We start from the raw sequence: 57671 nt of genomic DNA on the forward strand, positions 1-57671 counted from the left end.
CACAACACATTTAAACACAAACTTCTACACACTTTATAGAGAATGGCATTATAAAGATATAGAGCCTAGAATCTTTGCCGAAGAGATGCTGGGGGATCAGGAAGCGAGAGGTATAGATGGACAAACACTTTTATCAAACATTAACACTACATCAATCAGTATTGATGTGATAGTGTATAGATTTTTTAATTTTGGCGAGACAAAATACATACAAGCGAGCGATATGGATGTTTATGGCACAAGATATTTTTATGATAAGGACTGGAACTTTCAGTTATTTAGTTATAACAACAAGGTGCTATCAGATGAAATGCCAAAGCCAAAAATGCTAGAAAAGTCTGTAATGATAGCCAACGCATTATCACGCATATTTGGATTTGTTAGAGTTGATTTGTATATAATGTCAAAACAAGTAATCGTTGGGGAATTGACCTTTACACCAGAGAGTGGTGCAGGCAGATTTACCCCAAGTGAATGGGATAAAAAACTTGGCGATTTATGGGATATTAGCACTTTATTACCAAGGGTAGAATCCTAGCGTGTGCTTCCCACAGATGTAACGCGAGTTTTTGTCCTAAGGTCAGGGATTGAATTCCAAATAAAAGCAAGGAGAATACGCTGGGCATCTTCTACATTCATAAATTTATATTTAATTAGCACTTTGCAAGTAAGGAACTCAAAGTATGATTTACCCACGCCCTTATCATCAAGATAGGCTTTTTCAAAATCACCGCCAAAATATCGTGCAACATTGCTGATATTAATTTCTTTTTGAGCGAGAGTTTTAAGATAATTATCTGGGGAGGTGCTAGGGGGGAATTTGCTCACGCGTGAAACAAGAAATGTAAGGAGCTTTTCTTCAAGGCTTTTGATAAGCTCTAGGAATACGACACTATTTTTATCTACATTCTCTCTTATACGGATAGCTTTTTCAAGGGCTTCTGGCTTTGATCCTTTGAGTAATACGGAGGCAATTTGCGTGATTTTTGGCTCTGATAGGATACTGATGACATATTCCTTATTTGCCCTGCCACTTGTATAAGAACGCTTAATGCTATCAATACCTTTATCAAGGTTATCAGCTTCAAACATTGCACTAAAAATGGCAAACTCTTCTTTGCTAAGGAGATTTTGTAAATCATCGTTATAATTTTGATTTGCCACGAAACCTTCTTCCTTTAAGACATAAAACTTACGCACTAAAGTGTTTATCATATTAAACTGCATAAAATCCTCTAAGCTTTAAGATGAGATTCTAAGAGAGAACATCGGCAGAATCTATAAAAAAATTAAGTAATGTTTGTTTGTAAAAAGGGCGATGAGATTCAAAAAAATATCATTGATTTTATAAATTTGTATCAATACTTAGCATTTTCTCAAAAAAATCACTCAAATAAGTTGCAAATTTCAAAAAAAAAAAAAACGCTATACTAAAGCGAATAAAGCAAATTAACACAACAAGGAGAGCAAAAAATGAAAATTTCAAAAGCATTAGTGGCATTAAGTCTTGTAGGAAGTTTAGTAAGTTTTACATTTGCAGAGGATATAGATTCTGAAATCGCAAAGCTTAAAAAAGAAAATGAGCTTTTAGAGCTACAAAAGAAAAATCAAAATCTTAAAATAAGGTAGTGCTAACTCATCTAACTCACAAGATGGATTGGCAAGTGAATTGACAGGGTGGTTTGTAGGAGCGGAGCTTGGATATAGCCCGAGTGTTACAAATTATGTCAATCAAACAAATAATCCTGCATTCCCATTTCTAACAAACATAACCTATGCCTTACCGATTAATCTAGGCTTTGGGTATCAATGGTATCCTTGGGATAATGCAGGATTCAAATTTAGAGGCTATGTAGGTTGTGCAAGCTACAATTCTAAAGTGTCATTTGGCAATGAAAAAGGTAATCAAAACTCACAAGCTATCCATTATGGAGTTGAAGCAGAGTATCTGTATGACTTTATTGCAAGTCAAACACATACTTTTGGTTTAAACATAGGCACGGGATATGAGTTTGGGAGTTTCTTTGGACAAAATATACAAAGCAAGCTGAAAGAACGCACGGTAACTGATGAACTTAAATCCTACACTTCATCTAGCTGGACTTCAAGTATAGGAATCCATTACTTTTATAATGTCAATCATCAGTTTGAGCTGAAATACCGCTATCGCTCGGGTTATGGATATGATGATGGCGGAAAGGTAGATGTTGATTATGGCTCAACTAGCGGAACTTCAACATTTCAATACGCCTCTACGCCTAAAGGCTCAATTATCTTTGCTTACAATTATAAGTTTTAGAATCTAAGTAGGGGGCTTGGATAAGACTTACTCACGCCCCTTAGTCAAGCGTGAGTATTGGATAATCTAAAATCTTAGTAGCACTTGACTACTATAAAACATAGTAGTATAATGGCAGCTAAGATTTCTGTCAAAATCTTATCCATAGTAACCTCCTTTATAAAGAAGTAGGTTACACTTCAAGGGGATGGTCGCCCCTTGAGGCAACCCCTATCGCTATTATATCTCACTTTTTCTTAACTTCAAATTCCCTTATTTACTTGTCTTTGTGATTTTTATCTCTTATTTATACACATCTTTTTATCCCTTATATTTATGTAGTTTCTTATGATTACATACGGACAAGAGCTTTTTGTAAATATGTAATGCAGAATGCACAGGAGTATAAATTTTCTTTGCGTGTTTGCGAAGATTTTGGAGGCTAGAATCTAGCCCAAAATGATGGCTTTCTCTCGTTTTGGAACAACTTCGCCGATAATGTTTGCACAAGTTATTCCAGCCTTGCGTAAGTCATAGACAAAAGATTTTGCTTGACTAAAAGGAAGGGCAAAGAGTAAGCCACCGGAAGTTTGTGTATCATAATAAAAAATATCATCTTGTATTTGCGTTTCTATCCGCACTTGAAAGCAAAGGGCATTTTTATTCTCGTATGAGCCACCGGGCACAATACCCATTTGGGAAAGCTCCCTTGCATTTTCAAAAAGTGGAATCTGCATAGTATAGAAAAGTATGCTCTTATCATAGGGGGAATCTTCGGTAAAATCTCGCAAGTAAGAATGTGGTTTTTTTGCCTTGTTTGCACGACACATTTCAAGAGCGTGTCCTATAAGCCCAAAACCTGTAATGTCCGTGCAGGCGTGAATCTCATATTCTTGGGCGACTTGCATAGCATAAAGATTGAGCATCGCCATTGATTGAACTACTTCATCTTGATTTGAAAGCATTTTTGCTTTAATGGCAGTGGTGAGAATCCCGCTTCCAATGGGCTTTGTCAGCACTAAGACATCGCCTTCTTGTGCGGTATTATTTCGCCAGATTCTATCTTTATGCACAATACCATTGACGGAAAGCCCATATTTTTGCTCCATATCTTTAATCGTATGTCCGCCAAGGAGCAACGCCCCAGATTCTGCAATTTTATCTAACCCACCTTTTAAGATAGCGTTTGCTACCTTCACATCAAAATGTGTGCTATCCCACATTAGCAGATTTAAAGCACTTTTTGCAACACCACCCATAGCAAAAATATCACTTAACGCATTTGCCGCAGCAATTTGCCCATAAATATATGGGTCATCAACCACAGGCGTGATAAAATCTACACTTGAAAGCATAGCGTATTCATCGGTTTCATTATAGAGCATAGCTCCGCAGTCTTCGTTACCCTCAAAGCCTATCAGTAATAAGGGGTTTGGCTTTTGGGTGAGTTGGCTAGAGATTTGTGATAGGTCTTCCAGACCGACTTTAGCAGCTCACCCAGCACATTGAATGTATTGTGTTAAATCAGAATCTGCCATTTTGAATCCTAAAGAGAGATGAGGCTATCGCTTGTGAGCATATTTTGCACACCATCTATGGCATTGCCTATCATACCGACTTTGAGACGCTCTGTCAAAGCAAAGTAGCTTAAACACGAGCCACAAGAATAAATTTCAACCCCTTGTTTTTCAAGCTCTTTTAAGACTTCTACAATTTCTGTATTATCCACCTCTTTATTATCGGTTGTGAGTAGAACGCCGCGATTGATAAAGAGAATCTTGTGTGGCAAGACTTCAGTTTGTAAAAGTGATTTAATAAAGCCATTAATCAGCATACCGCCAAGCTCCCCTTCACCCACGCGGTCATTTTTGATAAGCATCATTTTAGGAATAATTTTATCCTTAGATTCCTTGCTTAGCTTACCTACCTTACCTTTGAGAAAAATGATAAATTGCTCATCTCGTCCTAGCCCAACTTCAAACTCAAACCCCTCAGTCTTAAGAAAACGACTAAGATTCTCTTTTGATGATGGAGAGTTGCCAATAATTTCATAGCTGTGGAGCTTTAAAGAATGTTCATTTACTCCAGCAAGTGCCTTTTTTGCCTTGACAACAGGCTCGGGGCAGGGCAGATCACGCACATCAATTTGGATAGTGTTATTCATAAAAATCCTTTAGGGTAGATACTCATTGAAGGTGTTATTATATATTAATTTTTCAAAAAATGAACATTTTTTGCGGCAAGAGAAGTGTATGTTTAGAATATCCGTTAAGGGATATTTGCGTTTTATAAGGGTGTAGAATCTAGCCCGAGATTCTACAAAGATTCTATCAAGGCTAGATTCTGTTTGATTAGAGGGCAAAATCTTGCATAAGGTGGAAGTTGAGATAAGTATAGATATTATCTTTCTTATCATCAATTTTTTGAGGAGCGATTTTAAGATATTCTTCAGCTGTTGGAAGCTTACCAAGCATAGCACATACCCCACCAAGCTCTGCACTACCAAGATATACTTGTGCGCCTTTACCCATTCTATTATCAAAGTTTCGTGTTGAAGTAGAGAAAACCACAGCATTATCTCGCACTCGTGCTTGATTTCCCATACATAGGCTACAACCAGGAGCTTCAAGCCTTGCCCCCGCTGCTCCAAAGAGTGAGAAATACCCTTCTTTTGTGAGTTGTTTTTCGTCCATTTTTGTTGGCGGAGCAATCCAAATTTGTGTTTTGCTTTGCCCTTCATTTTTAACAATCTCGCCAAAAGCTCTAAAATGCCCAATATTTGTCATACAGCTCCCAATAAAGACTTCATCAATATTCTTGGGTCGTTTTGGATTAGCGTGAATCTCGCTCAAAGTTGCCACATCATCTGGGTCATTTGGACAAGCTAGAATAGGCTCTTTTATATCAGCCAAATCAATTTCAATAATGGCTGCGTATTCCGCATCGCTATCTGGCTCTAAAAGCACAGGATTTTTAATCCATTCCTTCATCTTGTCCGCTCTGCGTTGCAAAGTCTGGGCATTTTGATAGCCATTTTTAATCATAGATTCTATAAGCTTAATATTTGAGCTTAGATATTCAATGATAGGTTCTTTATTTAGTCTTACACTACACGCTGCTGCACTTCGCTCCGCACTAGCATCGCTAAGTTCAAAGGCTTGTTCAACTTTTAAATCACCTAAACCTTCAATTTCTAGAATCCGTCCGCTAAAGATATTCTTTTTACCCTTCTTTTCAACGGTTAAAAGTCCTTGTTTGATGGCATAATAAGGGATAGCATTGACCAAATCACGCAGTGTAATGCCCGGATTAAGCTTACCTTTGAACCGCACAAGCACAGATTCTGGCATATCAAGAGGCATAGAGCCTGTAACAGCTGCAAATGCAATTAAACCACTTCCTGCTGGAAAACTAATCCCAATAGGGAAGCGTGTGTGAGAATCCCCACCTGTCCCAACCGTATCCGGCAGACACATACGATTAAGCCACGAGTGGATAACACCATCTTTTGGATGTAGGGCAACACCACCACGCTCGGAAATAAAGTTTGGTAAAGTTGCGTGCAAACTTACATCAGCTGGTTTTGGGTAAGCCGCAGTGTGGCAGAAGCTTTGCAAAACAAAGTCAGCCCCAAAGCTTAATGCAGCAAGTTCTTTAATCTCATCGCGTGTCATCGCACCTGTAGTATCTTGGCTGCCCACCGTTGTTGTTTTTGGCTCGCAATAGCTACCCGGACGCACACCTTCTACACCACAAGCACGACCTACCATTTTTTGTGCTAATGTGTAGCCCTTTGTGCTTGGAGCTGGTTGTTTAGCTTCTTTAAACACATCGGATTTAGGAAGCTTGAGATATTCTCTTGCTTTTGCGGTTAGTCCTCTGCCGATAATAAGTGGGATTCTACCACCAGAGCGAATCTCATCAGCTAGGGTTACAGGATTTAGCGTGAAAGTCGCTACAACCTTACCATCTTTTTCTATTTCGCCTTTAAGTGTGTTAATCTCAATAATATCGCCATCTTTTAACTCACTCACATCAGCGACAATCGGCAATGCACCGCTATCTTCACAAGTATTAAAGAAAATGGGTGCAATAACGCTACCAATCACAATACCTCCACTTTTTTTGTTTGGGATAAATGGAATCTCTTTTCCAAAATGCCACATAATAGAATTACACGCAGATTTTCTACTGCTTCCTGTTCCTACAACATCGCCCACATAAGCTACAATAGCGTTATTCTCTTGTGCTTTTTTCTTTGCAGATTTAATGCGAGATTCAAAGTTTTCTATACGACTTTTTAGCATTGCTTTGGCGTGAAGCGGAATATCACTTCTTGTAAAAGCATCACCTGCTGGACTTAAATCATCTGTATTTGTTTCACCATCAACTTTAAATACGCACACTTTAATTTTTTCTTGTAAGCCCTCTTTGCGTTTAAACCACTCCGCATCTGCCCAAGATTGAATAATTTCTTGTGAAAGTGGAGTATTGAGTGCGGCGATTTTTTCAAAATTATCATAAATCAAAAGTGTATGTTTTAGGGCTTCTGCACAGGCTTTTGCAAGGCTGCTATCATTGAGAGAAAGCCCTTTGATTAGGGGAGCGACATTGTAACCCCCAAGCATTGTGCCTAGATAAGTGATTGCTTCATTTTGGCTAAAGCCCCAATCCTGCTTGTTTTCAAGCAAAATTGCACCTAAGAACTCTGCCTTTAGCTGTGCTGAAGCATCAACACCCGGATTCACCCTATGGATAATCAATTCCTTAGCAAACGCTTTATGCTCTGCACTCACACTTGAATCTTTACACATATCAATGGCATTTTGTGTTTGGGCTAGACTTAATGGCAAAGGTGGAATACCTTGTGCTGCACGCTCTTTGCTGTGTGTCTCGTAGTCTTTGATGAATTGCTCAAATTCTTCTCTCATCGTTTTCTCCTCGCTTTTGTGATGTTGTTTTCTTGTGGAAATTAAAACCCTATTATAATGGTTTGGCTCAAATTGTATAACAAAAATACCAAACAAGCAGGAAAGTAAAGTGAAAGTTATCCAAAAGTGAGCTTCAAAACTTCCCAAAAATCTTTTAAGTGATTTGTTTTGTGTTGCGTTTGCAGTGGTTTTAAGCAGTGTTAAAGAGCGAGATTCTAGCTTGTTTCTATGTGTGCTAGGCTTTTGATATATGGTGTTTGGAATCTTGGTTTTGAAGCGATACATAAAGTAACATTGTGAGCTTTTATGAAGCTTTTGATAGAATCTTGCAAATGTGGGGTTAAAATATTTTGTGCTTTTGTGTGATGTCGCACAAAACACTATCCAAAAGAACAAGGAGCGGGAAATAATGCAGATTTATAGAAAGCAGCATTATGATAAGGTCTTAGAGCGTGTGTTTGCTCCCTTACTTGATGAGAGCGATTTGCTCACGCAGTTACGAGCCAATACGATACTTGCAAAAGGGGAGCGTTATTTTGATTTTACCGCTTCTGGCTTGGCGTATAAGAAGATTGAAAAGCGTTTAGATTCTATCTTGCCCTATTATGCCAATACACATTCGCGTTTTGCAACTCATTCGGCATTTATGAGTGCAGTTTATGAGAGGGCAAAAGAGAGGCTTAAAGAAATGTTGGGGCTAGGTGATGAGTTTGTGTTGATTGCCGGAGGGAGTGGGGCGAGCTTTGGGATTAAAAAATTTCAAGAACTTATGGGGATTTATGTGCCTCCGCAAAGCTTGGCTCATTTTAACTCATTTTTTCAAGGAATAAGTGATGTAAAAACTACGCAAGATTCTAGTTATACTTCACAAAATCCCTTGCTTGAAAGATTGCGGATATATGATAGACAAACAAAAGCTTTGAATCTCCCCTCTGTACTTCTTAGCGGATTTGAGCATCACTCAAATGAGATAAGCTATAAAGAGGGGCTTTGTCATACCTATAAGATAGGCTTTGATAAATCTGGGTTACCAGATTTGGAGCATTTACAAAAGATATTACAGAATCTTAAGGACAAAAAAATCATTGCATCTTTAAGTGTGGCTTCTAATGTAACAGGACTACTTGCACCCATAGAATCTTATCATCATTATTTGCGTCAAGCTCAAGCTGTGATTGCCTTTGATATGGCAAGTTCTTCGCCTTATTTGCAGGTAGATTCTGCGTTATATGATGTGGCATTTTTAGCACCACATAAGCTTTTGGGTGGGGTTGGCTCGTGTGGGCTTTTGGTGATAAGAAAAAGTCTATGTGATACGCAGATTCCACCAAGCTTTGCTGGAGGTGGGGTGATGGAGTATGCTAATGACAAAACACATTCTTTTATTGATGATGAGGCTTTACGAGAAGAGGCAGGAACACCACAGGTGCTAGGGCTGCTTCGTGCAGCTTTGGCGTATTCATTGCGAAATGAGATAGGTTTTGCGTGGATAAAGAGGCGAAAAAAAGTGCTTATGGAGATATTTTTACACGAACTCAAAAAGATTCCAGCAGTAAGTATTTATGGGGATTTAAAGGCGGAGAGACTAGGCATTATCAGCTTTAATGTTGGGCTTGTTTGTCCTCTTGATCTTTCAATGCTTTTAAGTAAGAAATATGGCATACAAACGCGTGCTGGTTGTAGTTGTGCTGGTCCGTATGGGCATTATCTTTTAGGTGAAGGAAGCAAAGAGAAAAAGCCCATGTGGCTAAGAGTGAGTATCCACTACACGCACACTTTGAGTGATATTGAATATCTTGTGAAATCTATAAAATCTTGTGTAAAAATCTTGCGTGGCTAGGGATCAAAAAATACTGATTTTTAACATAATATTTGATAATCATTAAGGTAATTTATAATAGAATGCCGCTTTTAATTTTTTGAATGAAAGTAGAGACACACAATGCAAAACATACGAAATATCGCTGTGATAGCACACGTAGATCACGGCAAAACCACACTTGTTGATGGGCTTTTGAGTCAATCTGGGACATTTGGCGAGAGAGAGCAGGTTGATGAAAGGGTAATGGATTCTAACGATTTGGAGCGAGAAAGGGGCATTACAATCCTTTCAAAAAACACAGCTATAAACTACAAAGGCACAAAGATAAATATTATTGACACGCCCGGACACGCTGATTTTGGCGGGGAAGTGGAGCGTGTGCTAAAAATGGTAGATGGCGTTTTATTGCTTGTAGATGCACAAGAAGGCGTTATGCCGCAAACTAAATTTGTTGTCAAAAAAGCCCTTAGCTTTGGAATCCGCCCCATTGTCGTGGTCAATAAGATTGATAAACCTGCCGCAGAGCCTGATCGCGTGGTAGATGAAGTATTTGATTTATTCGTATCAATGGACGCCACAGATTCTCAGCTTGACTTTCCCGTAATTTATGCTGCTGCACGCGATGGCTATGCGGTTAAGAATTTAAATGATGAAAAGAAGAATCTAGAGCCATTATTTGAAGCGATTTTAGAATATGTGCCACTGCCTAGTGGAAGTAGTGATAATCCATTGCAAATGCAGGTTTTCACGCTTGATTATGATAACTATGTGGGTAAAATCGGCATTGCACGGGTATTTAATGGACGCGTGAAAAAGGGCGAGAATGTAATGCTTGCAAAAAGCGATGGCGAGAAAGAAACAGGGCGTATAAGCAAACTCATTGGCTTTATGGGACTAGCAAGGACAGAGATAGAATCTGCTGAAGCAGGGGATATTGTAGCTATCGCTGGATTTAATGCTGTTGATGTGGGAGATTCTATTGTATGTCCTAATAATCCTATGCCGCTAGATCCTATGCACTTAGAAGAGCCCACAATGAGCGTGTATTTTGCCGTAAATGATAGTCCTTTGGCTGGGCTAGAGGGCAAACATGTAACAGCAAATAAAATCAAAGATAGGCTACTAAAAGAGATGCAAACAAATATCGCTATGCGATGTGAGGAAATGGGAGAGGGGAAGTTTAAAGTAAGCGGAAGAGGTGAGCTGCAAATCACAATCTTAGCGGAGAATCTAAGGCGTGAAGGCTTTGAGTTTAGTATCTCACGACCTGAAGTTATTGTCAAAGAAGAAAATGGCGTGAAAACTGAACCTTTTGAGCATTTAGTCATTGATACGCCACAGGATTTTAGCGGAGCAATCATTGAGAAGCTTGGTAAGAGAAAAGCAGAGATGAAAGCTATGAATCCTATGAGTGATGGCTACACAAGGCTAGAGTTTGAAATCCCTGCACGAGGGCTTATCGGCTATCGTAGCGAGTTTTTGACAGACACAAAGGGTGAAGGGGTAATGAATCATAGCTTTTTAGAGTTTAGGGCATTTAGCGGTGGGGTAGAATCGCGTAAAAATGGTGCATTAATCTCTATGGAAAATGGCGAGGCGACAGGATTCTCACTCTTTAATATACAAGAGCGGGGTGTGCTATTTGTAGCCCCACAGACTAAAGTGTATATCGGTATGGTTATCGGTGAGCATAGCCGCGATAATGACTTAGATGTCAATCCCATTAAGGCAAAGCATTTGACAAATATGCGTGCAAGTGGGAGTGATGATGCGATTAAGCTTGTGCCACCACGGGAGCTGACACTAGAGAGAGCATTAGAGTGGATAGAAGATGATGAGATTTTGGAGGTAACACCGCAAAATATACGCATTAGAAAAAAGATTCTAGAACCAAATATGCGTAAAAGAGCAAAGGCTAAATAGAAACTATGCTTTAGGCTTTCTATCTATATCTTAGGCTTTTGCGTGTTGGATTGATTTTAACAAAATTTTAACAAAGGAGTAAGTGATGAATAAGTTTTTAGATTCTATATATTTCCGCCATTCGTGCAAACTTTTTGATGAGAATAAAAAGATTCCAAAAGAAGTGTTTGATGAGATTTTAGAAGTGGGTAGATTGTCGCCTAGCTCTTTTGGGCTAGAGCCTACAAGACTGCTTGTCCTGCGTAGCGATGAGGCAAAGGCAGCACTTCGTCCATTATGCTGGAATCAAGCCCAAATCACAACAGCAAGTGAAGTTGTAATATTTAAAAGTTTGCAAAATGACTTAGTCCCACCAAGTGAATATACAAAGCAAAATACCTTTAGACGCAAGGCTGATTTAGGTGCATATCAAGCCTTTTGTGAGCGTTTGGGTGGATACTTGAAAGAGCGGGGACTAGATTCTGGAGAATCTCTAGCACACTGGAGTAGCAAACAGGCTTATATTATGGCAACTTATATGGTAGCCTATGCGAGTTTCTTAGAGATTGATACTTGCTATATTGAGGGCTATGAGAAAAGAGCGGTAGAAAAGTTGTATGGGCTTGATCCATTTAAAGAGCAAGTAAGCCTTATTGTGTGCTTTGGCTATCGCGGTAAGGAACAACAACCGCGATATAGAATCTCACTTGATGATTTGGTGGAATATAAGTAAGAAGGGGAAAGAATGCTAGATACAATCACAGTTGTTAAGAGAAATGGGCGTATAGAGCCACTTGATGTTTCAAAAATACAAAAACACACTTCTGCGGCAGTTGAGGGATTAGAGGGTGTAACGCAAAGTGAGCTTGAGGTTGATGCGAAAATTTTATTTAAAGATAAGATTACGACAGAAGAGATTCAGCAAACGCTTATTAAAACAGCAGTTGATAAAATAGATATAGATGCCCCCAATTGGAGCTTTGTAGCGGCTCGTTTGTTCTTGTATGATTTGTATCATAAGGTAACGGGCTGGACGGGTTATAAAAAGCTTGAAGATTACTTCATTCAAGGAGAAAATGAGGGGCGATTGCTTCGTGGGATTAAAGAAAAATATGACTTAGCATTTTTAGATTCTCATATTAAGCCTGAACGCGATTTGCAGTTTAATTATTTGGGTATTAAAACGCTATATGATAGGTATTTGCTTAAAGATTCTAATAATCAGCCCATTGAGTTGCCCCAGCATATGTTTATGGCGATTGCTATGTTTTTGGCTCAAAATGAAAAAGATTGCAATGCGTGGGCGGTGAAGTTTTATGATATGATTTCTCAATTTGAAGTGATTTGTGCGACACCAACTTTGGCAAATGCACGCACAACGCGACATCAGCTAAGTTCTTGCTTTATTGGTAGCACACCGGATAATATTGAGGGGATTTTTGATGCTTATAAGGAAATGGCACTTTTAAGCAAATATGGTGGTGGCATAGGCTGGGATTTTAGCCAAGTGCGTGGGCTTGGTAGCTATATTGATGGACATAAAAATGCCGCTGGTGGTGTTGTGCCATTTTTGAAGATTGCCAATGATGTCGCCATTGCTGTAGATCAGCTAGGAACACGCAAAGGAGCGATTGCGACATATTTAGAGATATGGCATAATGATGTATTTGAGTTTATTGACTTGCGTAAGAATAGTGGTGAAGAGCGTAGGAGAGCACACGATTTATTCCCTGCATTGTGGATTTGTGATTTGTTTATGAAGCGAGTTGAGGCAAATGAGTTTTGGACACTTTTTGATCCTTATCAATGCCCGGAGCTTACAGAGCTTTATGGTGAGGAGTTTGAAGCAAAATACCTTGAATATGAGCAAAATGAACATATTTTAAAACATCGTGTTATAGCAAAAGACTTGTGGAAAAAGATTTTAACGAATTATTTTGAATCTGGTTTGCCATTTTTATGTTTCAAAGATAATGCTAATCGTGCTAATCCAAATGGACACGCTGGAATTATCCGTAGCTCAAATCTCTGCACAGAGATTTTTCAAAATACAAATCCAAATCATTATGTTATGGAAGTTGAATTTGCTGATGGCTCAAAGACAATCTATAATGAAAAGCAAGAAGTAAAGCTTGATAGCGGTGTGCGTAAGGCGGCAAATAAAATTACAAGCGTGGATAGTATAGGTGGCAAAAAGGTCTTTATCACAACGCGTATCGCACAAGGTGGGGATACAGCAGTGTGTAATCTAGCAAGTGTGAATCTGAGTAAAATTAATACAAAAGAGGATATTGAACGCGTGCTGCCTATCGCGATTAGAATGCTTGATAATGTGATTGAACTTAATTTTTATCCTAATCGTAAGGTAAAGGTTACCAATATGCAAAATCGTGCCATTGGTCTTGGTGTGATGGGTGAGGCTGAAATGCTCGCTCACTCTAGGATTGAATGGGGGAGCGAAGAGCATTTGGCAAAGATTGATGAGATTATGGAGCTTATAAGCTTTTATACTATTGATTCTAGTGCGGATTTAGCACAAGAAAAAGGCAAATATTCGCAGTTTGAGGGGAGCAATTGGAGTAGGGGGATAATGCCTATTGATTTGGCAAATAAGGAAGCATTAAAGCTTGTTGATAGAGGTGGTCTTTTCTCGCAGCAGTGTGATTGGGAATCTTTGCGAAAAAAGGTAAAAACGCAAGGTATGAGAAATGGCTATCTTATGGCAATTGCTCCTACAAGTTCTATTAGTATTCTTGTTGGGACGACACAAACTATTGAGCCTGTGTATCGTAAAAAATGGTTGGAAGAGAATTTAAGCGGAATGATTCCTGTTGTTGTGCCACATTTGAGTGTGGATACTTGGAATTATTACACATCTGCGTATGATATTGATCAAACATTACTTATTAAAGCAGCGGCTGTCCGTCAAAAATGGATAGATCAAGGGCAAAGCACAAATGTATTTATGAGACTTGATAAGGCGAGTGGTAAGGTGCTAAATGACATTTATATGCTTGCTTGGAAACTAGGACTAAAAAGTACTTATTATCTACGCTCCCAAAGTCCTGAAGCTGAAGAGGTGATGGATAGAAGCGTGGAATGTGTAAATTGTCAATAGATAATTTATAAAGGGAGAATGTATGGCATTACAAGAAGAGCTAAAAGCACAGGGAGATTTTTTGTTTCGTTATAGGAGTTATCTGCCTTTTTGTATTTTACCACTTTTTATTTTGGTAATTTTTACTTCCGAGACTTATTTATATTGTGATGGAGTGTATAACACACCTTTGATTGTTGTTGCGGTTTTTGTGGGATTGCTTGGGCAGGGGATTAGAATCTGGGTAGCTGGATTTGTGCCGCGCGATACTTCAGGACGCAATACAAAAGAGCAAAAAGCAAATGTGCTTAATCATACTGGTCTATACTCTGTATGTCGCAATCCGCTCTATTTAGGGAATTTTTTGATGATGCTTGCACCTATTATTTTGCTTGGTAATTGGCTTTTTATTATTGTATTTGCTTTGAGTTTTTGGCTATATTATGAGAGAATCATTTTTGCAGAAGAGAGTTTTTTGCGTGCAAAATTTGGTCAAGAATATGTTGATTGGACATTAAAAACTCCGCCATTTTTTCCAAAATTAAGTGGTTATATTCCAAGCGATATGAGTTTTTCTTTGCGCTCAATGATAAGACGAGAGTATAATTCATTTTTTGGTCTCACTTCTTCGCTTTTTGTTTTTCACTACCTTATTGCGATAATTGTAAATTGGCAGAGGGGGGGGGGTATAGAGTTTATTGCACCAAATTCTATTTTGACATATTTGTTTATTGTCTCGGCTGTGTTTTACCTGTTTGTTCGCATTGTGGTAAAAACAACGAAAATTTTTGAAGTGCAGGGGAGATAGGCTAAGCTATTTTTTTTGGCGTGGTGTGAAGTCTTGCAAAGAAAGAGAAGTTTTAATGCACCATTTTTTAAATTTTTGAATAGGGGGTTTAAAAGTATTTGCAAAAAGATTTGCTAGTTTTCTTGCCTTTTGAAACTTCTTATATCTTCTTTCAAGATTGCATCGCCATTGCCCAAAACCCCTGCGATATGCTTTTTCAATGGGTTGATTAAAGATATGAAGTAAAAAGTCTTCAAGCTTTTTATCAAAAATTTCTTCTTGGTTGGAATCTAAAAAACTTGGCTCTTGTAGCACTGCAAGATAAGCTTCATCGTGTGTATCAAGGTGGTGAATTTGTTTGAGTGCTGTATCAAACTCATCAACACTTTTGATATGAATAAAAGCTTTAGGATTTACCCCCCCCCCCACCGCTAGAATCTAAAGGTTTGCTTACTTGTTCATCTCCCCAATAGATAGGCACGGTTTGTGAAGCAAGGGCTTGAATAAGTTTTTCTGTTGTGTAGCCATTAGTGCTTGAATTTTCAAAAGCAATGTTGAATTTCCCACTTGCAAGGAAGATTGATTTATTCTCTATGAGTTTGCCAATATTATTTTTATACTTTCCGCCACTATCTATATGTTTGTATTGACTTAGAAAGTCAAAGAATCGCGTGCGTAGCTCATCTGCCTTGCCATTGCTGACAACAAAAGTGCAGAATCTTTGCTTATTTTGCAGTGTTTGTGTATTTATTGTGAGATGCTTATTCTTTGCTTTTTGCATATCCTCTGTATAGTGGAGATAGAGTGGATAACGCAAATATCTATCCTCAAACTGCATATAATCAAACCCAATAGCATAATCACAAAAATTAAAATCAGCCCGCACATTCTCGCCCGTGCTAAAGATTCTAACTCCATCATACTCAATATGTTTTTCGCCCATAACAGAATAAAAAATATAATCCGGATCTTTATCTGTTAAGACAAGATCATAATGTTTTTCGAGAATCTTTACTATTTTTCCCTCAACTGCCCCATCGCAAAAATACACTTTTTTAATCGGCTTTTGCATTGTTACTCTGTTGCACCCATAGCCTGACTTTGAGCGTGGGCAATGAGAGGGTTAATGCACTCATCAAGCAAACCACCAAGCATAATCTCTTCAAGACTATAAAGCGTTAATCCAATGCGGTGGTCTGTAAGACGATTTTGAGGGTAATTATAAGTTCGGATTCTCTCGCTTCTATCACCACTTCCTACTTGTGTCTTACGCGCTTCTTTGTTTTGAGCATTTTGTGCTTCAAGTTCGGCTTCATAAAGCCTAGCTTTTAGAATCTTTAATGCTTTATCTTTATTTTTATGCTGGGATTTTTCATCTTGCATAGATACACTTATGCCTGTTGGGATATGTGTGATTCTCACTGCTGAATCTGTAGTATTGACACTTTGTCCGCCGTGCCCACCACTGCGGAAAACATCAATTTTTAAATCATTTGGATTGATATTGACTTCCACATCATCTACTTCGGGCATAATTGCCACTGTAATGGCTGAAGTGTGAATCCGCCCTTGCGATTCTGTCTCTGGGACGCGTTGGACACGATGTGTGCCACCTTCGTATTTGAGTTTAGAATATGCCCCTTGCCCCTTGATAAGAGCAATAACTTCTTTGTAACCACCGACATTATTTTCACTTGAGCTTATGATTTCAACCTTCCATTTTTGTAAATCCGCGTAGCGACAATACGCCTTGAATAAATCGCCCACAAATATTCCTGCCTCATCTCCGCCTGTCCCGGCACGGATTTCAAGATAAATATTTTTACTATCGTTTGGATCTTTTGGGATTAAAAGAAGTTTTATTTCCTCTTCAAGCTGAATCTTTTTAGATTCTAGTTCTTTTAGTTCTTCTTTGGCGAGTTCGCCAAGCTCTTTATCCTCAAGCAAAGCCTTGTTTTCAGCTATGCCTTCAAGCACGGAAAAATATTCCCTCGCACTTTGCACAATTGATTCTATATCACTTTGCTCTTTGCTTAGTTGAGTGAGTTGTTTGACATCAGCGAGAATATCTTGCGAGGTTAAGAGGTTTGAAATCTCATCATATCTCGCCACGATAGGCTTGAGTTTATCAATAAGCATTTAACCTCTTTAAAATTTTGTGGATAAAGATTAGGCAGATTGAGCAAGTTTTTTCACACTTGCATTAAGTCGTGAAACCTTGCGTGAAGCAGTATTTTTTTTCAAAATCCCTTTGCTTACATATTTGTGCAGTTCTCTATTTGCAACTTTCAATGCTTCTTGGGCTTTTGCTACATCTTTGCTTACAACAGCCTCTCTCAAGTCTCGCACAATATTTTTAATACGCGTTTTGTAGTAGCGATTGCGTTCAGTTCTTGTTTTGGTTTGACGAATGCGTTTTTCTGCAGATTTGTGATTTGCCATCTTTTATTAGTCCTTTTTAAAAAAAATTAAGGCAGAATTCTGCCAAAAGTTTAATTAAACGCAGTTTAAAAGCATAAAGGAGTTTTGATGAAAAAGGAAGTAAAGGCAACAAAAACAAAGCTTTTTGGCACTGATGGAGTGCGAGGCAGAGCAGGGGAGGTTATCACACCTTCAAGTGTCATTGCATTAGGCTCTAGTGCCGGGATTCACTTCCGCAAACATTCTTTGACAAATAAGATTCTCGTAGGCAAGGATACTCGCCGTAGTGGCTATATGATAGAAAATGCCCTTGTTTCAAGTCTCACTTCTGTGGGATATGATGTTATTCAAATTGGTCCTATGCCCACCCCAGCAGTAGCATTTCTTACAGAAGATATGCGTTGTGATGCGGGTGTGATGATAAGTGCAAGTCATAATCCTTATGATGATAATGGAATCAAATTTTTCAATCATTTTGGCTACAAGATTGCCCCAGAGGAGGAAGAAAGTATAGAATCTTTTTATCACAACCCCGCCTCTTTACAAGCTGCATTAAAGAGTGGCGAGGAGATTGGCAGCTCAAAGCGTATAGATGATGTCGTGGGACGCTACATTGTGCATATTAAAAACTCATTTCCAAAGCACCTTACTTTGCGTGGTTTGCGTATAGTGTGTGATTGTGCAAATGGAGCGGCATATCGTGTCGCCCCCATTGTATTGCGTGAGCTAGGTGCTGATGTCATTGCTATTAATGATGAGCCAAATGGCTTTAATATCAATAAACAATGTGGGGCTATGCACCCAGAGGGTTTGGCACAAGAGGTCAAAACTTATCGTGCTGATGTGGGCTTTGCCCTTGATGGTGATGCTGATAGGCTTGTGGTAGTGGATAATGAAGGCAATATTGTTAATGGCGATAAGCTCATCGGTGCTTTAGCATTGTATCAACAAAGTATCAAGGCTTTAAAAAACAATGCCATTGTCGCGACATTGATGAGCAATCTCGCTCTTGAAGAGACACTCAAAAATCATCATATCGCCTTGCACCGCTGCAATGTGGGGGATAAATATGTGTGGGATAAAATGCAAGAGCTGAATCTTAATTTTGGTGGCGAGAGTAGTGGGCATATTATCTTTAGTGATTATGCCAAAACAGGCGATGGCTTAGTGAGTGCGTTGCAAGTTTTAGCTCTTTTATTACAAAGTGGCAAGAGTGCTAAAGATGCCCTTAATCCTTTCAAACTTTATCCTAGTGAGCTTATCAATCTTCAAGTGTCCCAAAAGAAGCCACTTGAAAGCCTTGATGGTTTGCAAGAAAAGCTAGATTCTATTACCAAAAGTGGTAATCGCCATCTTGTGCGTTATTCTGGCACGGAAAATAAGCTTAGAATCTTGGTAGAAGGCAGAGATTCTAAAGTTGTAAGTGAGCAAATCAAAAGCCTTATAGAGTTTTTTCAAAAGCAACTCTAAGGGGTAGATATGCTTTCAATACGACACATTAAGTCTATTTCAAAAGTGCAGATTCTTACTTTTACATTGCTTTTTTGCCTAAGCCTTGGGTTGGATCAATGGGTAAAATATATTATGTTAAATGGTTTTGCGTGGGATAGTGAGGCGTTAAGCATTGGTGGTAGGGCGTTGGTATATAACACAGGCGTGGCTTTTTCTATGTTTAGCTTTTTGACTGAATCTTTAAAATACATTCAGATTCTATTTTTGCTTACTTTGCTACTTTTTGCTCTAATGAGTGATTTTTTTCTTAAACATTATATTCCACTTGGGATTTTGCTAGGTTCAGGGCTATCAAATATTCTTGATCGCTTTATGTATGGGGGCGTGGTGGATTATGTGTATTGGCATTATTGGTTTGATTTTGCGATTTTTAATCTTGCTGATGTATTGATTGATGTGGCTGTTGTGATGATCATTTGGCAAATGCTAAGAGAACGAAAAAAACATTAAAGCTTGAGAATGATTAGAATCTAAAGGTCTAAAGATGTATGGTGATCACGACTGGACTTGAACCAGCGACCACTACCATGTCAAGGTAGTGCTCTACCAACTGAGCTACGCGATCTTTTGAAAAAGATTATAGAGAAATGGAGTTTGAAAGTGCGGATTGTATCTCAAAATTATTTAAAATTTATTAAAGATTTTTGCAAAACGCCTTAAATTTGACTTATTTTAATGCTTTTTTCATCTCTTTTAGCGTAGAATCGGCATTTTTTATCACAATGGAATATCAAAGGAATCTAATGTCTCTTCTCACAAATGCAGTGGTGTTATCTGTGCTTGTTATGGCGGTGTTGTGCGTTTTGCGATTAAATGTTTTGCTATCTATTATTATAGCCGCACTTGTGGCTGGGTGGCTATCCCCATTGCCTTTGGAATCTTTTGCAGGGGAGGCTTCACAAACTTCGCTTTGGCAATATTTTCTGCTTAAAACTACTGCAACGGGTGAGATTTTCATCAAAGGTATGGCAAGTAATCTCAATATCGCATTAAGCTATATCTTGCTAGGTGGCATTGCGGTGGCGATTTCTCGCACACATTTAATGACTTTTTTGTTATCTGCCATTGCAAATGTGATAAGTAATAGAAAATTTATTTTTATCCTTAGCATTGCCCTTATTGCGTGTTTTTCGCAGAATCTTGTGCCTATCCATATTGCTTTTATCCCGATTTTAATCCCCCCACTTCTCAGCCTTATGAATCGCTTAAAAATTGATAGACGCGCTGTCGCTTGTGCGCTTACTTTTGGGTTACAAGCCCCTTATGTAACGCTTGGTGTGGGCTTTGGGCTGATTTTTCACACGACTATTAGTGAGCAGATGAAGGCAAATGGTATGCCTGTAAGTCTTAGCGAGATTGGCTCTGTTATGTGGATTGGCGGGGCGGCTATGCTGCTTGGCCTACTTTTTGCGGTGTTTGTACTGTATGCAAAACCGCGTGAATACGCACAAAAAGAGGAATGCTCTATAGGTGATGCGAGTATGGGTTGGCGTGAATATGCGACACTCTTAGGTATTATTGTGCTTTTTGTCGTGCAGCTTGTTACGCATTCTCTAGCGCTTGGGGCATTTGCTGGGCTTATGTGTATGATTGTGTTGCGTGGGGTAAAGTGGAATGAGATAGATTCTATTATGGAAGGTGGGCTAAAAATGATGGCATTTATTGCCTTTGTTATGCTTGTGGCGGCTGGATATGGGGAGGTGTTGCGTGCAAGTGGAGAGGTGCAAAATCTCGTGCAACTGGTAGCAGACTTTACTCACCAAAGTGCAAATACGGGGAATGCCTTAGGAAGTGTGGCAAATATTGAAGGCACTATAAATGCTATCGCTTCAAATGGGCTAGATTCTAATGCAGTTATGGCAAGTCAATCTCTATGGGCGAAGTTTATAGGGGCGAGTTTAATGCTACTTGTGGGGCTTTTAATCACTATAGGCATTGGCACAAGCTTTGGGACTATACCTATTATTGCAGCCATTTATGTGCCTTTTGGAATCTCACTTGGCTTTAGTGTCCCTGCGATAATTTTACTTATTGGCATAGCTGGGGCGTTGGGCGATGCGGGAAGTCCTGCGAGTGATAGCACTTTGGGTCCTACTTCTGGGCTCAATATGGACGGACAGCACAATCACATTTATGATACTTGTATTCCTACATTTTTTGTATATAATATCCCGCTTTTAGTCGCCGGCACTCTTGGAGCGATGATGCTTTAGGGATTAAATCCTAAACAAATTTAGAATAAAGGAGTAAAAAATGCAAATAAAAGAATCTGTCATTATAAATGGTATTACATATTTTGCCCCCCCCCTATAAATCTACGCTAAAAAGCCAAACTTCTCAATTTACACAGCAAACTTTAGAATCTAATGCGAACTTTCACTTCCCAAGTGAAGGTATGGATATGTTATATCTAGCTGAAAACAAGCATTTTTGGCATATTGCAAGGCGAGAGTTTATCTACCAAGAGATAAGCCGTATTCTTACTTCTTTATATCCGCAAGATAGTGGCAAAAACGCAAAGATTCTAGATGTAGGGGCTGGCACAGGAAGCGTTACGAGACATTTCTTATCGCAAGGTTTTAATAATATTGCATTAGGCGAAATCCACCCGCAAGGCTTAGAATATGCTAAAACCTATGGCATAAAGGATTTGTATTGTATGGATTTACTTGATGTGCCTTTTGCAAATGAGTTTGATTGTATTTTTGCCTTTGATGTGCTAGAGCATATTGATGATGACGCCCTAGCTTTAAAAAATATGAAAAATATGCTAAAAAATAATACAAAAAGTCTTTTGGCTCTAAGTGTCCCCGCACATAAATGGCTATGGAATGCCCACGATGTAAGCGTGCATCACAAGCGGCGATATACTAAAAATGAGCTTGTCGATCTTATGAAACAAAGCGGCTTTGAGGTTGTATGTGCGAAGTATTTTTTCATTGCCATTACACCATTGCTATGGGTTAGGGCATTATTGCATCACGCACCTTATCCAAAAGCTAAACAAGATTCTTGCTTTATAGAATCTAAAACAACTCGGCACACAAACACCTTGGCAAACACCCTTGCCTCGCAAAGCAGTGCAAAAGATTCTCATACAGAAACCAGCAAGGAAGAATTACGCGATATTCCACCGCCATCACTTATCAATAATGCATTGCTAGGACTTTGTCGGTTAGAAAACAAGATTCAACATTGCTTCCCGCAGAAGTTTAACGCACCATTTGGTGGCTCACTGCTTGTGGTGGGAAAAAATAATAATTAGCTATTAATTCAAAAAATATCGCTAGAATCTTAGCTTATTTGAGATTCTAAACAAAGGGGTGGATTTGAAAAAATATGTTGTTGGCGTTGTAGGTGCGAGTGGTGCGGTAGGTGAAGAGATATTTCGCGTTTTAGAGGAGAGAAAATTCTCTGTGAGTAGAATCGTGCCTTTGGCAAGTGAAAGAAGCGTGGGTAAAGAAGTGGAGTTTATGTCGCAAAATCATAAGATTCTACAAACCACACACGATGTCTTTGCTAAAGAAGGTGTAGAGATAGCCTTTTTTTCCGCTGGTGGGAGTGTGAGTGCGGAGTTTGCACCGAGTGCGGCAAAGGCTGGTGCGGTAGTGATTGATAACACAAGTCATTTTCGTATGGACAAGGACATTCCCCTTGTTGTTCCTGAAGTCAATCCTCAAGATATAGCACAATGGAGGCAAAAAGGGATTATCGCTAACCCAAATTGCTCAACGATTCAAATGGTGCAAGTGCTATCCCCTCTGCATAAAGTGTTTGGGATTAAACGCGTTGATGTTAGCACCTATCAAGCAGCAAGCGGGGCTGGTAAGCGTGGAATGGAGGAGCTTGTAATGCAAATGCAAGCTTTTTTTGCTTTTAAGCTTGATGAGGCAGAATCCGCTGTGTTTCCTCACCGCTTGGCACTCAATGTTATCCCGCATATTGATAGTTTTATGTCAAATGACTATACAAAAGAAGAGATGAAAATGATTAATGAAACAAACAAGATTATGCACTCAAACTTTGCTATAAGTGCGACTTGTGTGCGTGTGCCTGTCTTGCGTAGTCATAGCGAATCTATCAGTATTCATTTTGAAAATCCTATAAGCGCTAAAGAAGCAAAAGAGATTCTCTCTCACGCACCTAGTGTCGTGCTATGTGATGAGCCACAAGAAAAGCTTTATCCTATGCCAACTCTTGCCACGGAGACAGACCAAACTTATGTAGGGCGTGTGCGTGAGGATAACTTTGATAAGCATATTTTACATTTATGGTGTGTAGCAGATCAGATTCGTGTAGGTGCAGCAACAAATGCGGTGAGAATTGCACAAAAATGGATTGAAATGCAAAATGCTTGAGTTTTACCATTTTAGCAAAAAGTGGGATTTGTTACATAAAATAGATTCTATTATATAAAGCAGAATCTAACCAAGAAAGCAGGAGAAAAAGATGATTTTTGTTGATGCGTGTTTTAGGAAGCAAACGCCATATACGCCTATTTGGCTTATGCGACAAGCAGGGCGGTATCTAAGCGAATATAGGGCAACAAGGGCTAAGGCTGGTGGATTTTTGGATTTATGCAAAAATGTGAATCTTGCCACGGAAGTAACCTTGCAACCGGTGGAGATTCTAGATGTTGATGCGGCAATACTCTTTAGCGATATTTTAGTTGTGCCGCTGGAGATGGGGCTGCCGCTAGAGTTTTTGAGCGGTGAGGGTCCGCATTTTAACCGCACAATTGCCACGCTAGAAGATGTAAAAGCTCTAGGTAGTGCTGCTGACAAGCTAGGATATGTGTATGATGCGGTGAGTTCTATCCGCTCTAAACTTCCCAAAGATAAGGCACTCATTGGCTTTTGCGGCTCACCTTGGACATTAGCAACCTATATGATAGAAGGGCAGGGGAGTAAAACCTATGCCAAAAGTAAAGCAATGCTGTATAAGCAACCACAGATTCTAAGAGCGTTATTAGAGCGTTTGAGCGATGAACTCAAGGCATATTTGGAAGGGCAGATTCAAGCTGGGGCTAATGCGGTGCAGATTTTTGATAGCTGGGCTGGGGCATTGGAGCAGGAGGCGTATTTGGAGTTTAGCTGGAAGTATATGAAAGAGATTGCAAAATATATCAAGGGCAAATATCCGCATATCCCGGTTATGCTTTTTCCTAAGGGTATTGGTGCGTATTTGGATAAGATTACAGGAGAATTTGATGTCTTTGGCGTGGATTGGGGAACGCCGATGGGACTAGCAAAAGAGAAACTTGGTAGGCAATATGTTTTACAAGGGAATCTTGAGCCTTCGCGTTTGTATGATGCAAATTCTATGGAAAAAGGGGTAAGGGAGATTATAGATATTATGGGTAAGGAACCCGGACATATTTTCAACCTAGGACACGGAATGCTACCGGATTTACCAAGAGAAAATGCCATAGCATTAGTAAAAATGGTGCGTGAAAACACAAGGCGGTAAGATTTTTCAGGTTATAACTTAGTCAAAAAAGCAAGATTCTTTAGACTCTAAATGCTTTTCTTTTTCTGCTTGAGATAAAGTGGTGGCTCTAAGTTTTTTAATTCTCGCCCCATCCATTTCAAGCACTTCAAATTCAAAATATTCATCGCAAATCTTATCTTTTATCACCGGAAGTCGTCCAAGTAAGCCAAAAACATAGCCACCGATTGTAATATGATCGTTTGTATTGCTAAAAGTAATATGGAGCATTTCTTCAATGCTTTCCAAATCAAGTTTGCCATCAAACTCATATGTCTTTTCATCAATTTGCCGCATATCCTCTATTTTGAGATCGTGCTCATCAGAAATATCGCCAATAATCTCTTCAATAATATCTTCCATTGTTAAAAGTCCAGATGTCCCACCATATTCATCAACTACAAGGGCAGTGTGAATCTGCTGACGATTCATTGTGGTGAGAATCTCTGAAATATGAGCTGTTTCAGGCACGATAATCATATTTCTTACAAGCTTTGAGAGATTAGCTTCGCCGTTTTTGATAGTATTTTCAAATAAATCACGAATATGAATCATACCTAAAATATTATCCTTAGAATCTTGATAATAAGGGTAGCGTGTGTGATTGGTCTTTAGCACGATGGCAATATTATTTTCATAGCTCTCCTGTGCATCAAGGCAAATCATATCTTTTCGCGGTGTCATAATCTCCTTGGCAAGGGTATCCGAAAAATCCACAGCATTTTTGATAATCTCACCCTCAATTGAATCTATATACCCCTCTTTTAAACTTTCACCTACAATAATCTTTAGCTCCTCATCAGAATGTGCTACTTCTCCCTCTCTAGCGGGTTTAATTCCCATAAATTTAAGAAAAAATGCGGCGAGCAAATCAAAAAGTCTAATAAGTGGAGAAAAGACTATCCCAAAAAGATAAAGAGGTTTAGCGATAAGTAATACAACAGATTCAGTCTTAGCGATTGCTATAGATTTAGGCACAAGCTCCCCTAGCACAACATGCAAAAGTGTAACAAATATAAAGGCGACGACTGACGCAATAGAATGCACTAAAATAGGTGAAGATTCCATAAGAAAATAAAATGGGATTGAAATAAGCTTAACAAAAGCATTTTCACTAATCCACCCCAAAGCAAGAGAAGCAAAGGTTATCCCAAGCTGTGTAGCACTAAGGTAACTATCAAGCGAATTAGTTATTTTGAGGGCAAGAGAGGCGTTTTTAACTTCATTTTTAGCTAACTCTTCAAGCTTAGATTTTCGTATTTTAACAATCGCAAACTCCGAAACCACAAAAAAGGCATTGAGAAAAACTAGCAACAATGCCAACAAAAGCATCAAAACCGACGAATACGGGTCCAAAGATTCTCCTTAAATAAGAAAAGATAGACTTGAATTGTAGTCAATCTAATCTTTTAAAACTTTTAAAGTGTTAAATATCAAAGCCAACGCTAATAATAATAAAGTAAGTAAGCCCACCAAGCAAGGCTGAAACAGGCACTGTGATAAGCCAAGAAGCAATAATTTTATTTATCGCACTGCGTTTGACAAGCTCTTGCTTATAAGCTTTTTTGAGTGATTTACGCTCTTTTCTATCAAGTTTTGGTGTACCTTTAAGCTTATCGTTATTTTTTAAAGATTCAAGCATAAGTCCCTTTTTCTTAATACTTGCCTTATTGAAACGATCCAAAAATGCTTCCACTTCTTGTGCGTCTTTACCCTTATGGGCTTCAATGATGGTTTGCTGCATCTCATAATAGCGTTTTTTGAGATATTCTCTTAAGAATCCAACGCCAAAAATAGCTCCAAGTGCAATATGAGTTGAGCTTACAGGCAAACCAAGTTGTGAGGCAAGAAGCACGGTGAGAGCTGCACTCATCGCAATGCAAAAGGCTCTCATTTTATCAAGTTCTGTGATTTCACTGCCAACGGTGCGGATAAGTCTAGGACCATACAAGGCTAATCCTAGCGAAATACCTAGCCCACCGATCACCATAATCCATAGAGGCACACCCGCTTTGCTTGAGGGTAGAGATTCTCTAAGGCTGTTTAATGTCTCGTTGATTGCTGCAAGTGGTCCAATAGCGTTGGCAACATCGTTTGCTCCGTGAGCAAAGCTTAAAAGTGCTGCTGCAAAAACAAGTGGAATGGTAAAAAGAGAGTTAATATCTTCTTTTGTGTTAAGTAGTGTTTCTGCTTTTTTGGCAATTATGGGACGCACGATAAGATACACAGCAATGGCAATAAGGAGGCTAATACCAACTGACACGCCAAAATCAAGCTTTGGAAGGACTTTTTTAAGCCCCTTTAAAATGAGATAAAGACTAAAAGCCCAAGTCATAACAAATATAAGGATAGGCACCACTTTTTTTGCTGCTTGTCGCTTATCTTCTTTGTAAGTAATACTTTTTTTGATGATAAGAAGAAATATAACTGCGATAAACCCACCAAGCACAGGTGAGATAATCCAGCTTGAAGCAATACGCAAAAGCTCTATCCAATTTACTACTCCAAATCCCCCAGCGACTATTCCAGCTCCCAAGATTCCGCCAACAAGTGAGTGTGTTGTAGAAACAGGCGCACCAATGGCTGTTGCTAGATGTAGCCAAACTGCACCAGAGGCAAGAGCGGCAAGCATTAAAGCTACAAAAACGCGAGGTTCAGCAAGATGAGTAGAATCTATAATGCCAGATTTGATAGTCTCTACCACTTCTCCACCGGCGATTATTGCTCCCATTGCCTCACAAATAGCTGCGATGATAATTGCTCCAACAAGTGTAATAGCGTGAGAGCCAACAGCAGGACCCACATTATTGGCGACATCATTTGCACCAATATTCATTGCCATATAGCCACCAATAATTGTGGCAAAGACAAGCAATAATATATTGTGTCCAGTGTGAGCAAAAACTGCCACAAGTGAAATGACAAGGAAAAAGATAAGCACAATAAAAAGTTTTACACCATCTTTTTGATTAAAACTTTGCGCCTTTTCAATTTGCTTAATGTCTTTAAACTCCATAGATTCACCCTCCTTTAATTGATTTGATTAGGTAGCCATAGTGAAATATCTGGAATATAGGTTATAAGCAATAGCCCCACAAGCATTACACATAGCCAAGGAAGCACAGAAGTTGTTACATCTTTGAGGCTTAGCCCTGTGAGTGAGCTAGCAACAAAAAGATTAAGCCCCACAGGCGGAGTAAGCATACCTAGCTCCATATTCACTACCATTACAATGCCAAAATGTATAGGGTCAATCCCAAGGGCTAGGGCAATAGGTAGAAGCAAGGGTGTCATAATCATAATAACAGAGCTAGGCTCCATAAACTGCCCCATAATAAATAACACAACATTGACAAGAATAAGGAACATCCACCAGCTCATCTCTTGTGCTACAAGGAACTCCGCGATTAAATGTGGGATTCTCTCATTTGTTAGAAAATGTGCGAAAACAACAGTAAAGCCAATGATGAAAAATATCATTGCTGTTGTGATCGCTGCATCCAAGAATACAGCATAAAGATCTTTAAACTTAATATCCTTATAAACAAAAACAGAAATGATAAAAGCATATATAGCACTAATACCTGCAGCCTCTGTGGCAGTAAAGATTCCACCATAGATTCCACCAATGATAACAAAAATAATGAGTAATGCCCAAAATGCGTCTTTGAATTTTTTAAATCTTATCTTAAAGGATTCAGGCTTTGTGGCTTTGAATCCTAGGCGTTTTGCCCCAATATACGCATAAATCATCATCATAAGCCCAATCATCAAGCCCGGCACAACTCCCGCCATAAAAAGCTTTTCAATAGAGACTTCGGCTGTTACGCCATAGACAATCATTACAACAGAAGGCGGAATTAGAATCCCTAGGCTTCCTGCTGATGTGATTGCTCCAACAGCGTAGCTTTTTGGATAACCAGCATTTTTAATGGCTAGGAACATCACAGAGCCAACAGCTACCACCGTTGCAGGAGAGCTACCACTAACAGCGGCAAAAATAATACAAGCCAAAATCGCACTGATAGGCAAACCTCCGGGTAGATGTCCAACAAGTGATTTAGCAAATTCTACAATCCGCGTTGCCGAACTCCCCTTACTCATAAGAGAGCCGGCTAAAATAAACATAGGAATAGCCATAAGTGCAGGCTTTAAACCATTAAACATAATTTCGGCTGACCCGACTATATTATAAGATGTAAAGAAGAAAAGAGTACTTATAGCACTCACACCTAAAGCAATGGATACAGGAATACCCAAAAGAAGCAAACCAAATAAAACAAGTAATAAATACGCAACGCTCATTAATGCCTCGTTAATCTTTTACTACAGAATCGTGAATCATCTCAACTTCCGCATTTTTGACAACCTTATTTGCTTCAGTCCAAGAAACTTCATAGATTTTTTCAATTGAGCGATAAGTCGCACCAAAAAAAGCCAAAGGCAAACAAAGTAGAAAAATCCACAATGGCACATTATGTAATGCCTCACTCATATAGCCAAGCAAGTAATTATCATAGCATACCATTGCCCCAGCATACGCCATAAATGCAAGAAAAAATGAATTAAGCGTATGTATGCCGATGACACAAGCTTTTGCGATTTTGGGAGGAAAACGCTCTAAAAGCATAGTTACGCTAATATGCACACCCTTTCTAAAGCCGTATGCCGCACCAAAGAAAGCCGACCACAAAAAGCAATATCTCGCCATTTCTTCTGCCCAAGTAAGTGAAAGATGAAAGTAGTCTGGAAAAAGCCCAGTAAGGTAGCGACAAAACACATTCATAGCCGTGATAATAACCCCCGCAAGGAGTCCCACCACAGCCACATTTTTGTTGATAGAAGCAATAAAGGTATCTAAAGTAGCAAAAAGCTTATTGACCTTTGGGCTATGGTGAGCCCAAACAAAAGATTTAGCAATCCAAGAAAGCATTCAATCCCCTCGATTCTAGGTTATTGCACTTGTATGATTTTTTCAATCAAATCCTGCCTGACAATACCATAGAATTTTGGATAAATTGCTTGCATAGTTTCTTTCCATACTGCAATTTGATCTGGCGTGAGTGTGATAATCTCTGTCTTTGTTGCATTATCTTTTTGCAATTTTTCAAGAAGCACTTTTTCTTCTTTTTCACTTTCCTTACGCTCAAATTCTGTTGCTTCGTGGAGAGCTTGTTTAAAAATGTCTTTTAGATCATCAGGAAGTTGCTTCCAAAAGCCATCACTCACTACGACAAGATAGCCCAAGTATCCGTGATTTGAAAGCGTGATTGAGCTTTGCACTTCGTAGAATTTAGAGTTATAGAGATTGGAGAGAGGATTCTCAGCTGAATCAACAACACCCGTAGAAAGTGCTGAATATACCTCTCCAAATGGTAAAACTTGAGGGATTGCACCAATTGCTTTTGTTTGCTCTTCAAGCACTTTGGAACTCATAATTCTCATTTTTTGCCCTTTTGCATCTTCTGGGAGAATGATAGGCTTTTTGTTTGTGCTAAATTGTTTGAATCCTGCATCCCAATAATCAAGAGCGATAATGCCTTTTTGAGAGACGACATCTTTTAGGACTTGCCCAACTTCGCCGTCCATAACTTTGTGCAAATGTTCTGTATCACGGAATAAGAATGGCACATCCCATACATTAAATTCTTTTGCAATTGGTGTGAATTTTGAAAAACTTGGTGCAGCCATTTGCACATTATTGCGTGTTAGCTCTTGAAAAACTTTATCATCATCAACAAGTTGTGCGCTCGGGAAAACCTCTACTTTGATTTTTCCATTACTTAGCTCTTCAACGCGTTTAGCAAAAAAATCAGCAGCTTGCCCTTTTGGTGTATTGGCACTCACAACATGGGCAAACTTCACCTTATACGCCTCTTGAGCTTTATCCTCACCACAACCTAAAAATCCTAGGCTTACAGCACAAGCCAAAGCCATTACTGAAACTTTTCTTAATTTCATTCTTACTCCTTGCATAAATTTTGTTTCTTTCAATTCTATATAAGCTTTGAGTATAAAATAAAGTTTGGTGCGTTTTTTTGTGAGAAAAACTTTGCTTAATGTGTAATTTATAAACAATTTTCAGATTCTGTTATGACAACTTAATAAGAAGCTATGTAAGAGAATGTGCATTTGAAAAATTACGCTAGAATACGGGCTATTTTTGCATATTAATGTAGCAATGAGTAAAAGGAGTAAAATGTTTCCCTTTAGTGATGAAGAGCTTAGAATGCCCGTTGAAATGGTGATTGACAAAGTGCGTCCCACACTTACACTTGATGGAGGCGATATTACCTTGCTTGGCATTAGAGATGCTAAGGTGTATGTGCGTTTGGAAGGAGCGTGCAAAGGCTGTCCTAGCTCATCAAAAACTCTAAAATATGCGATTGAAAATCGTTTGAAAGAGGAGATTCACCCAGATATTGCAATAGTGCATATTCCGCACGGAGAATCTTTTTAAACACTCAAATACGGATAGATTTATGGAAGTTATCAAACTGACAGATACACGCACAAGGCAGATTATCAACAAGAACAACAAAAAAGCCTTTGAGCTTTTCAGTGCCAAGCAATACAAAAAAGCCTTTGAGCTTTTTACGCATAATCTCACGCTTGAACCAAGCAATACAGAATCTACAATCGGCGTTTTGCTTTCTGATATGGCAGAAGACTTTGAAGAGCAAGCTGTGAGCCTGTATGAATACTATCAGATTCTACTTTCTCAAGAGATTAGCAAAGCCAAAGCACGAGAGCAGATTCTAAAAACAATTAAAAGTTTTGATAAAAGCACGGATGATATTCTCTCAATGCTTAAACACCTTGAAAGCCTCCGTGCAGATAGTTTGAATGGAATCTTATATGAAGATTTTAAGCAAATTGCCAAAGAAAAGAAAAGTTTTAAAGAAGCTTTTGAAGATTTGATGTTTAGCTCAAAGATTATTTTTGTCAATAAGAGTGAGTTTTATGAGTTTTTAAATGAGCTTATAGACAATGACTATCAGGACATTTCAATGGAGTATATTGACTCTCTTAAAAAAAATGTCATTTATGATAACGAGCTTGAAAAAATCTTACAAAAGGTAGCAGATGATAATAGAAAAAAACATAAATCATAACGGCAAGATTTTTAAGATTCTTACAGATGATACGCGTGTGTGGGATAGTGCAGACAAGGTGGCAAGAGAGAATATTTTACTTGTGCGAAGCAAACAAAATGCGGCGTTTATCTCAAGTGATTTTCCACAAAATAATCTTACAGAGTCTTACAATTTAAGCAAAGTGCTTTTAGATTCTATTCCCGGGAAGAATCCACGCATTGTAGGCATTACAGGCACAAATGGTAAAACTACTACCGCAGCGATTATCTACTCTCTTTTGCTTGATTTGGGCTACAAGGTGGCTTTGCTTGGCACGAGAGGGTTTTTTATTAACGATAAGACAATCAAGCCAAAAGGGCTTACAACGCCTAGTGTGCTTGAGCTGTATGAGAATCTAAGTATGGCTAAAAGTGAGCAATGTGATTTTTTTGTAATGGAGGTAAGCTCACACGCGATTATTCAAGAGCGGATAGCAGGATTAGAGTTTGAGCTAAAAATATTAAGCAATATTACAAGCGATCATTTAGATTATCATAAAAGTGTAGAAGAGTATCGCCGCGTGAAAAATAGCTTTTTTGAGGGTGAGGGGCTAAAGCTTATTAATACTGATGAAAAGTATGCGATATGCAAAGATGTTGGGGCATTTTATTATGGTGTAGAAAAAAAGGGGCATTTAAGTGTTGGGGCTTATGCCTTAGAATCTGGCATTGATGCACATATTGCGTGGCAAGACAATAAAAAATGTAGTCAAGAATTTTGTGCGTTGCAAACCTATCTTTATGGTAAGCATAATCTTTACAATGCCCTTGCTGGTATCGCTGCGGTTAAGATTCTCACAAACAAACCTCTTAGTGATATTGCAAAAGCAATGGAGAATTTTGCTGGAGTGAGTGGGCGTATGGAAGTGGTGCATACTAAACCGCTTGTGATTGTGGATTTTGCACACACCCACGATGGTATGAAACAGATTTTTGAAAGTTTTAGACATCAAAAAATCGCCGTTGTTTTTGGAGCTGGTGGTGATAGGGATAAGAGCAAGCGTCCTAAAATGGGTTCTTGTGCCTTTGAATATGCGGATAAACTCTATATCACAAGCGATAACCCAAGGAGTGAGAATCCTGCCGAGATTCTGCGAGATATTGCAAATGGCTTGCCCAAAGACTATGGAGCTAAACTTGTGGTGATGGAGATTGATAGAAAAAAAGCTATTATTCAAGCTTTGAGTGATTTACAAGAAAATGAGGTGCTTTTGATTTTGGGTAAGGGTGATGAAGACTATCAAATCATAGGTGAAAATAAGATTCATTTTGATGATAGGGAAGTGGTGAGGGCGTATTACGCCAAAGAGTAGGCTAAGATTCTAATCTTAAATACTAATTTATTTGAGCGAGTTTAAATTCATTTTTCAACAAAAGCAAGAAAAAGGCAAGAAGGCTTATTTAACACAACTGAAAATATTTAAGACTGTGTGGATTTTTCATCATTTCCACTAAGCATCTCTTCCATAATCTTAAAGAATTTCGCACTTTCTTCTTCCATTTGCTTAAATGAATGAACGATTTCTTCAATGCTCTTGTTATCTTTAATGTTTTGTAAGCCCTCAACAGCCAATTTATGAATGTTGTTATGAGTGGATTTTACTTCATTGTAAATGGGCGATTTGGCGTATTTTATCTTGCCATTATCTTCAAACCACTTGGTAAAATTACACGCATTAAGCTCTATAATTTCGTCAGCATCTTTTTTAGTCGCATTTTTATAGGTGCCATCTTTAAAGATAATATGATCTACCATAAAGAGATTTCCCGTGATTCTCATAGCGATTTTGGATAAATTTGTATCAATGCTTTGTGTGGTATTTGTAAGTTCATTGAGCATTTGAGCAAAACACCTATGCTATCATTTACCATTTCCATTTTATTTGACATATCTTGAGAATTTATACTGATACTTCCGCTATTTTCTTGTAAGATAGAAATATTTGTGCGAATTTCATCAGTTGCCTTTTGTGTTTTTTCAGCAAGTATCCTCACCTCATCAGCCACCACTGCAAAGCCTCTACCATACTCGCCCGCACGGGCTGCTTCAATGGCAGCATTAAGAGCGAGCAAGTTTGTTTGAGCGGATATATCATTAATTAAATTAACAATAGAACTGATGTCATTACTTTGTCTGGCAAGATTATCACAAGCTTGTTGGTTGGATTCTATAAGCTCATTTAATTCTTCAAAGCTATGCAAGACATCTTGGGTTTGACCTGAGTAAGAAGCTGCTTCTTTGCTGGTGCTTGCGATTTGCGTAACGATTTGACCAAGTGCTTGTGTGGAGCTGGTAAAGCTGTTTTGCAAATATATAAGCTGGGATTTATTATCATCAATTTCTCCAAGAGTAACCGATAAATACTCTTTTTGTTGCAAGGATTTATTTTCATAAATAGCATCAATGGATTTGTTAATTTGCGCGCAAACATGAGCAATGTTAGAGTAAAAGCCCTCTGTTAAAATTTTGCGTTTAATCTCACTGCCTGTGGCGTAGTAAAATGCTGTATTTACTTCAATGGAAAAGGTTTCAATTTGGTCAATGAGTTTACTTATACCTCTTGCGATATTATCAATGCTATGTGTGCCTAAATGAGTAGCTCTTGCATTAAAATCACCTGTATTGAGCGTGTTTATATACTTTAACACATCTGATATTTTAGAATTTAAAGTATTTATCTTTACATAAAAGACAAACGCCAACACCGAACTTAACACAAATAACACAAAAAATACAACACTCATCACCTGCTCCTTAAACTCAGTTAGATTAAATTTTTATTTTACCGCACATACCTCGCTAAAGCACATATCAGCTACTTGAAGTCCTAGCATTGCTTCTGCAAAAGTTGTTTTATATGCACTAAAATATTCTTGTATATACGCTATGCCTTCATTTATATCTTTAGCTTCTATTTGTTTTAATTTAGGGTAGAGTTCTTTTACAAAGTTTAGTCCGTTTTCACTCGGACATCTTCGCACAGAATTATACGCTACAATTTGTCCATTTGCCGAAGAAGATGGGCAAACATTAGCAAATACCCAATAATACGAGCCATCTTTTGTCATATTTTTCACATAGGCATTGACTTCTTTGCGTTGAGCTAGTGTATCCCAAAGGTATTTAAAGATAGTGCGCGGCATATCAGGGTGTCGCACGATAGAGTGAGGCTTACCAAGTAATTCCCTTTCTGAATAGCCACTAATGGCGACAAATTCATCATTACAATACAAAATTTTACCCTTAGTGTTCGTTTTGCTTACCAAAAAGTTGCTTACTTTTCGTTCTATTTGATTTGGTATTGGCATATTCACTCCTTACAAGAAGATAAGGATTTTGTCCTTGAAATTTTATGTACTTAAAATACGATTTTTATTTATTTTTGCTTAAATAAAAATTTTTTTTAAAAAAATGATGAAATAAAAATTTAACAAATCTTAAGTTTAAATTCTTTTATAATTTTTTGGCAGTTTTTTGAAAAGGATATAAAATAAAAAAGCTATTTTTCTTACTCTTTAGTTTGTTTTGGGGTTTAAATTTAAGCTATGCTAGTGATTTAATCTCTAAAGCCTCAAATGGAGTTTTAAATGAAAACTCATTAGGTGTTAAAAAGCTTAGTGATGAGGAGATGAAAAGCGTTGTTGGAGGTTGGTTTGATTTTCAAAGAGGTCAAGCTGCCTTGTGGCTATTCCTTATAGGTGAGGATATTGCCGTTAAAATCTTGCAGTCTTGCACTGATATTTTCAAGGTAGAAAATCGCAAAATCTGGGTGATTAGGGTTATTATCAAATACTTTTGCTATGCGTTCATACTTTGCCATAAGGGCTTCTTTAGCATCAATATGATTTGCTACTCTTGCTTCTCCACGCACACGCAGAGCTAAAATGTCTGTCGTGCTGATACAAAGCTCAACACCGCTATATTGTGTAATATGTTTATAGAGATTTTTATTGAGCGTTGTGCCAAGATATAGTTTGCCATTATGCACGATATTTGAACGCATAGGACGCACTCGTGGGTTTCCACAAGTGCCCTTTGTCGCAAGATAAAATACCCCAAGATCTAGAATTTTGCCAATCTTTGCTAGTGTGAGATATTCCATTACGCCCTACTTAACACTAGCCAAAGCTTTTTGATAATCTGGCTCGTTTGTGATTTCTTCACACACTTCTACATAAGAAACCTTGCCTTCAGGATTCACCACAATCACCGCACGAGTGAGCAACCCTGCAAGTGGAGAAGATTCTAAAATTAGCCCATAGCTCTTGCCAAAATCTTTTGCTTTAAAATCACTAAGCGTTGTGAGATTAGTAATCCCTTCGGTGCTGCAGAATCTGCCTTGCGCAAAAGGTAAATCCAAAGATACAACATACACTTTTGCATTTGCTAGTTTTGCTGCCTCTTCATTAAATTTACGCGTTTGTGTCGCACATACGCCTGTATCAAGGCTTGGGACGACATTAATGATTTGATAGCTTCCACTTGCACCGCCCACTTCTACTTGTGATAAATCTTTAGCTACAAGAGCTACTTTTGGGGCATTATCACCTGACTTTATTGTATTGCTACTTAGTTTTGCTGGAGTGCCTTTAAATTTTACTTCCATCATTTTATCCTTTTATATTAGATTATTGTATCTTTTGATACAATAACGGGATTTTAGCCAAAGGAAGTTAATTGATTACAAAGTGTTATTTGCTTGATACTTCTATTATCTTAGATGATACGCAAAGTATCATTTTTTTATGGCAGGATTCACAAAATCAGCTTTTTATCTCTGATGTTGTCATTGAAGAGCTTGATAAGAAAAAAGATTTGCAAAATGAGACAGGGTATTTTGCACGGGAATTTTTTCGTTGTATTAATAGTGATAGCTTAAATGAGAGTATTCAAAACGCCAACATTGTGAGTATTGCTAAAAATCATAATGATTTTGTCCAAGAGATTTTATTCAAGTTTGAAGAATACAGCATTCCTTTGACGCTGATTTATCGCCCACATTACAAGATTCCACCACAAGAGCATAGCTACAATGATTCTAAGCTCATTGAAATTGCTAGGGATTACAATCTTATCCTGCTGACAAATGATATTTCACTCAAAGTCCGCACTCAAGCACAAGGTATTCTAGCTCAATCGCTTTTTAGAGATAGGGTTGAAAATCCAAGTGATATTGACTTCTGGCATTGCTTTGAAGTGCATAAGGATAGTGCTTTAAGCGATTTGGCTCAAGATGAGAGATTTTCTAAACTTAAGCAATGGAGTTTAATTCAAATTGATGAAATGGATAATACTGATAGTGCGTTGTATAAAACGGGTAAAAAAATCTTTGGCTTGAAGGTTGGCAGGGAGTTTGTGGAGCTAAATCTTGATGAGATTCTAAAAGTAAATCAGCCCTACATTACGCCTATTAATTTAGAACAAAAAATGCTCTATGCCTTGCTAACTCATTCACAAAACAATCTCACTATTGCCACAGGCTCAACAGGCAGTGGGAAAACGCTTATCGCCTTACAGGCTGGAATCACGCTTGTGAAAAATGGTGTTGTTGATGGCATAGTGTATATGCGTAATACCATTACGGCTAATGACAAAGAAGCCGAGCTGGGCTATCGCAAAGGCGATGAAAGTCAAAAGCTAGGCTATTTTATGTATCCATTGTATAGTGCGATTAATTTTACCATTGATAAGCTCCAAGAAAGCTCCCTAGCCAAACGCATTGAATATCGCGGGGAAGTCAATGGCATACAAAAACAAGCCGCAACGGAATATTTTATCCAAAAGCATAATATTGAGATTGTGGATATTGCTCACGCGAGAGGCATTAGCATAGGGAATAAATTTGTGATTTTTGATGAAGTGCAAAATGCTTCAAATGCGACTATAAAGCTCATAGGCACACGCATAGGGCAGGGGAGCAAGATTGTCTTTTTGGGCGATTGGGCGCAGATTGACCATCCGTATTTAAGCAAGTTTAGAAATGGTGCGTTAAGTCTTTTGAGCAAAGCATTAAAAGATGACTTTATTGCTGGGATTCAGCTACGGCAGACGATTCGCAGTGAGGTAGCAAGCTGGTTTGGGGAAAATTTTTAAATGAAGCATTGCTTTAAGAATCTTAAACGGACACAGAATCTAACACAAACAAGGGCAAAGCAAGTGCTTATCCTGCTTATTTTGTGTTGTTTTAGCTCACTTTATGCGGCACGACCGATGATAACAGATGATGCACGCGTGGTAGATAGGCATTCTTGTCAGCTTGAAACTTGGGGTGTATATGATGGCAAAATAGGTGAGTATTGGGCGATACCGGGCTGTAATTTGCTCTTTGATATTGAGATGAGCCTAGGAGGTATGTTGAGTAACGCTCCAATTGAGCAAGGTAATGAAGATAGGAGGTTTGGTGGGAGAGAGCTTATCATCGGGGCAAAAAAGATTTTCAATGATTTAGACAAAGATAGATTCAGCTATGGGCTAGTTTTGGGAAATGCCTATAATTTTAAACGCTCAAAATATCGCAACGACCATTATCTCTATATGCCTATTAGTGCGGCATTTTTTGACCATACTTTACTTTTGCATTCAAATTTTGGCTACAAGCTAGAGCGAATGCCACAAGATAGCCATATTTATAATGTAGGTTTAGGCTTAGAGCAGCAGCTCACTAATAGAGTGTGGATTCTAGGGGAGAGTTTTTATGAGCGATTTGATAGGGCGAAGTTTCAGCTAGGGCTTAGAATCTGGATCGTGCAGGATAAGATTCAGCTTGATGGCACTTATGGAAACGCTTTTAGAGGCGGGGAGGGTTGGGTGTCTGTGGGGCTAAGATTCCTTGGTCCTGTAATGTTTTAATATCAAGTTTTAGTTTTGAAGGAGCAAAATGCGAAAAATCATTATTTATGCGTGGATAAATGTAGTATTTTTATTTGTGGGTTGTGCGTCTTTGAACGCACAAAAGCCGTTTGCATATAGCGTGCAGGTGGGGAGTTTTAGTAATGTTGAAAATGCCGGAAAGCTAGTAGATTCTCTTAACAAAAAGGGACTTGATGCGTTTTTGTTTAAAGAAAAGGGTATGTATAAAGTGCGATTTGGAAACTACCAAAGCCTTGAGATTGCCAAAAGCAAAGCTCAAAAATACCAAAAGCAGGGTTTGATTGATGAGTTTTTTATCCTTTCTCCGCAAAAATATGCCATCAATAAAAGTAATATTCCCAAACAAAAAAAGTCAAAAAGCATACGCGATGATTTAGTAGAATCCGCTCACGACTACTTAGGAGTGCCTTATAAATGGGGTGGCACCTCTGAATCTGGCTTTGATTGCAGTGGATTAACCCGTGCGGTCTATCGTCTCAATGGTATCTCCCTGCCTCGCACTTCATTTGATCAATACGATGATGGCACTTCTATCAGTAAAAGCAAACTTCAAAAGGGTGATTTAGTATTTTTCATCACCAACAAAGGTAAGAGGATTAACCACGTTGGAATCTACATTGGCAATAATGAGTTTATCCACGCTCCTAGCAAAGGCAAAGTCGTAAGCAAAGCAAGGCTAGATTCTAACTATTGGAGCAAGGCTTACAAGGGAGCTAGAAGCTATTTGGAAAACTAGTTTGCAAAAACTAAAATATTTTTTTGTGTTTAAAATCATTTTTATTTTTTAAATAAACTGACGAGATTTGTTGCTTTCTATTTACAGCTTCGTGGAAGAAGCAAGCTGTCTTATTTTTTTGAGATGCGTTATGATGAATGATGATGAGATTATGAGTGCGGTAGTTGATTACTCTGTATCCACGGGAATGGATCCATTAGATTTGATGAGTAATATTAATGATAGTTATAGCTCATTTGATGACTTGAGCGTTAATCTTGATATGACAAAGGGACAAATGGACTATGAGAACGACTTTTTTAACAACAACAATGGAGGCTTCTAAGTCCTAGTTATTCCTCGTGTTTCTCTACAAGCCCCAACAATATGGGGCAAAAGCTACACTTAGTTTTACCTTTTGCTTATGCCAATGTCTAGATTTACGATAGCATAGGCACTTTAAAATGGCTACTAGATTGACTTTCCCGCTTTTTTCTCACTCAAAAATGCAAGAATGAAAACCTACATTGCTTTTTTTTGTGCTAGTTTTTATTAAACTTAAGATTGATTAAGGAGAGTGTATATCTCTACCTTTTTTGTAAAAAAAGGTAGAGTGGGGTTGTAAGCCTTTGATTAGCCTTTGAGCTTCTTTTCTATCTCTACGACTCTTTGCCAAGTCGCTACAACAGAATCTGGATTGAGTGAAACAGAGCTTATACCCTCTTTGACAAGGAATTCTGTAACTTCAGGATAATCACTTGGGGCTTGTCCGCAGATTCCACAATATTTATTATGTCGCTTACACGCTTCTATGGCTTTTTTAAACATCGCAAACATTGCTGGATTTCTTTCATCAAAGATATGGCTTACGAGCTGCCCATCTCTATCCACACCAAGTGTAAGCTGTGTCAAGTCATTTGAACCAATGGAGAATCCATCAAACATACTCAAAAACTCATCTGCCAAAATCACATTCACAGGCAATTCGCACATTACATAAATTTCTAAGCCATTTTTGCCAGATTCTAGCCCGTTTCTTCGCATAATCTCAAGCACCTTCTTGCCCTCTTCGGGTGTGCGTAAAAATGGAATCATTACTCTCATATTTGTTAGCCCCATCTCATCACGCACCATAGCCAAGGCTTGACATTCCCATTCAAACGCAGCACGATACTGCTCGGAATAATACCGACTAGCACCGCGATAGCCTAGCATAGGGTTTTCCTCGTGTGGCTCATAAGGTGTGCCGCCAAGCATACCGCGATACTCATTTGATTTAAAATCGCTCGTGCGGACAATCACAGGATTGGGATAAAAGGCTGCACAAATCATACCAATACCCTCGGCAATTTTCTTTGTAAAAAAGTCTTTTGGATTCTCATATCCGCTCATAATCTTTTCAATCTCCGCCTTTTCCTTCAAACCCTTTGTATTGCCATTTTGTATATCAAGAAGAGCTAGAGGGTGGGCTTTGATTTGATTGAGCACGATAAGCTCCATACGCGCCAATCCCACGCCGTGATTTGGAATCTGCGAAAACCCGAAAGCTTTTTCAGGGTTACCCACATTCATATAAATCTTTGTCTTTGGGTCGCCAAGATTATTGAGCTCAATGCTTTCAATCTCGTATTCATAAATGCCATCATAAATGTAGCCTTCCTCGCCCTCTGCACAAGAAACGGTTACTTCCATACCGCTATATAGTCTATCTGTTGCACCAATAGCCCCAACAATCGCAGGCACACCAATTTCTCGTGCTACAATCGCCGCGTGGCAGGTTCTCCCACCGCGATTTGTAATAACCGCAGCCGCCTTTTTCATCGCTGGTTCCCAATCAGGGTCGGTATTATCCGTTACTAGAATCTCACCCTCTTTAAAGCTATCCATATGCTCTATATCGTTAATAATCCGCACTTTACCCGTGCCGATTTTCCCACCGATAGCTTTTCCAGTAAGAATCACTTCTTTTTTAGCACTAGGATTCACAAATTTAAATTTTTCTAGCTTTTGTCCATCGCTTTTTTTGCTCTTTTGACTTTGCACCGTTTCTGGTCGTGCTTGAACGATGAAAATCTCCCCGCTCTCGCCATCTTTAGCCCATTCCATATCCATAGGGCGATATTCTCCAGCCTCTTTTGTGTAATGCTCCTCAATTTTTATAGCATATCTCGCAAGGGTTAAAATATCTGAATCTGTGATAGAAAAGTTTTTCATTTCGCGTTGAGTGGTTTTGATGTTTTTTGTAGGGTGTTCGCTACCGCGTGGGGCATAGACCATTTTTTGATGTTTATGTCCAAGCTGACGCTTGATAATAGGGCGTTTGCCCTCTTTGAGTGTGGGTTTAAAGACATAAAATTCATCAGGATTCACCGTTCCGCCCACGACATTTTCGCCTAGTCCCCAAGATGAAGTGATAAACACCGCGTCCTTAAAGCCTGTCTCTGTATCAATGCTAAACATAACCCCAGCACTGCCTTTATCGGCACGCACCATTTTTTGCACACCCACAGACAAAGCCACTTTAAAATGATCAAATCCACGAGATGCACGATAGCTTACCGCCCTGTCAGTAAAAAGCGAAGCAAGGCAAGACTTGATATAGTGAATAAGCTCGGTTTTTCCTTTGACATTCAGGTAAGTATCCTGCTGTCCGGCAAAACTCGCATCGGGTAAATCTTCCGCAGTAGCCGAGCTTCTTACCGCTACATCGGCTTCTTTCATACCGTATTCAGCACTTAAAATCTCATAGGCTTTAAAAATCTCTTCACGCAAATCCGCAGGAAAAGGTGTGCCAAAAATTAACTCACGAATCTTCTTAGAACGCGTTTTTAAAACATCAATTTCAGTTACATCAACGCCATCAAGCAAGTCAATGATCTTTTGGCGTATGCCACCAGAATCTAGCAAATACCAATACGCATCACTTGTGATTGCAAAGCCATTTGGCACTTTTATGCCTTCACTCACAAGCTCTTGAAACATCTCACCAATACTTGCATTTTTACCGCCAACAATAGGCACATCTCTGTTGTTAAGTTCCTTAAAAAACTTAATATACTTCATTTGCAGCTTCTCCTACTTATTCTTATGCTTTGTGTTACAAGTCGCACATTGTATTGAATGAAAGTTTATCGCAAACTTAAAAAATCCAACTTTTAGCTTAATCTTGCGTTAAAAAGAAAAAAAAGTTAATTTATGCTAAAATCCCAGATTTTTGAAGTTTAGCTTCAAGTGCTGACTTCAAGCTTAGATTCTACATTTATGAGGTAAAAATGGTAAATATTACACATCTTTTAGGCGAGATTGACAATCTTAGTGAGAGTTTAAAAGCCCATAAGCTTTCATCGCAGGACTATGAGGAGATTCTTAAGATTTTAAAACGCCCTCCAAATCTTATAGAGTTAGGAATTTTTTCGGCAATGTGGAGTGAGCATTGTAGCTATAAATCAAGCAAAAAATATCTTAAAGGTTTCCCTACCAAAGCCCCTTGGGTCGTGCAAGGACCGGGTGAGAATGCAGGGGTAATTGATATTGGTAATAATCTTTGTGCAGTGTTTAAAATAGAATCTCACAATCACCCAAGCTTTATTGAGCCACACGCTGGGGCAGCAACGGGTGTTGGCGGCATTATGCGGGATATTTTCACAATGGGTGCGCGTCCGGTGGCAAGTCTCAACTCTATCCATTTTGGCGATGTGGCAGATTCTAGCAGCCTTGGCAAAAAGCACCGCTATCTTTTGCGTGGCGTTGTAGAGGGCATAGGGAGCTATGGAAATTGTATGGGGGTGCCGACAATTGGCGGAGAGATGAGCTTTGAATCTTGCTATAACGGCAATATTTTAGTGAATGCCTTTTGCTTGGGGCTAGTCAAAAAAGATGAAATATTTTATGGTAAGGCACAAGGGGTTGGGAATCCTGTGATTTATGTAGGGAGTAAAACGGGGCGAGATGGCTTAGGCGGAGCGGTAATGAGCAGTGATAGCTTTAGCTCAAACTCAAAGGCTATGCGTTCAGCCGTGCAGGTGGGAGATCCATTTGCTGAAAAGCTTTTGCTAGAGGCGTGTTTGGAGCTTTTTAAGCAGGATTTGATTATTGGGATTCAGGATATGGGAGCAGCGGGGCTTACAAGTTCTAGCTTTGAAATGGCAGGGCGAAGCGGGAGTGGTATGATACTGCACCTAGATAAAGTCCCTATGCGTGAAACTGCTATGAATCCATATGAGCTAATGCTAAGTGAATCTCAAGAGCGAATGCTCATCTGTGCGAAAAAAGGCTGTGAAGAAAAAGTGCTAGAGATTTTTGAAAAATGGGAAGTTGATGCGAGTATTATCGGTGAGGTTACAAAAAGTGGCAATATGGAGCTTTTTTGGTATGGGGAGAAGTGTGCGGAGATTCCAATTTTGGAGCTAAGTGAAAACGCCCCTATGCTTGATATGCCTACTCGTGCCTTGCCACCGCAAAGCCATAAGGCAGACCGCCTTGAGACAGATTTAAGCACACAAGAGATTTTTACGACATTGCTAGGAAGCGTTGAAATTGCTAATAAAAAATGGGTATATGAGCAATATGATAGCAGTGTGCAGAGCAATACCATAACCCCCGCTGGAAGCGGCGATGCGAGTATGATACGCATAAAAGGCACAAATACGGCGTTGAGTATGAGTGTGGATTGCAATATGCGGTATTGTCAGCTTGACCCACAAAATGGAGCTAAAATCGCCGTGGCAACTTCTGGGCGAAACTCTATTGTCAATGGTGCAAAGCCCTTAGCCATAAGTGATTGTCTAAACTTTGGCTCTCCGCAGAATCCTGAAGTGATGTGGGCATTTAGCGAAGTGTGCGAGGGCATTAAACAAGCGTGTGAGATTCTAAACACACCTGTAGTAAGTGGCAATGTCTCTTTACACAATCAAAGCGATGGTGTGGATATTTACCCAACGCCTTCAATTGTAAGCGTAGCTTTGCTTAGCGATATACAAAAGGCAATCCCTTCACAATTCCAAACACAAGGCAATAGCATTGTGTTACTTGGTGAGATTAAGCCTGAATTTGGCGGGAGCTTGGCTCAAAAGATTCTAGAAAAACGCATTTATGGGCAGATACCTGCTATTGATTTGCAAAAAGAATTGAGCTTGTGGAATCTACTTTTAGAATCTGCTGAAAATTCCCTTATCAGCTCGGCTAAGGATATAGGCGAGGGTGGTTTGGCAATGACTTTGGCAAAGATGACGCTTGGCAATGGCGTGAGTAAGCCCATAGGCTGCAATATTCATACAAATCTCCCCTCCCAGCTGCTTTTCTCTCAATCACAAAGCTGTGTTGTGGCGGAAATCACAGCAGAAAATTTGCAGAGCTTTATGCAGTTAGCTAAAAAGCATAAAGTCCCTGTGTGTGAAATCGGCTGTGTGGGTGGGGAAATATTCTGCGTTGATGAGATTAATGTGAATCTTACTGAAATGGCGGAAGTATATTTTGAAAGTTTTGAAAAGCTTATCAATCAAGATTTGTAAGATTCTGTAATGCTACTTATAGTCTTGCAAAAAGCTTGTGTTTGTGTGTTTTGCCTGTGTGTGTTGTGTTTAGACATATATGCACTAGGCAATGCGGCAGTCAATGAGCCTCCAAATCCCTTTAGCTTCCCCAAAGATGGCAGTTATTATTTAAAGCAATATGCCCCTATGCTACGCTCTTATGTGGAGCAGGTTAAAAAACAATCGCTAGAGCAAGATTATCCTTATTATGATAGGCGTCCTGTGATTGAATATAGTGTATATCGCACTTATACAGATTCTCAAAAGCTTCAATGGCGTGGTGGGATTGTGCTGATAGGGGCGTATATGGCGGAGTTTATTAAGTATAGTCATTTGGGTGGAGTGGGTATTGGTGCTAGGCTTACACCAAATGATGAGAGTTTTTATCTTAGTTTTGATGGGCGATATTTGAGTGATTTAGAATCTTTTGGGCTAGGGCAGGAGATATTTGCTTATTGTGTTTTACCACGATTTGATAAGTGTATAATGCTAGGCATAGGCGAAGAGTGGTAAAGGTTAGGTGGAGTAATAAGCAAAGTGTTAAAATCCACTTGTCATATTGAAGGACTTAGTCCTGAAATATCTCTAACAAAATTTTCTTTCTTTTTTTATCTTTAAGGGGAGGGGCTTAAATTTGCAAGCGTGGGTTCGTAGCTTCGCTACTGCACGCGAAGTCGGTTCGCAGATATACCGCTTACTCCCCCTTAAAAATCGTTCGCAGTCGTGCCACTCACCCCCTACAACGCTTTATAAGGTCTGCACTTCGTGCGATTTATTTTCAACACGCTTAAGGTCGTGCCTTAAGCGTGAGTTAGACTGATTGTTTTGATAGTATAAATTTTTGCGTTGGCAGATTGTCTAACCCAAATGCAGTCTTTGTGATTGTGTTTTATCGCTTTTTGTCATTTACAATACTGTTGCAAGGCTTTTGCGTTGTGGGTAATAGAATCTAAGCGGTTTTGCAAGGTGGATTCTATATGGCTAGATTCTGTGTGGGTAGAGTTTGTATGCGTGGATTCTAAGGTGCTAGAATCTTGTATGTTATGAGACCATAGAGAGCTTATCACTGCGTGCATATCGGCATTTTTTAGCAGATGAATATTTTGAGTGCTAATGCCACCGATAGCACAGATGGGAATCTTAAGTGTTTGTTTAGCTTGGGTTAGAAGCTCAAGCGGTGCAGGTTTGGCGTTTGGCTTTGTAAGAGAAGGGAAAAACGCACCAAAAGCCACATAATCCGCCCCTAAAGATTCTAAAACCTTTGCCCTTTGTAAATCCCCGTAGCTTGAAGCACCCAAAATCCCGCTAAATCGCTCTCTCACACGCACAAACTCCCCATCATCTTTGCCGATATGTAGTGCTGGGGCATTAAGCCTAAGAGCAAGCTTTAGCCTGTCATTAAGGACAAAAAGGGCGTTATATCGCTCACACAGCTTTAAAAGCTCTTTGGCAATGGGGCAAAGCCACTCATCGCTATGGCTTTTATCACGGAGCTGAAAGATTCTTACTCCAGCTTTGAGAGCAGATTCCACACATTGAGGTAGAATCTCATAGGGAGTTAGAATCTCATCACTTATGGCATAAATGCCTTGTAGCTTTGTATTTACACTCATCTTAATCCTGCTTATCTCATATTAACTCTATTGTGGCAATGCGAGATTCTATCTCTAGGCTTTTATGCAAGGTTTGGATTATCTTTTGAAAATGCGTGAAGTCTATCTCTTCGCCTTTGTGGGATTTAAGGTATTTGTCTAAGACTTGATAGCCGCCGATTTTATACTCCCATACACTAGAATCCACTTTGTCAAAATACAAACTTTTGTTGATAAAAAGCTGTTTAGATTCTGCGTTGTAGCTGGGCTTTTCTATAATGAGATTTTTGTCATTTTTGTTGGTATAGAGTGGCTCACCGATAGAGCTATCTAGTGCATCATCTTGCAGTAAATGCAAAGATATAAGGCTACTGCCAAGATTGCTTAAGGCTAGAAATGTCTCTTTAGATTCTACAAAGGGGATTTTAGGAAAGTCAATTTTCAAAAAGTCTAAATATTTTTCTCTATAATCCTTATGAAATAGCACCGCATAGATATAGCCTAGAATCTGCTCTGGGCTAAAATGCTCTTTATATGTAGAATCTATAAATTCCCTAAACTCTTTGCTTAGGTTTTCATCGCGCATAGGATCTTGCAGATATAGGGGGAAGATACTGCTACCACTACCTACTAAATGCAAATCTATCAATCCATTTGCGATAAAAATATTATCTAGCCCATTGACGCCGCAAGTGCGATAACACACCAAACCGATATTATTTTGCAACATTAGATTTTGCACTGCTCCAGCAGGACGACCCAAAAAACCACTTGATTTGCCTGTATAGTAAGTATATTTAAAGTCAAAAGGTTTAAAATGCACTTTTTGGATAAGTTTTTCATCTAGCTTTGTTTCTAAAAGTTCTTGTTTTGCCCACCTTATAGACCAAGTCCCAGAATCTTCTAAGGCAAAATCAATTTTGCTTTGCTCATCTGTTTGTTTGCTAAAAGTTTCTATGCGTTTCATCATTTCATCTTTAGAATTTGCGTAACAAAAAAAATCTCTATAAGTGCAGATTCCAAGCCCTGCTTTAACAAAAATATCCTTGAGACTTCTACCTTTATCATAGATTTTTCTTAGCTTATCGTTTTGGATAAAAAATTCATAGCTTGGATTTTGTGGTTTAAGTTGTTGCCACTTTATAGAATCTAAGTTTTTACTATATAAGAAGTCATATTTAAACTTTCTACTACCATATAAATCATAATAAAATACTTCGCATTTTGGCGTGTTGCTTAGATTTTTTTTAGGCTTTGTCTTTACAAAAATACTTATACCAACGCCCTGTTTAATATCAAAAACATTTTCATCTTTATTGCCGTTAGGGCAAACTTCGTGTTTATTGCTATCGCCGTGTAAATTCAAAAGATAGATTTTATCAAAGGAATTTAGTAGATTCCAACGCATTCCATTCATCGTAACACCATCAAAAAAACTATTGTTAGTAATTAGAGCAATGATTCCGCTATCCTGATTGTCTATTTTATTTTGCGCGAAGCGAATAAATTTAATATAGTCATCATTAAGTCTATGTTTTTTTTCATTTATGGGAATTTTGCTTGTTTGCTTGTTTTCTCTAAGTCCGCAGTATTTGTAAGCAGAAATGTCGTATTTGTTTATAGATAGCGCGTTGTAAGGGGGATTGCCCGTGATGATTAAAATATCTTTGCTTTTAATCTCTTGTGCTTTTTCAAACTCCTTTGTAAGCTCTGCCATACCTACAAATAGATTGCTTTGCTTATTGATTTCATTTGCTTTACTACTCATATATAGCGTATTGGTAAGCGTGATATTTAGGCTTTCATTTTCATTTAGCTCGGCTTCAAACTCTTCTTTAAAAGCTTGGGATATTTTAAGATGTGTTATCGTGTAGGGTGCGATTAAAAACTCAAAGCCATAGAATCTTTGTATCAAGGCTTTTGGGTTGTATTTCACACTGTTTTTATTACTAGATTCTAGGGCTTTTCTAAAAGCTTCAAGCAGAAATGTCCCTGTGCCTGTGGCAAAGTCTAAAAGCGTGATATTATCATCAGTGATAGCGGATTGTAGCCCTTGCTTATTAAAGTCTTTTTGTAAGGTCAAATCAATAGAATCTATGATGAATTTCACCACTGGCGCAGGGGTGTAATATACACCTCGCACTTCTCTTAAACTCTCATCATATTCTTTGAGAAAGTCTTCATACAAATGCAAATATGGGTCTTTGTAGATATGCTCTCCTAGCAAGTCTTTTTGTGAGAGCTTGTTTAAATCTTTTATGATTTCGCTTATATCTATATGATTGATAATAGCGATGATTTCTTCTAAAAGCCACTTGATAGAATCTAGCTCTTTTAACTCGCGTAAAAATTTACTCATCGCTTGGATAAGTGAGAAAGACTTAGGGATAAAATTATAAGCATTGTCTAAAGTGATTTTTTCATTTGTATTGTTGTTTAGCTTTGCTAAAAATAGGCTATAAGTAAGCGTTTGTGCGAAGCTATCGGCAAAAGTGATAAATTCTAATTCTTTATAGAGCGATTCTTTAAAGGCGTTAAAAAGCCCTTGTATGTGTGTGTTACTCTGCTTTTCTATCATTTCATCTTTTAGGATTCTAGTCCGCTGCGCCAAGGCATTTGCAAACTCTTTTGCCGTGATTATGGGGCTTGGGCTTTGGGAAAAAAAGAGTGAAAAAAGCTCGGTTAGCTCTTTTGCTTTAGTCTCTAGGTTAAAAAGCTTGGGGTTTTTGACTAGGGCTTGAAGTTGTGAAAGCTCACAGATTCTGCATTCTCGCACAATCTCTGCATTGCCCTTGTCATTTTTACGCACAAGGCAAAATCGCAAATAGTCTGTAAGCATTAGGTTGTCGCTTAGTCGCAGGTATTTTTCAATCTGTGGGCTTTGAGATATGGAATCCAAATCCGTATTTACGCGTTTGTTTTCAATATAGCCAAGCGTTAGAGAATCTTTTGTGATTAAAAAGTCTGGTGCGCCTCTGCCTTCTTTGTCGTTGTTTGGCTCGTGCTTGATATGGATAGATTGCAAGACTTTATTTTGTAGGGTTAAATACTCCTTTAAGGCATTTAGCAGATTCTCTAAAGCAGTGCGATGAGTATGTTCCTTATCCTGTGTGGAAATATCCTGCAAAGCTTCAAGGTAGTTTTGTAAAAATTGCATTTTCACTCCTTAGTATAAAGCTCCCAAATGGGTAGCTCAAAAATATCGGGAGCATTTTTCAACATTTCAAAGGGGGTAAAACGCTCCTTGTAACCCATACAATAATGATCTTTAATCCAATATCCGGGGTAAAAATATTTCAGTCCAAATTCCTGCCCTATGCTGATTTGTTTGAGAATATTTAAAGTGCCAAGGCTATAGTGTGAAAAATTATGGTCATAGTAAAAATATACCGCTGTAATACTATCCAAAAGTGCATCAACAAGTCCAACGCCAATAAGCTCTGAATCTAGAAAATACAAAAATTCATAGCCAAAATCCTGATGTCCATCTACAAACATATCCATATAAGATTCTGGCGTTATGGGGGTGTATTCCCAACCTTTTTTATCACGCATAGCTTGATGATAGCGATTGTAAAGCTCTATGTGAGCTTGTGAAATAGTGGGCTTTTGTATGTGTATATCAATGTTTTGAGCCTTTTTTAGCACTCTTTTTTGATTCTTGCTAAATTTAAAATCATCAATCAAAGTGCGGATTGAGATACAATCATTACAGCCTTGACACATCGGCACAAAAAAGTAATTCCCAAAGCGTCTCCAACCACGCTCTAAAAGTCCGTGGTAAAAGTTAGGTGTTGTATGCTGAATGTGAAAATATCTAAAAATGCTTTTCTTAGAATCTATGTAGCTACAAGTTTTTTCTTCGGAGTAAAATTCTACCAATCTCATTCATACACTCATTTCATTTAATATGCTCGTAGTTTTTCTTATGTGTGGTTACTTTCACAAGGTAGCGTCTACCCTCGCTAGAGGGGAGTTTTGATTGAATCGTGTCATAGACTTTTTTAGCGGACATAGCGTTTATACGGTTAAAGGCTTGATTTTTATCATTAGCAAAAGTCCTTAGCACACTTCCTGCTCCGGCGTTATAAGCGGTGATGACGCAGTATTCTTGGCTTTGCTTGTCTTTAATATTGGGTAAGTAGCGATTAAAAAGAATGCTAAGATATGCTACGCCGTATTCAATATTTGTTTCAGGGTTAAAGAGCATTTCTTTTGTTGGCATACCTTTTTTACCATTAATTAGCTCATACGCATCAGCCCCTGCCGTGCTTGGCACAACCTGCATAAGCCCATAAGCTGGAGCATTGCTCACAGCATAGGGGTTAAAGTTAGATTCTGTTTGGATAATGCCTAGCACAAGGGCTGGAGAGATATTGTATTTGTGAGCGTATTTTCGCACAAGCTCTTCGTATTTATGCTCACTCTTGCTTTGATAATCCCCCACCATTTGCAAATCCACATAGCTTACAAGACTTCCCTTGCTGTCTTTGCGAGTTTTTAGCTCATTTTCCACAAGGTATTTAGCATATCGCTCCGCACGCCATTGTGTCAAAATGTCCTCTCCATCGTGGTCTTTAATCAGCCCAGCAAGAAAAGGTTTGCCATCAAATTTAAAATCATCACTAGAGTATAAATCTACTTTGCTTGGGTCTTGTGGTAAAAGAAGAGTGTTTGTAATGGCTTGTTCTAGGGACTTTGTGGGGTTTGAGGTGTCAATTGTTTCAATGCGTATTGCACCGGTATGGAAGTTGATACTTGCTTTGGATTTGTAGTGATTTGAGTATTTGACATAGGTTTCAGTGCTTGGCAAACTCACATCTTCCTTGCTCCACTGCTTGGCAACATTGCCGCTTAGGTCATTTGCGACTTTTGCGTATTGTCGCTTGGCTTCCTTAATATCTCGCATAAGGGCTTTACTATCTGTGGCGTAGATTCTAAATTGATTTCCTGCGATTTGTCGCATTGCGTAGCTTGGATCATCGGCTATGGCTATTTTTGCAGCATTTTCTGGCGTGAGTGCCGAGCAACCAAAAATGCCTAGAGTCAAAGTAAAGGCTATGCTAAATTGCGTGTATTGTTTGGTGTAATGTTTCATATTGTTGCATCTCATTATTGTTTTGGTGTGAAAAAATCAGAGCCTTGATTCTAGCGTAAAAAGTTAAGTGCAGTGTAACAAATTAGCGTTGCCCTAATGATAGAAAATGTGCTATACTTTTGAGTTGTGAGCTTAAAGTAATGTTTGAAGGTTGTAAAAAAAGTTTTTAAGGAAGAAGGCGTGGAAATTGTATTTGGTCCTGTGGATTCTCGGCGTTTTGGACGCTCACTTGGTGTTGATTTGTCCCCAAGCAAAAAGCAGTGTAATTTTGATTGTGTGTATTGTGAGCTACAAGGGGCAAAAACAATGGAGAGTATGCAAGAGATTGTGCTTGTGGATTCTATCTTACAGGCGGTGCAGACAGCTCTTAGAACACAAAAATGTGATGTTTTAACACTTACTGCAAATGGTGAGCCAACGCTCTATCCGTATTTGTATGAATTAATTAGCAATCTAAAAGATATTGTGCCAGAATCTATGAAAATTCTCGTTCTTACAAATGGGTCGCTTTTGTGGAAAAAGGAAGTGCAAGATTCTCTTATGCTTGTGGATATTGTAAAATTTTCTTGTGATAGTTTAGAATCTCAAGCCTTTAAACGCATAGACCGCCCACATACAAGCCTTAATCTAGCACAGATTGAGCAGGGTATAAGGGAATTTTGCCAAAGATTTAATGGAGAGATTGTGAGCGAAGTGCTATTTGTGAAAGGTATCAATGATACAAAAGAACAGGCTAGGCAAATTGCTAGATTCTTATCAACGCTTCAAGGTCTAAAACGCGTTGATATAGGGAGTATTGATCGCCCACCGGCTTATAAAGTAGAGGCAGTGAGTGATGAGAAGCTAAAAGAACTTGCCTCATATTTTTACGCTTATGATAATTTATGCATCTCTCTTCCAAGACGCTCACAAAACAAGGCAGAAGAGAATCTTAGCTTGCAAACCTATGATACAAATGGACTGATAGGGCTTATTAAACGCCGCCCATTAAGCACATTAGACGCACAAAAAATACTAGATTCTAAAACTTTAGCACTTTTAGATGAACTTTGCCAAAAAAAAATTGTAAAGCAGTGTAGTGTGGGAGAAAATATATTTTATCAAATTGTGGGATAAAAGTTAAAAGATTTTGATTATAATACCTTGCTTTTTGTATTAGAATTCTAGCTTTTTTGTTACTGCAGAATCCACCTACAAGGGCAAAACAACAATAACAAGGAGAGATTTTATGTTTGAATTACGCAAATTGCCTTATGGCACAAATGAATTTGGTAACTTTATCAGTGAGCAGGCTTTTGAATATCACTATGGTAAACATCATCAAACTTATGTGAATAATCTAAACAACCTTATCAAAGGCACAGAGTTTGAAAATGCCGAGCTTGGTGATATTATCCTTAAATCAAGTGGGGGCGTGTTTAATAACGCGGCTCAAGTGTATAATCACGATTTTTATTGGGATTGTATTAGCCCTAAGGCAAGTGAGCTAAGTGCTGAACTAAGTGCAGCGATTAATGCGGAGTTTGGCTCACTTGATGGCTTGAAAGAAAAATTCATCGCTTCAAGCACAACGCTTTTTGGTTCAGGCTGGAACTGGCTTGTGTATAACACACAAAACAAAAAGCTTGAAATCGTGCAAACAAGCAATGCAGCAACTCCTGCGACAGATTCTAAAGTGCCACTTTTGGTTGTTGATGTGTGGGAACACGCCTATTACATTGACCATAGGAATGCTCGTCCTGCGTATTTGGAAGCGTTTTGGAAGCATATTAATTGGGCTTTTGTCTCTGTGTCTTATAAATGGGCATTGGAAAGAGGCGTTGAATCTTTCAAATTTTATGCAAATGAGCTTCACCCTGTTAAATAAGGGCGTTAATGGCACTCACGCTTGTGGGTGTCGCTATGATATTTTCTCATTTTATAAAACTCATAAAACTAAGGGCATAAGATGACACAATATCATATTCAGCAATTTATCGTTCAAGCCTTACAAGAGGATTTAGGCAGGGGCGATCTCTATGCCTTAATCGCGCAGGACAAAAATGCAAAGGCATATATTTTAGCCAAACAAGATGGCGTGTTTTCGGGCTTTGTGTATTTGCAGGAGTTGGCAAGGCATTTTGATGTAAAGATTCTAGATTCACATAATGATGGAGATAGCTTTAAAAAAGGCACACATCTTTGTGTCTTGGGTGGAAGTCATATTGCACTTTTGCAAATGGAGCGAGTGCTGCTTAATATCCTAGCTCACAGCAGCGGTATAGCCACACTCACTTATGCCTATACTTCAAAAATTAGCAATTTACCTATAAAGTTGCTAGATACACGCAAGACTCGCCCTCTTTTACGAGAGCTAGAAAAATATTCCGTTGTTAATGGTGGCGGGAGTAATCACCGCTTTGGGCTAGATTCTATGCTGATGTTAAAGGACACGCATTTGGCTCATATTGCAGACTTGCAGAGAGTAATTAGCAATGCAAGGAATAGATTGCCATTTATGTGTCCTATTGAAGTGGAGTGTGAAAGTCTAGAATCTGCTATGAAGGCAATGGAGGCTGGAGCTGATGTTGTGATGTGTGATAATATGTCAATAGATGAGATTAAAGAAGTTGTGGCGTATCGCAATGTGTCTGCAAGACATATCAAGCTTGAAGCAAGTGGCAATATAAGCCTTGAAAATATTGTAGAATACGCACAAAGTGGTGTTGATGCTATCAGTGTAGGCTCACTCATTCATCAGGCAAGATGGCTTGATTTAAGCTTTAAAATCCACACTTGCTAGATTCTAGGCATAAAAATGGCTCATAAAATAGCATTTGATAAAGAAGCATTTTTTATTCATTTATTAGAGCAAAGTGGCGTTACAAAGGGCATTGGTGATGATTGTGTTATTTTGGGCAATATGAAAAATGCCTATCCACGCACACATAGGGCACAGATTCAGCATAGGCGACATATTTTTTTAAAATCCACTCGCATTACAGAATCTTTGCATAAATCCTTTAATGCCAAAAAACCTTTGGTTGTGGGTATGGATAGCTTTTGTGAAGGAGTGCATTTTTTGCAGGAGTGGTTTTCTCCTTATGCTCTTGCGTATAAGGCATTTTTGGTTAATTACTCCGATATTGTGGCGATGAATGCTACTGCAGCTTATGCTATGCTAAGCATTACTTTGCCGCGAGAGTGGGGAAAAAGCGAGATAAGACAAAGTGTGCAGGGCATAAGTGATTTTTGTAAAAAGTTTAAGATTTTTCTTATCGGTGGGGATACGATTAGCTCTAAAACTTTGGAATTTCACATCACTTTTTTTGGTTTTGCTAACAAGCACACGCTCTATCGTGATAGAATCCCGCGTAATTGCGTCCTATACGCAACTTGTGATAGATATCCAAGTAAAACTATCGCTCAAGGTATAAAAGTGCTAAAAAATCTATTAAAAAACGATAGACAAAGGATTTCAAAAGACAATCTTAAAGCAAAAGGGCGATTTTTAAAGCCACAGATTCGCGTAGAGTTTATAAGAAGCTGTGAGAGATTTTTGCAAGGGGGGCTAGATATATCTGATGGAATCTTACAAGAAATTAAACGGCTTTGCATTCTTAATCATTGTGGTTTCAAAAGCTCTGTGCCGCTTTTTGCTGATAGCTCAAAGGCATTGCTACAAAGCGGTGAAGTGTATGAAATGCTCCTAGCCATAAATCCAAAAGATACGCTAAGGCTTAAGCGACAAGCGGCACGACATAGGATTAAGCTTCTTAAGCTTGGCACTTTTAGGCAAAAACGCACACTTTTGCCTAAAAATACACTTTGGCATTAAATCTCATCAACATAACAAGGAGAAGTAGATGAATATTATCTTAGCCACGGGGAATCACAATAAAATCCGCGAGTTTAAAGCGATTTTGCAAGAGCAGCAGATTCAGGATTCTATCCAAAATTCTATCAATGTATATGCGTATAGCGATTTTCTCGCTCCTTTTGAGATTGAGGAAAATGGTATAAGTTTCAAAGAAAATGCTACTATTAAGCTCAAGGCTATTTATCAGGCATTTTGCAAAAAGGTGCAAAGTGATATAAAAGCTCAAGATTCTATGCAGCATTTGCTTCAAGCACCATTGGTTTTTATCGCTGAAGATAGTGGGCTATGTGTGCCTATGCTGGAGAATGAGCCGGGCATTTATAGTGCAAGGTATTGTGAGTATCTCAAACTACAAGGGCAAAATCTTAGCAATGTAACAAAGCTTTGTAATAGTGCTGATGAGGCAAATCTTATGTGTTTATGTGAAAAACTCTCACATCTTTTGAGTGCAGGGCAGATTCAAATACCTGCATTTTTTGTCGCTCACATTGCTTTGCTTATTGTGCCTATGCAATTTTATGTGGATTGTGGGCTAGATTCTACACTGCCATCTTTTGAAGTTTTGCAAGTGGAGCATTGTGAGGGGATTTTGCACGGAGAAGTGATTGATAAACCAAGGGGCAAAGAAGGCTTTGGCTATGATCCTATTTTTATCCCAAGTGAATCTAATCCACACAAGCAAACATTAGCAGAATTTTCATCAAGTGCTAAAAATACTATATCTCATCGTAAGAAAGCCTTTTTGCAATGTGCCACAAAGCTTATTCCTTGTAAAGATTTAGAATCTTTTAAGGTAAAAGCAAATCTTTTGTAGATACAATCCCAAGTTTTAAATTTCAAAAATAAAGGACTTCGTATGTTGAAAACAACAACTTCAAAAATCTCTCTAGCAGTATGTGGAGTGTTGTTTATGGCAGCTTGCACGACAAACCCATATACAGGTGAATCTCAAGTAAGCAAAACTGCTATCGGTGCGATTGGCACAGCGGCAGTTGGTGCGGGTATTGGTGCATTGGTAAAGAAAAAAGATAGAGCTAAAAGTGCAGCTATTGGTGCTGGTGTGGGTGCATTAGCTGGTGGTGCTGTGGGTGGATATATGGACTATCAGGATAAGCAACTCCAAAAAGAGCTTCAAGGCACAGGTGTGAGCGTAACAAGAGAGGGTGATGAGATTATTCTTAATATGCCTGGTGATATTACCTTTAAAAGTGGTAGTGATGATTTAAGCTCTGATTTTTACAAGGTGCTAAACTCTGTGGCAAAGGTGCTAAACAAATATGATAAAACAATTATAACCGTTGTAGGATTCATAGACAATACAGGTTCTAATAAAGTGAATCTTGATCTCTCTAAAAAACGCGCACAAAGTGTTGCAGCATACCTTCAAAGCCAAAAGGTTAAAGCTGAACGCTTTGTAGTTGATGGACTAGGTGAGAGTGAGCTAATTGCTTCAAACAAAACAGCTGAAGGTAGGCAAAAAATCGCCGTGTTGAAATCTCTCTTACTGCGATTACAAAATAAAACATTCCTAGCCTGAAGGCTAGGATTCTACAATAATGAAAAACACCATCTCACTTTCTTTTTTTATCTTAAGTCTTATTTGTATTGTGTCTGTTGGATATTCTCCGCAGTATTGTATTTTGCTCTATCCTGCATTTTGTATGCTATTTGTCGCACTTTTTGTGCAAACTTATGAAGTGTTGAGAGTAAAAAAACAAGCCACAATCAAGGCATATTACAAGCAAGATTCCTTGCTTTTTAAATATTTTGGACGCTTTTTGTTTGTAAAAGTTGTGAGTGCATTTTTCGCGTGTGTGGGGAGTGTTGCATTATTTTTTATGTTGCTTTTTCCTAGTGGGAGTGATATTTTTATTTTTTGTGTGCTAATACCTTGCTCCATATATGCTTTTAAGGTTATACACATTATTTGCAAAGCAAATATTAGTCTGGAGTTTGCCTCTATTTTAGCAAAAAAATATACAGCCTTTTTTTGTGCTTTTTGTGCCTGTGTGGGCGAGTTTGTGTTTAATGGCTTTATGCCCCACGAGGTGAATATTGCCAAACTACACGAACATTATCAATATCTTTTAGAATCGTATCACATCTCGCAAATGCCTTGTCAATGGTGGCAGGAGCTTTTTGGCTTTGTTTTGCTAAAAAAAGCTATTGTTGATATGCTCTATCTTAGTAATCATTCCTTGCATATTATTTTGAGTGTGCTTTTTGCTTTTGGCTATTTTAGCTCTTTTGTGAGCTTTTCTCTACTTGTTTTAAGTGGCTATTCCACAAAGCAAAATGTAGAATCTCACACGGATTTAAATAAAGATTCAAACCCCAAAGCTTTTCATACCAGCAAGGCTTTTAGACAATTTTTTGCTGTTGTGTTTTTCTTGATTTTTTTATATCTTGCCCTTTATCTTAGCTCACTACTTCAGCCACTTGCTAAAGTAAGCAAACCTATGCCCGAGATTCTAGCCACACAATTTTTAGCTCAAAATCAGCAATATATTGAAGTAAGTATTCAAGGGGTGCAAAGCTTTGTTGATACCAAAGATGTAGCCCATTTACAGAGTAAGATTAAAAGCACACTGAAAAATTTTGAAACAAATCTCAATGACGCTACACAAGCAAGT

At 38.6% G+C, this 57671-nt stretch carries 54 protein-coding genes, 1 tRNA gene and 1 pseudogene (1 of these 56 running past the window's edge); 31 read left to right on the plus strand and 25 right to left on the minus strand.

The features are described 5' to 3' along the window. Window positions 1–538, plus strand: a 538-nt coding sequence (locus tag EBF12_RS07685) for an ATP-grasp fold amidoligase family protein (RefSeq protein ID WP_121727135.1), incomplete at its 5' end; no start/stop codon positions are given. Here the strand turns inward: EBF12_RS07685 and EBF12_RS07690 are convergent. Then, a complete protein-coding gene (locus EBF12_RS07690) occupies window positions 535–1215 on the minus strand; it encodes a hypothetical protein (protein WP_244196454.1) in 681 nt (226 codons plus the stop codon). The genes EBF12_RS07685 and EBF12_RS07690 overlap by 4 nt on opposite strands. A 258-nt stretch (window positions 1216–1473) precedes the next feature. Here EBF12_RS07690 and EBF12_RS11910 point away from each other — a divergent pair, with 258 nt between their 5' ends. Together EBF12_RS11910 and EBF12_RS07695 are read left to right on the plus strand one after the other, a co-directional pair. Then, window positions 1474–1629, plus strand: coding sequence for a hypothetical protein (locus EBF12_RS11910; RefSeq protein ID WP_157979076.1), 156 nt, complete (start codon window positions 1474–1476; stop codon window positions 1627–1629). 28 nt (window positions 1630–1657) lie between these two features. Continuing rightward, window positions 1658–2299, plus strand: coding sequence for an outer membrane beta-barrel protein (locus EBF12_RS07695; protein WP_244196455.1), 642 nt, complete (start codon window positions 1658–1660; stop codon window positions 2297–2299). A 428-nt stretch (window positions 2300–2727) separates the two neighbouring features. Here the strand turns inward: EBF12_RS07695 and selD are convergent. From selD to EBF12_RS11125, 4 genes and pseudogenes are all read right to left on the minus strand, one after another. Beyond that, a pseudogene (gene selD / locus EBF12_RS07700) lies at window positions 2728–3759 on the minus strand (selenide, water dikinase SelD); the annotation flags it as partial. 65 nt (window positions 3760–3824) lie between these two features. Beyond that, window positions 3825–4442, minus strand: coding sequence for a sulfurtransferase-like selenium metabolism protein YedF (gene yedF, locus EBF12_RS07705; RefSeq protein ID WP_121727138.1), 618 nt, complete (start codon window positions 4440–4442; stop codon window positions 3825–3827). A 187-nt stretch (window positions 4443–4629) separates the two neighbouring features. Then, window positions 4630–7209, minus strand: a complete 2580-nt coding sequence (gene acnB / locus EBF12_RS07710) for a bifunctional aconitate hydratase 2/2-methylisocitrate dehydratase (protein WP_121727198.1) — start codon at window positions 7207–7209, stop codon at window positions 4630–4632. Between the two features lie 215 nt (window positions 7210–7424). Beyond that, window positions 7425–7583, minus strand: a complete 159-nt coding sequence (locus EBF12_RS11125) for a hypothetical protein (RefSeq protein ID WP_157979078.1) — start codon at window positions 7581–7583, stop codon at window positions 7425–7427. A gap of 35 nt (window positions 7584–7618) precedes the next feature. Between EBF12_RS11125 and EBF12_RS07715 the strand changes: the two genes are divergently transcribed. The 5 genes from EBF12_RS07715 (at window position 7619) to EBF12_RS07735 (ending at window position 14838) form a co-directional block, all read left to right on the plus strand. After that, the gene (locus EBF12_RS07715) at window positions 7619–9049 is read left to right on the plus strand and encodes an aminotransferase class V-fold PLP-dependent enzyme (RefSeq protein WP_121727139.1); all 1431 of its coding nucleotides are present in this window, start codon (window positions 7619–7621) and stop codon (window positions 9047–9049) included. 102 nt (window positions 9050–9151) lie between these two features. Next, window positions 9152–10954 carry a translational GTPase TypA gene (typA, locus tag EBF12_RS07720; protein ID WP_121727140.1) on the plus strand — a complete coding sequence of 601 codons (1803 nt, stop codon included), beginning with the start codon at window positions 9152–9154 and terminating at the stop codon, window positions 10952–10954. An 85-nt stretch (window positions 10955–11039) separates the two neighbouring features. Further along, a complete protein-coding gene (locus EBF12_RS07725; protein ID WP_121727141.1) occupies window positions 11040–11666 on the plus strand; it encodes an NAD(P)H-dependent oxidoreductase in 627 nt (208 codons plus the stop codon). Window positions 11667–11678: 12 nt separating this feature from the next. Beyond that, entirely contained in the window at window positions 11679–14051 is a 2373-nt protein-coding gene (locus tag EBF12_RS07730; protein WP_121727142.1) for a ribonucleoside-diphosphate reductase subunit alpha, read from the plus strand. Between the two features lie 22 nt (window positions 14052–14073). Then, window positions 14074–14838 carry a methyltransferase family protein gene (locus EBF12_RS07735; RefSeq protein WP_121727143.1) on the plus strand — a complete coding sequence of 255 codons (765 nt, stop codon included), beginning with the start codon at window positions 14074–14076 and terminating at the stop codon, window positions 14836–14838. Between the two features lie 6 nt (window positions 14839–14844). Here the strand turns inward: EBF12_RS07735 and EBF12_RS11915 are convergent, their stop codons facing one another. Genes EBF12_RS11915 through rpsT form a run of 4 tightly spaced genes read right to left on the minus strand, consistent with a single transcriptional unit; the run spans window position 14845 to window position 17259 of the window. Continuing rightward, the gene (locus EBF12_RS11915) at window positions 14845–15246 is read right to left on the minus strand and encodes a hypothetical protein (protein ID WP_244196456.1); all 402 of its coding nucleotides are present in this window, start codon (window positions 15244–15246) and stop codon (window positions 14845–14847) included. Continuing rightward, a complete protein-coding gene (locus tag EBF12_RS11920; protein WP_244196457.1) occupies window positions 15224–15889 on the minus strand; it encodes a glycosyltransferase family 10 domain-containing protein in 666 nt (221 codons plus the stop codon). Before EBF12_RS11920 ends, EBF12_RS11915 begins: the two co-directional genes overlap by 23 nt. A 2-nt stretch (window positions 15890–15891) precedes the next feature. After that, entirely contained in the window at window positions 15892–16956 is a 1065-nt protein-coding gene (gene prfA / locus EBF12_RS07745; RefSeq protein ID WP_121727144.1) for a peptide chain release factor 1, read from the minus strand. A 30-nt stretch (window positions 16957–16986) separates the two neighbouring features. Beyond that, a complete protein-coding gene (gene rpsT / locus EBF12_RS07750; protein ID WP_121727145.1) occupies window positions 16987–17259 on the minus strand; it encodes a 30S ribosomal protein S20 in 273 nt (90 codons plus the stop codon). Between the two features lie 87 nt (window positions 17260–17346). On the opposite strand from rpsT, the gene glmM reads away from it, so the two are divergent. Both glmM and lspA read left to right on the plus strand, forming a co-directional pair. After that, the gene (gene glmM, locus EBF12_RS07755) at window positions 17347–18708 is read left to right on the plus strand and encodes a phosphoglucosamine mutase (protein WP_121727146.1); all 1362 of its coding nucleotides are present in this window, start codon (window positions 17347–17349) and stop codon (window positions 18706–18708) included. Between the two features lie 9 nt (window positions 18709–18717). Continuing rightward, window positions 18718–19200, plus strand: coding sequence for a signal peptidase II (gene lspA, locus EBF12_RS07760; RefSeq protein WP_121727147.1), 483 nt, complete (start codon window positions 18718–18720; stop codon window positions 19198–19200). A 39-nt stretch (window positions 19201–19239) separates the two neighbouring features. On the opposite strand, the gene EBF12_RS07765 is transcribed toward lspA, so the two are convergent. Then, window positions 19240–19315: transfer RNA gene (locus EBF12_RS07765), tRNA-Val, on the minus strand. Between the two features lie 178 nt (window positions 19316–19493). Here EBF12_RS07765 and EBF12_RS07770 point away from each other — a divergent pair. From EBF12_RS07770 to hemE, 4 genes are all read left to right on the plus strand, one after another. Beyond that, window positions 19494–20963, plus strand: coding sequence for a Na+/H+ antiporter family protein (locus tag EBF12_RS07770; protein WP_121727148.1), 1470 nt, complete (start codon window positions 19494–19496; stop codon window positions 20961–20963). A gap of 68 nt (window positions 20964–21031) precedes the next feature. After that, window positions 21032–22015 (plus strand): class I SAM-dependent methyltransferase, encoded by a 984-nt coding sequence (locus tag EBF12_RS07775; RefSeq protein ID WP_121727149.1) that lies wholly within the window; start codon window positions 21032–21034, stop codon window positions 22013–22015. A gap of 64 nt (window positions 22016–22079) precedes the next feature. After that, window positions 22080–23108: an aspartate-semialdehyde dehydrogenase gene (locus EBF12_RS07780; protein ID WP_121727150.1), complete on the plus strand. Its 1029-nt coding sequence runs from the start codon at window positions 22080–22082 to the stop codon at window positions 23106–23108. Between the two features lie 91 nt (window positions 23109–23199). Beyond that, on the plus strand, window positions 23200–24219 hold the full coding sequence (gene hemE / locus EBF12_RS07785; RefSeq protein ID WP_121727151.1) for a uroporphyrinogen decarboxylase: 1020 nt from the start codon (window positions 23200–23202) through the stop codon (window positions 24217–24219). An 18-nt stretch (window positions 24220–24237) separates the two neighbouring features. Here hemE and EBF12_RS07790 read toward each other — a convergent pair whose 3' ends face one another. The 5 genes from EBF12_RS07790 to EBF12_RS07810 all read right to left on the minus strand — a co-directional run bounded on the left by EBF12_RS07790 (window position 24238) and on the right by EBF12_RS07810 (window position 30198). Continuing rightward, a complete protein-coding gene (locus EBF12_RS07790) occupies window positions 24238–25593 on the minus strand; it encodes a hemolysin family protein (protein WP_121727152.1) in 1356 nt (451 codons plus the stop codon). Window positions 25594–25663: 70 nt separating this feature from the next. After that, window positions 25664–27253: an inorganic phosphate transporter gene (locus tag EBF12_RS07795; RefSeq protein ID WP_121727153.1), complete on the minus strand. Its 1590-nt coding sequence runs from the start codon at window positions 27251–27253 to the stop codon at window positions 25664–25666. Between the two features lie 14 nt (window positions 27254–27267). After that, window positions 27268–28542, minus strand: coding sequence for a TRAP transporter large permease (locus EBF12_RS07800; protein ID WP_121727154.1), 1275 nt, complete (start codon window positions 28540–28542; stop codon window positions 27268–27270). Between the two features lie 10 nt (window positions 28543–28552). Then, window positions 28553–29170: a TRAP transporter small permease gene (locus tag EBF12_RS07805; RefSeq protein WP_121727155.1), complete on the minus strand. Its 618-nt coding sequence runs from the start codon at window positions 29168–29170 to the stop codon at window positions 28553–28555. A gap of 20 nt (window positions 29171–29190) precedes the next feature. After that, window positions 29191–30198 carry a DctP family TRAP transporter solute-binding subunit gene (locus tag EBF12_RS07810; protein ID WP_121727156.1) on the minus strand — a complete coding sequence of 336 codons (1008 nt, stop codon included), beginning with the start codon at window positions 30196–30198 and terminating at the stop codon, window positions 29191–29193. Window positions 30199–30436: 238 nt separating this feature from the next. Here EBF12_RS07810 and EBF12_RS07815 point away from each other — a divergent pair, with 238 nt between their 5' ends. From EBF12_RS07815 to EBF12_RS07825, 3 genes are read left to right on the plus strand one after another with little or no spacing between them, the layout of a single operon-like run. Beyond that, window positions 30437–30697 (plus strand): NifU family protein, encoded by a 261-nt coding sequence (locus tag EBF12_RS07815; protein WP_121727157.1) that lies wholly within the window; start codon window positions 30437–30439, stop codon window positions 30695–30697. Window positions 30698–30719: 22 nt separating this feature from the next. Continuing rightward, window positions 30720–31352 (plus strand): hypothetical protein, encoded by a 633-nt coding sequence (locus EBF12_RS07820; RefSeq protein WP_121727158.1) that lies wholly within the window; start codon window positions 30720–30722, stop codon window positions 31350–31352. Then, window positions 31324–32685: a UDP-N-acetylmuramoyl-L-alanyl-D-glutamate--2,6-diaminopimelate ligase gene (locus EBF12_RS07825; protein WP_121727159.1), complete on the plus strand. Its 1362-nt coding sequence runs from the start codon at window positions 31324–31326 to the stop codon at window positions 32683–32685. Before EBF12_RS07820 ends, EBF12_RS07825 begins: the two co-directional genes overlap by 29 nt. Before the next feature lie 107 nt (window positions 32686–32792). Here the strand turns inward: EBF12_RS07825 and EBF12_RS07830 are convergent, their stop codons facing one another. From EBF12_RS07830 to tpx, 5 genes are all read right to left on the minus strand, one after another. Further along, a complete protein-coding gene (locus EBF12_RS07830) occupies window positions 32793–33212 on the minus strand; it encodes a CZB domain-containing protein (RefSeq protein WP_121727160.1) in 420 nt (139 codons plus the stop codon). After that, entirely contained in the window at window positions 33149–34117 is a 969-nt protein-coding gene (locus tag EBF12_RS12220) for a methyl-accepting chemotaxis protein (protein WP_121727161.1), read from the minus strand. Before EBF12_RS12220 ends, EBF12_RS07830 begins: the two co-directional genes overlap by 64 nt. Window positions 34118–34150: 33 nt before the next feature. Further along, the gene (locus tag EBF12_RS07840; protein WP_121727162.1) at window positions 34151–34681 is read right to left on the minus strand and encodes a PAS domain-containing protein; all 531 of its coding nucleotides are present in this window, start codon (window positions 34679–34681) and stop codon (window positions 34151–34153) included. Between the two features lie 377 nt (window positions 34682–35058). Then, complete coding sequence (locus tag EBF12_RS07845) at window positions 35059–35475, minus strand: pyridoxamine 5'-phosphate oxidase family protein (protein WP_121727163.1); 417 nt, start codon at window positions 35473–35475, stop codon at window positions 35059–35061. A gap of 6 nt (window positions 35476–35481) precedes the next feature. Beyond that, window positions 35482–35979 (minus strand): thiol peroxidase, encoded by a 498-nt coding sequence (tpx, locus tag EBF12_RS07850; protein WP_121727164.1) that lies wholly within the window; start codon window positions 35977–35979, stop codon window positions 35482–35484. A gap of 71 nt (window positions 35980–36050) precedes the next feature. On the opposite strand from tpx, the gene EBF12_RS07855 reads away from it, so the two are divergent. The 4 genes from EBF12_RS07855 (at window position 36051) to EBF12_RS07870 (ending at window position 39304) form a co-directional block, all read left to right on the plus strand. Beyond that, window positions 36051–37466: a PhoH family protein gene (locus EBF12_RS07855; protein ID WP_121727165.1), complete on the plus strand. Its 1416-nt coding sequence runs from the start codon at window positions 36051–36053 to the stop codon at window positions 37464–37466. Beyond that, window positions 37467–38222 (plus strand): hypothetical protein, encoded by a 756-nt coding sequence (locus EBF12_RS07860; protein ID WP_244196458.1) that lies wholly within the window; start codon window positions 37467–37469, stop codon window positions 38220–38222. A gap of 28 nt (window positions 38223–38250) precedes the next feature. Beyond that, on the plus strand, window positions 38251–38979 hold the full coding sequence (locus EBF12_RS07865; protein ID WP_121727166.1) for an NlpC/P60 family protein: 729 nt from the start codon (window positions 38251–38253) through the stop codon (window positions 38977–38979). A 133-nt stretch (window positions 38980–39112) separates the two neighbouring features. Next, window positions 39113–39304 (plus strand): hypothetical protein, encoded by a 192-nt coding sequence (locus EBF12_RS07870; protein WP_244196459.1) that lies wholly within the window; start codon window positions 39113–39115, stop codon window positions 39302–39304. Window positions 39305–39591: 287 nt separating this feature from the next. Here EBF12_RS07870 and ppsA read toward each other — a convergent pair whose 3' ends face one another. After that, on the minus strand, window positions 39592–42021 hold the full coding sequence (ppsA, locus tag EBF12_RS07875) for a pyruvate, water dikinase (RefSeq protein ID WP_121727168.1): 2430 nt from the start codon (window positions 42019–42021) through the stop codon (window positions 39592–39594). 209 nt (window positions 42022–42230) lie between these two features. On the opposite strand from ppsA, the gene purL reads away from it, so the two are divergent. The 3 genes from purL (at window position 42231) to EBF12_RS11445 (ending at window position 45309) form a co-directional block, all read left to right on the plus strand. Continuing rightward, window positions 42231–44468, plus strand: coding sequence for a phosphoribosylformylglycinamidine synthase subunit PurL (gene purL / locus EBF12_RS07880; RefSeq protein WP_121727169.1), 2238 nt, complete (start codon window positions 42231–42233; stop codon window positions 44466–44468). Window positions 44469–44477: 9 nt separating this feature from the next. Continuing rightward, window positions 44478–45002: a hypothetical protein gene (locus EBF12_RS07885; protein WP_121727170.1), complete on the plus strand. Its 525-nt coding sequence runs from the start codon at window positions 44478–44480 to the stop codon at window positions 45000–45002. 121 nt (window positions 45003–45123) lie between these two features. Next, entirely contained in the window at window positions 45124–45309 is a 186-nt protein-coding gene (locus EBF12_RS11445; protein WP_157979079.1) for a hypothetical protein, read from the plus strand. Window positions 45310–45391: 82 nt separating this feature from the next. On the opposite strand, the gene thiE is transcribed toward EBF12_RS11445, so the two are convergent. The 4 genes from thiE to EBF12_RS07905 are packed head-to-tail and all read right to left on the minus strand — an operon-like array spanning window position 45392 to window position 51179. Next, the gene (thiE, locus tag EBF12_RS07890; protein WP_121727171.1) at window positions 45392–46102 is read right to left on the minus strand and encodes a thiamine phosphate synthase; all 711 of its coding nucleotides are present in this window, start codon (window positions 46100–46102) and stop codon (window positions 45392–45394) included. 16 nt (window positions 46103–46118) lie between these two features. After that, window positions 46119–49238: a type ISP restriction/modification enzyme gene (locus tag EBF12_RS07895; RefSeq protein WP_121727172.1), complete on the minus strand. Its 3120-nt coding sequence runs from the start codon at window positions 49236–49238 to the stop codon at window positions 46119–46121. A gap of 2 nt (window positions 49239–49240) precedes the next feature. Beyond that, window positions 49241–49969 carry an arginyltransferase gene (locus EBF12_RS07900; protein ID WP_121727173.1) on the minus strand — a complete coding sequence of 243 codons (729 nt, stop codon included), beginning with the start codon at window positions 49967–49969 and terminating at the stop codon, window positions 49241–49243. Between the two features lie 13 nt (window positions 49970–49982). Continuing rightward, window positions 49983–51179, minus strand: coding sequence for a murein transglycosylase domain-containing protein (locus tag EBF12_RS07905; RefSeq protein ID WP_121727200.1), 1197 nt, complete (start codon window positions 51177–51179; stop codon window positions 49983–49985). Between the two features lie 180 nt (window positions 51180–51359). On the opposite strand from EBF12_RS07905, the gene EBF12_RS07910 reads away from it, so the two are divergent. The 7 genes from EBF12_RS07910 to EBF12_RS07940 all read left to right on the plus strand — a co-directional run. Further along, entirely contained in the window at window positions 51360–52295 is a 936-nt protein-coding gene (locus tag EBF12_RS07910) for a radical SAM protein (protein ID WP_121727174.1), read from the plus strand. A 112-nt stretch (window positions 52296–52407) separates the two neighbouring features. Further along, complete coding sequence (locus tag EBF12_RS07915; RefSeq protein ID WP_121727175.1) at window positions 52408–53046, plus strand: superoxide dismutase; 639 nt, start codon at window positions 52408–52410, stop codon at window positions 53044–53046. 81 nt (window positions 53047–53127) lie between these two features. Continuing rightward, window positions 53128–53961, plus strand: coding sequence for a carboxylating nicotinate-nucleotide diphosphorylase (gene nadC / locus EBF12_RS07920; RefSeq protein ID WP_121727176.1), 834 nt, complete (start codon window positions 53128–53130; stop codon window positions 53959–53961). A 15-nt stretch (window positions 53962–53976) separates the two neighbouring features. Continuing rightward, window positions 53977–54996: a thiamine-phosphate kinase gene (locus EBF12_RS07925; RefSeq protein ID WP_121727177.1), complete on the plus strand. Its 1020-nt coding sequence runs from the start codon at window positions 53977–53979 to the stop codon at window positions 54994–54996. A 28-nt stretch (window positions 54997–55024) separates the two neighbouring features. Continuing rightward, entirely contained in the window at window positions 55025–55852 is an 828-nt protein-coding gene (locus EBF12_RS07930) for a non-canonical purine NTP pyrophosphatase (protein WP_121727178.1), read from the plus strand. Between the two features lie 42 nt (window positions 55853–55894). After that, entirely contained in the window at window positions 55895–56575 is a 681-nt protein-coding gene (locus EBF12_RS11930; RefSeq protein WP_244196460.1) for a YiaD family glycine zipper/OmpA-like lipoprotein, read from the plus strand. A gap of 19 nt (window positions 56576–56594) precedes the next feature. Then, window positions 56595–57671: the 5' portion of a hypothetical protein gene (locus EBF12_RS07940; RefSeq protein ID WP_244196461.1), read on the plus strand. The gene runs 738 nt beyond the window's last position; 1077 of the gene's 1815 nt are visible here — the first part of the coding sequence; the start codon lies at window positions 56595–56597; its stop codon lies beyond the right edge, outside the window.

The organism is Helicobacter labetoulli (genome assembly GCF_003670275.1).
Lineage (GTDB): Bacteria > Campylobacterota > Campylobacteria > Campylobacterales > Helicobacteraceae > Helicobacter_C > Helicobacter_C labetoulli.

Bases quoted from the DNA above. Each gene is read 5' to 3' on its own strand.
- EBF12_RS07690 (WP_244196454.1), bottom strand. From the start codon at position 1,215: ATGATAAACACTTTAGTGCGTAAGTTTTATGTCTTAAAGGAAGAAGGT.
- EBF12_RS11910 (WP_157979076.1), top strand. From the start codon at position 1,474: ATGAAAATTTCAAAAGCATTAGTGGCATTAAGTCTTGTAGGAAGTTTA.
- yedF (WP_121727138.1), bottom strand. From the start codon at position 4,442: ATGAATAACACTATCCAAATTGATGTGCGTGATCTGCCCTGCCCCGAG.
- acnB (WP_121727198.1), bottom strand. From the start codon at position 7,209: ATGAGAGAAGAATTTGAGCAATTCATCAAAGACTACGAGACACACAGC.
- EBF12_RS07715 (WP_121727139.1), top strand. From the start codon at position 7,619: ATGCAGATTTATAGAAAGCAGCATTATGATAAGGTCTTAGAGCGTGTG.
- typA (WP_121727140.1), top strand. From the start codon at position 9,152: ATGCAAAACATACGAAATATCGCTGTGATAGCACACGTAGATCACGGC.
- EBF12_RS07725 (WP_121727141.1), top strand. From the start codon at position 11,040: ATGAATAAGTTTTTAGATTCTATATATTTCCGCCATTCGTGCAAACTT.
- EBF12_RS07730 (WP_121727142.1), top strand. From the start codon at position 11,679: ATGCTAGATACAATCACAGTTGTTAAGAGAAATGGGCGTATAGAGCCA.
- EBF12_RS07735 (WP_121727143.1), top strand. From the start codon at position 14,074: ATGGCATTACAAGAAGAGCTAAAAGCACAGGGAGATTTTTTGTTTCGT.
- EBF12_RS11920 (WP_244196457.1), bottom strand. From the start codon at position 15,889: ATGCAAAAGCCGATTAAAAAAGTGTATTTTTGCGATGGGGCAGTTGAG.
- prfA (WP_121727144.1), bottom strand. From the start codon at position 16,956: ATGCTTATTGATAAACTCAAGCCTATCGTGGCGAGATATGATGAGATT.
- rpsT (WP_121727145.1), bottom strand. From the start codon at position 17,259: ATGGCAAATCACAAATCTGCAGAAAAACGCATTCGTCAAACCAAAACA.
- glmM (WP_121727146.1), top strand. From the start codon at position 17,347: ATGAAAAAGGAAGTAAAGGCAACAAAAACAAAGCTTTTTGGCACTGAT.
- lspA (WP_121727147.1), top strand. From the start codon at position 18,718: ATGCTTTCAATACGACACATTAAGTCTATTTCAAAAGTGCAGATTCTT.
- EBF12_RS07770 (WP_121727148.1), top strand. From the start codon at position 19,494: ATGTCTCTTCTCACAAATGCAGTGGTGTTATCTGTGCTTGTTATGGCG.
- EBF12_RS07775 (WP_121727149.1), top strand. From the start codon at position 21,032: ATGGTATTACATATTTTGCCCCCCCCCTATAAATCTACGCTAAAAAGC.
- hemE (WP_121727151.1), top strand. From the start codon at position 23,200: ATGATTTTTGTTGATGCGTGTTTTAGGAAGCAAACGCCATATACGCCT.
- EBF12_RS07795 (WP_121727153.1), bottom strand. From the start codon at position 27,253: ATGGAGTTTAAAGACATTAAGCAAATTGAAAAGGCGCAAAGTTTTAAT.
- EBF12_RS07800 (WP_121727154.1), bottom strand. From the start codon at position 28,542: ATGAGCGTTGCGTATTTATTACTTGTTTTATTTGGTTTGCTTCTTTTG.
- EBF12_RS07805 (WP_121727155.1), bottom strand. From the start codon at position 29,170: ATGCTTTCTTGGATTGCTAAATCTTTTGTTTGGGCTCACCATAGCCCA.
- EBF12_RS07810 (WP_121727156.1), bottom strand. From the start codon at position 30,198: ATGAAATTAAGAAAAGTTTCAGTAATGGCTTTGGCTTGTGCTGTAAGC.
- EBF12_RS07815 (WP_121727157.1), top strand. From the start codon at position 30,437: ATGTTTCCCTTTAGTGATGAAGAGCTTAGAATGCCCGTTGAAATGGTG.
- EBF12_RS07820 (WP_121727158.1), top strand. From the start codon at position 30,720: ATGGAAGTTATCAAACTGACAGATACACGCACAAGGCAGATTATCAAC.
- EBF12_RS07825 (WP_121727159.1), top strand. From the start codon at position 31,324: ATGATAATAGAAAAAAACATAAATCATAACGGCAAGATTTTTAAGATT.
- EBF12_RS07830 (WP_121727160.1), bottom strand. From the start codon at position 33,212: ATGCTCAATGAACTTACAAATACCACACAAAGCATTGATACAAATTTA.
- EBF12_RS12220 (WP_121727161.1), bottom strand. From the start codon at position 34,117: ATGAGTGTTGTATTTTTTGTGTTATTTGTGTTAAGTTCGGTGTTGGCG.
- EBF12_RS07840 (WP_121727162.1), bottom strand. From the start codon at position 34,681: ATGCCAATACCAAATCAAATAGAACGAAAAGTAAGCAACTTTTTGGTA.
- EBF12_RS07845 (WP_121727163.1), bottom strand. From the start codon at position 35,475: ATGGAATATCTCACACTAGCAAAGATTGGCAAAATTCTAGATCTTGGG.
- tpx (WP_121727164.1), bottom strand. From the start codon at position 35,979: ATGGAAGTAAAATTTAAAGGCACTCCAGCAAAACTAAGTAGCAATACA.
- EBF12_RS07860 (WP_244196458.1), top strand. From the start codon at position 37,467: ATGAAGCATTGCTTTAAGAATCTTAAACGGACACAGAATCTAACACAA.
- EBF12_RS07865 (WP_121727166.1), top strand. From the start codon at position 38,251: ATGCGAAAAATCATTATTTATGCGTGGATAAATGTAGTATTTTTATTT.
- EBF12_RS07870 (WP_244196459.1), top strand. From the start codon at position 39,113: ATGAATGATGATGAGATTATGAGTGCGGTAGTTGATTACTCTGTATCC.
- ppsA (WP_121727168.1), bottom strand. From the start codon at position 42,021: ATGAAGTATATTAAGTTTTTTAAGGAACTTAACAACAGAGATGTGCCT.
- purL (WP_121727169.1), top strand. From the start codon at position 42,231: ATGGTAAATATTACACATCTTTTAGGCGAGATTGACAATCTTAGTGAG.
- EBF12_RS07885 (WP_121727170.1), top strand. From the start codon at position 44,478: ATGCTACTTATAGTCTTGCAAAAAGCTTGTGTTTGTGTGTTTTGCCTG.
- thiE (WP_121727171.1), bottom strand. From the start codon at position 46,102: ATGAGTGTAAATACAAAGCTACAAGGCATTTATGCCATAAGTGATGAG.
- EBF12_RS07895 (WP_121727172.1), bottom strand. From the start codon at position 49,238: ATGCAATTTTTACAAAACTACCTTGAAGCTTTGCAGGATATTTCCACA.
- EBF12_RS07900 (WP_121727173.1), bottom strand. From the start codon at position 49,969: ATGAGATTGGTAGAATTTTACTCCGAAGAAAAAACTTGTAGCTACATA.
- EBF12_RS07905 (WP_121727200.1), bottom strand. From the start codon at position 51,179: ATGAAACATTACACCAAACAATACACGCAATTTAGCATAGCCTTTACT.
- EBF12_RS07915 (WP_121727175.1), top strand. From the start codon at position 52,408: ATGTTTGAATTACGCAAATTGCCTTATGGCACAAATGAATTTGGTAAC.
- nadC (WP_121727176.1), top strand. From the start codon at position 53,128: ATGACACAATATCATATTCAGCAATTTATCGTTCAAGCCTTACAAGAG.
- EBF12_RS07925 (WP_121727177.1), top strand. From the start codon at position 53,977: ATGGCTCATAAAATAGCATTTGATAAAGAAGCATTTTTTATTCATTTA.
- EBF12_RS07930 (WP_121727178.1), top strand. From the start codon at position 55,025: ATGAATATTATCTTAGCCACGGGGAATCACAATAAAATCCGCGAGTTT.
- EBF12_RS11930 (WP_244196460.1), top strand. From the start codon at position 55,895: ATGTTGAAAACAACAACTTCAAAAATCTCTCTAGCAGTATGTGGAGTG.